Source organism: Candidatus Planktophila versatilis (genome assembly GCF_002288265.1).
Classification (GTDB): Bacteria; Actinomycetota; Actinomycetes; order Nanopelagicales; family Nanopelagicaceae; genus Planktophila; species Planktophila versatilis.
Genome location: NZ_CP016778.1, coordinates 860029 through 917699, shown reverse-complemented (window position 1 = coordinate 917699; position 57671 = coordinate 860029). Strand labels below are relative to the sequence as shown.

Annotated in this window: 53 protein-coding genes, 3 tRNA genes and 1 pseudogene (1 of these 57 running past the window's edge); 49 read left to right on the top strand and 8 right to left on the bottom strand. The window is 49.0% G+C overall.

Annotation, left to right across the window (positions count from 1 at the left end):
- The 4 genes from pstC to A1sIIB76_RS04650 all read left to right on the top strand — a co-directional run.
- Positions 1 to 866, top strand: partial view of a phosphate ABC transporter permease subunit PstC gene (gene pstC / locus A1sIIB76_RS04665; protein ID WP_095675056.1) — the 3' portion only. Its footprint begins 127 nt before the window's first position; 866 of the gene's 993 nt are visible here — the last part of the coding sequence; the start codon falls outside the window, past its left edge; the stop codon is at positions 864 to 866.
- Positions 863 to 1909: a phosphate ABC transporter permease PstA gene (gene pstA, locus A1sIIB76_RS04660; RefSeq protein WP_095675055.1), complete on the top strand. Its 1047-nt coding sequence runs from the start codon at positions 863 to 865 to the stop codon at positions 1907 to 1909. The genes pstC and pstA overlap by 4 nt, the downstream gene beginning before the upstream one ends.
- 4 nt (positions 1910 to 1913) lie before the next feature.
- Positions 1914 to 2807, top strand: a complete 894-nt coding sequence (pstB, locus tag A1sIIB76_RS04655; RefSeq protein WP_223298127.1) for a phosphate ABC transporter ATP-binding protein PstB — start codon at positions 1914 to 1916, stop codon at positions 2805 to 2807.
- A gap of 116 nt (positions 2808 to 2923) precedes the next feature.
- A complete protein-coding gene (locus A1sIIB76_RS04650) occupies positions 2924 to 4078 on the top strand; it encodes a substrate-binding domain-containing protein (protein WP_223298126.1) in 1155 nt (384 codons plus the stop codon).
- A gap of 56 nt (positions 4079 to 4134) precedes the next feature.
- Here A1sIIB76_RS04650 and A1sIIB76_RS04645 read toward each other — a convergent pair.
- Positions 4135 to 4208: transfer RNA gene (locus tag A1sIIB76_RS04645), tRNA-Arg, on the bottom strand.
- A gap of 45 nt (positions 4209 to 4253) precedes the next feature.
- On the opposite strand from A1sIIB76_RS04645, the gene ettA reads away from it, so the two are divergent.
- The 4 genes from ettA to A1sIIB76_RS04625 are packed head-to-tail and all read left to right on the top strand — an operon-like array spanning position 4254 to position 7989.
- On the top strand, positions 4254 to 5921 hold the full coding sequence (gene ettA, locus A1sIIB76_RS04640; RefSeq protein WP_095697118.1) for an energy-dependent translational throttle protein EttA: 1668 nt from the start codon (positions 4254 to 4256) through the stop codon (positions 5919 to 5921).
- Positions 5921 to 6328: an acyl-CoA thioesterase gene (locus tag A1sIIB76_RS04635; RefSeq protein ID WP_095684895.1), complete on the top strand. Its 408-nt coding sequence runs from the start codon at positions 5921 to 5923 to the stop codon at positions 6326 to 6328. Before ettA ends, A1sIIB76_RS04635 begins: the two co-directional genes overlap by 1 nt.
- A gap of 12 nt (positions 6329 to 6340) precedes the next feature.
- Positions 6341 to 7603, top strand: a complete 1263-nt coding sequence (locus A1sIIB76_RS04630) for an MFS transporter (protein ID WP_095684894.1) — start codon at positions 6341 to 6343, stop codon at positions 7601 to 7603.
- Entirely contained in the window at positions 7603 to 7989 is a 387-nt protein-coding gene (locus A1sIIB76_RS04625) for a globin (protein WP_095697117.1), read from the top strand. Before A1sIIB76_RS04630 ends, A1sIIB76_RS04625 begins: the two co-directional genes overlap by 1 nt.
- Here A1sIIB76_RS04625 and A1sIIB76_RS04620 read toward each other — a convergent pair.
- The gene (locus tag A1sIIB76_RS04620) at positions 7986 to 8531 is read right to left on the bottom strand and encodes a mechanosensitive ion channel family protein (protein ID WP_095697368.1); all 546 of its coding nucleotides are present in this window, start codon (positions 8529 to 8531) and stop codon (positions 7986 to 7988) included. The two genes, A1sIIB76_RS04625 and A1sIIB76_RS04620, sit on opposite strands and share 4 nt — an antisense overlap.
- Positions 8532 to 8649: 118 nt before the next feature.
- Here A1sIIB76_RS04620 and A1sIIB76_RS04615 point away from each other — a divergent pair, with 118 nt between their 5' ends.
- Positions 8650 to 9165 (top strand): HNH endonuclease, encoded by a 516-nt coding sequence (locus tag A1sIIB76_RS04615; protein WP_095675501.1) that lies wholly within the window; start codon positions 8650 to 8652, stop codon positions 9163 to 9165.
- Between the two features lie 9 nt (positions 9166 to 9174).
- Entirely contained in the window at positions 9175 to 9369 is a 195-nt protein-coding gene (locus A1sIIB76_RS04610; protein WP_095684891.1) for a hypothetical protein, read from the top strand.
- On the opposite strand, the gene pepN is transcribed toward A1sIIB76_RS04610, so the two are convergent.
- Complete coding sequence (gene pepN, locus A1sIIB76_RS04605) at positions 9370 to 11907, bottom strand: aminopeptidase N (protein WP_095684890.1); 2538 nt, start codon at positions 11905 to 11907, stop codon at positions 9370 to 9372.
- A 79-nt stretch (positions 11908 to 11986) separates the two neighbouring features.
- On the opposite strand from pepN, the gene trmB reads away from it, so the two are divergent.
- Positions 11987 to 12646: a tRNA (guanosine(46)-N7)-methyltransferase TrmB gene (gene trmB / locus A1sIIB76_RS04600; RefSeq protein WP_095684889.1), complete on the top strand. Its 660-nt coding sequence runs from the start codon at positions 11987 to 11989 to the stop codon at positions 12644 to 12646.
- Here trmB and A1sIIB76_RS04595 read toward each other — a convergent pair.
- Complete coding sequence (locus tag A1sIIB76_RS04595; protein WP_095675500.1) at positions 12643 to 13098, bottom strand: ribose-5-phosphate isomerase; 456 nt, start codon at positions 13096 to 13098, stop codon at positions 12643 to 12645. The two genes, trmB and A1sIIB76_RS04595, sit on opposite strands and share 4 nt — an antisense overlap.
- A gap of 99 nt (positions 13099 to 13197) precedes the next feature.
- Positions 13198 to 13878, bottom strand: a complete 681-nt coding sequence (locus tag A1sIIB76_RS04590) for a hypothetical protein (RefSeq protein WP_190279057.1) — start codon at positions 13876 to 13878, stop codon at positions 13198 to 13200.
- A 243-nt stretch (positions 13879 to 14121) separates the two neighbouring features.
- Between A1sIIB76_RS04590 and A1sIIB76_RS04585 the strand changes: the two genes are divergently transcribed.
- Positions 14122 to 15114, top strand: coding sequence for a collagen-like domain-containing protein (locus A1sIIB76_RS04585; protein ID WP_190277038.1), 993 nt, complete (start codon positions 14122 to 14124; stop codon positions 15112 to 15114).
- Between the two features lie 5 nt (positions 15115 to 15119).
- On the opposite strand, the gene A1sIIB76_RS04580 is transcribed toward A1sIIB76_RS04585, so the two are convergent.
- Positions 15120 to 15193, bottom strand: a tRNA-Gly gene (locus A1sIIB76_RS04580).
- Positions 15194 to 15268: 75 nt separating this feature from the next.
- On the opposite strand from A1sIIB76_RS04580, the gene A1sIIB76_RS04575 reads away from it, so the two are divergent.
- The 24 genes from A1sIIB76_RS04575 to gatB all read left to right on the top strand — a co-directional run bounded on the left by A1sIIB76_RS04575 (position 15269) and on the right by gatB (position 41627).
- Positions 15269 to 15344 (top strand) — tRNA-Pro (locus A1sIIB76_RS04575).
- 48 nt (positions 15345 to 15392) lie between these two features.
- Complete coding sequence (gene tig, locus A1sIIB76_RS04570; RefSeq protein ID WP_095675044.1) at positions 15393 to 16688, top strand: trigger factor; 1296 nt, start codon at positions 15393 to 15395, stop codon at positions 16686 to 16688.
- Between the two features lie 126 nt (positions 16689 to 16814).
- Entirely contained in the window at positions 16815 to 17432 is a 618-nt protein-coding gene (locus A1sIIB76_RS04565; RefSeq protein ID WP_190277093.1) for an ATP-dependent Clp protease proteolytic subunit, read from the top strand.
- Positions 17432 to 18052 carry an ATP-dependent Clp protease proteolytic subunit gene (locus A1sIIB76_RS04560; RefSeq protein WP_095675043.1) on the top strand — a complete coding sequence of 207 codons (621 nt, stop codon included), beginning with the start codon at positions 17432 to 17434 and terminating at the stop codon, positions 18050 to 18052. The genes A1sIIB76_RS04565 and A1sIIB76_RS04560 overlap by 1 nt, the downstream gene beginning before the upstream one ends.
- A gap of 36 nt (positions 18053 to 18088) precedes the next feature.
- Entirely contained in the window at positions 18089 to 19348 is a 1260-nt protein-coding gene (locus tag A1sIIB76_RS04555; RefSeq protein WP_095697116.1) for an MFS transporter, read from the top strand.
- Positions 19349 to 19390: 42 nt separating this feature from the next.
- A complete protein-coding gene (gene clpX, locus A1sIIB76_RS04550) occupies positions 19391 to 20689 on the top strand; it encodes an ATP-dependent Clp protease ATP-binding subunit ClpX (RefSeq protein WP_095697115.1) in 1299 nt (432 codons plus the stop codon).
- A gap of 21 nt (positions 20690 to 20710) precedes the next feature.
- Positions 20711 to 23290, top strand: a complete 2580-nt coding sequence (locus A1sIIB76_RS04545) for a valine--tRNA ligase (RefSeq protein WP_095697114.1) — start codon at positions 20711 to 20713, stop codon at positions 23288 to 23290.
- Positions 23291 to 24649 carry a bifunctional folylpolyglutamate synthase/dihydrofolate synthase gene (locus tag A1sIIB76_RS04540; protein WP_095697113.1) on the top strand — a complete coding sequence of 453 codons (1359 nt, stop codon included), beginning with the start codon at positions 23291 to 23293 and terminating at the stop codon, positions 24647 to 24649. It abuts the gene before it with no gap.
- Entirely contained in the window at positions 24649 to 24984 is a 336-nt protein-coding gene (locus tag A1sIIB76_RS04535) for a DUF4233 domain-containing protein (RefSeq protein ID WP_095697112.1), read from the top strand. Before A1sIIB76_RS04540 ends, A1sIIB76_RS04535 begins: the two co-directional genes overlap by 1 nt.
- A 13-nt stretch (positions 24985 to 24997) precedes the next feature.
- Positions 24998 to 25420 (top strand): nucleoside-diphosphate kinase, encoded by a 423-nt coding sequence (gene ndk, locus A1sIIB76_RS04530; RefSeq protein WP_095675037.1) that lies wholly within the window; start codon positions 24998 to 25000, stop codon positions 25418 to 25420.
- Positions 25421 to 26452, top strand: coding sequence for a rod shape-determining protein (locus A1sIIB76_RS04525; protein WP_095693830.1), 1032 nt, complete (start codon positions 25421 to 25423; stop codon positions 26450 to 26452).
- A gap of 10 nt (positions 26453 to 26462) precedes the next feature.
- A complete protein-coding gene (mreC, locus tag A1sIIB76_RS04520; RefSeq protein ID WP_095697111.1) occupies positions 26463 to 27398 on the top strand; it encodes a rod shape-determining protein MreC in 936 nt (311 codons plus the stop codon).
- Entirely contained in the window at positions 27355 to 27927 is a 573-nt protein-coding gene (gene mreD, locus A1sIIB76_RS04515; RefSeq protein ID WP_223298753.1) for a rod shape-determining protein MreD, read from the top strand. The genes mreC and mreD overlap by 44 nt, the downstream gene beginning before the upstream one ends.
- Positions 27924 to 30059, top strand: coding sequence for a penicillin-binding protein 2 (mrdA, locus tag A1sIIB76_RS04510; protein ID WP_095697109.1), 2136 nt, complete (start codon positions 27924 to 27926; stop codon positions 30057 to 30059). The genes mreD and mrdA overlap by 4 nt, the downstream gene beginning before the upstream one ends.
- Positions 30056 to 31216 carry a rod shape-determining protein RodA gene (rodA, locus tag A1sIIB76_RS04505; RefSeq protein WP_095697108.1) on the top strand — a complete coding sequence of 387 codons (1161 nt, stop codon included), beginning with the start codon at positions 30056 to 30058 and terminating at the stop codon, positions 31214 to 31216. The genes mrdA and rodA overlap by 4 nt, the downstream gene beginning before the upstream one ends.
- A gap of 202 nt (positions 31217 to 31418) precedes the next feature.
- Positions 31419 to 33590, top strand: coding sequence for an Rne/Rng family ribonuclease (locus A1sIIB76_RS04500; protein ID WP_095697107.1), 2172 nt, complete (start codon positions 31419 to 31421; stop codon positions 33588 to 33590).
- A 134-nt stretch (positions 33591 to 33724) separates the two neighbouring features.
- Entirely contained in the window at positions 33725 to 34039 is a 315-nt protein-coding gene (gene rplU, locus A1sIIB76_RS04495; protein WP_095675030.1) for a 50S ribosomal protein L21, read from the top strand.
- A gap of 19 nt (positions 34040 to 34058) precedes the next feature.
- Entirely contained in the window at positions 34059 to 34313 is a 255-nt protein-coding gene (rpmA, locus tag A1sIIB76_RS04490) for a 50S ribosomal protein L27 (protein WP_017954955.1), read from the top strand.
- Positions 34314 to 34411: 98 nt separating this feature from the next.
- Positions 34412 to 35926: a GTPase ObgE gene (gene obgE / locus A1sIIB76_RS04485; protein ID WP_095675029.1), complete on the top strand. Its 1515-nt coding sequence runs from the start codon at positions 34412 to 34414 to the stop codon at positions 35924 to 35926.
- A complete protein-coding gene (gene proB / locus A1sIIB76_RS04480) occupies positions 35923 to 37038 on the top strand; it encodes a glutamate 5-kinase (RefSeq protein ID WP_095675028.1) in 1116 nt (371 codons plus the stop codon). Before obgE ends, proB begins: the two co-directional genes overlap by 4 nt.
- Positions 37035 to 38303 carry a glutamate-5-semialdehyde dehydrogenase gene (locus tag A1sIIB76_RS04475; protein ID WP_095697106.1) on the top strand — a complete coding sequence of 423 codons (1269 nt, stop codon included), beginning with the start codon at positions 37035 to 37037 and terminating at the stop codon, positions 38301 to 38303. Before proB ends, A1sIIB76_RS04475 begins: the two co-directional genes overlap by 4 nt.
- A 26-nt stretch (positions 38304 to 38329) precedes the next feature.
- Positions 38330 to 38629: an Asp-tRNA(Asn)/Glu-tRNA(Gln) amidotransferase subunit GatC gene (gatC, locus tag A1sIIB76_RS04470; protein WP_095675026.1), complete on the top strand. Its 300-nt coding sequence runs from the start codon at positions 38330 to 38332 to the stop codon at positions 38627 to 38629.
- Positions 38626 to 40122, top strand: a complete 1497-nt coding sequence (gene gatA / locus A1sIIB76_RS04465; RefSeq protein WP_095697105.1) for an Asp-tRNA(Asn)/Glu-tRNA(Gln) amidotransferase subunit GatA — start codon at positions 38626 to 38628, stop codon at positions 40120 to 40122. Before gatC ends, gatA begins: the two co-directional genes overlap by 4 nt.
- Positions 40122 to 41627 carry an Asp-tRNA(Asn)/Glu-tRNA(Gln) amidotransferase subunit GatB gene (gene gatB, locus A1sIIB76_RS04460; RefSeq protein ID WP_095675024.1) on the top strand — a complete coding sequence of 502 codons (1506 nt, stop codon included), beginning with the start codon at positions 40122 to 40124 and terminating at the stop codon, positions 41625 to 41627. Before gatA ends, gatB begins: the two co-directional genes overlap by 1 nt.
- Positions 41628 to 41634: 7 nt before the next feature.
- On the opposite strand, the gene A1sIIB76_RS04455 is transcribed toward gatB, so the two are convergent.
- Entirely contained in the window at positions 41635 to 43098 is a 1464-nt protein-coding gene (locus A1sIIB76_RS04455; protein ID WP_095697104.1) for an MFS transporter, read from the bottom strand.
- A gap of 67 nt (positions 43099 to 43165) precedes the next feature.
- On the opposite strand from A1sIIB76_RS04455, the gene ilvD reads away from it, so the two are divergent.
- From ilvD to A1sIIB76_RS06910, 9 genes and pseudogenes are all read left to right on the top strand, one after another.
- Positions 43166 to 44839, top strand: coding sequence for a dihydroxy-acid dehydratase (ilvD, locus tag A1sIIB76_RS04450; RefSeq protein ID WP_095697103.1), 1674 nt, complete (start codon positions 43166 to 43168; stop codon positions 44837 to 44839).
- 232 nt (positions 44840 to 45071) lie between these two features.
- Complete coding sequence (locus tag A1sIIB76_RS04445; RefSeq protein ID WP_095697102.1) at positions 45072 to 46835, top strand: acetolactate synthase large subunit; 1764 nt, start codon at positions 45072 to 45074, stop codon at positions 46833 to 46835.
- A pseudogene (ilvN, locus tag A1sIIB76_RS04440) lies at positions 46835 to 47080 on the top strand (acetolactate synthase small subunit); the annotation flags it as partial. The gene A1sIIB76_RS04445 and the pseudogene ilvN, both read left to right, overlap by 1 nt.
- 90 nt (positions 47081 to 47170) lie before the next feature.
- Positions 47171 to 48196 (top strand): ketol-acid reductoisomerase, encoded by a 1026-nt coding sequence (ilvC, locus tag A1sIIB76_RS04435; RefSeq protein WP_190286262.1) that lies wholly within the window; start codon positions 47171 to 47173, stop codon positions 48194 to 48196.
- On the top strand, positions 48162 to 49781 hold the full coding sequence (serA, locus tag A1sIIB76_RS04430) for a phosphoglycerate dehydrogenase (protein ID WP_190286225.1): 1620 nt from the start codon (positions 48162 to 48164) through the stop codon (positions 49779 to 49781). Before ilvC ends, serA begins: the two co-directional genes overlap by 35 nt.
- Positions 49781 to 50821, top strand: a complete 1041-nt coding sequence (locus A1sIIB76_RS04425) for a 3-isopropylmalate dehydrogenase (RefSeq protein WP_095697100.1) — start codon at positions 49781 to 49783, stop codon at positions 50819 to 50821. The genes serA and A1sIIB76_RS04425 overlap by 1 nt, the downstream gene beginning before the upstream one ends.
- Entirely contained in the window at positions 50822 to 51904 is a 1083-nt protein-coding gene (locus tag A1sIIB76_RS04420; protein ID WP_095697099.1) for a branched-chain amino acid aminotransferase, read from the top strand.
- Positions 51901 to 53490, top strand: coding sequence for a citramalate synthase (cimA, locus tag A1sIIB76_RS04415; protein ID WP_095675016.1), 1590 nt, complete (start codon positions 51901 to 51903; stop codon positions 53488 to 53490). The genes A1sIIB76_RS04420 and cimA overlap by 4 nt, the downstream gene beginning before the upstream one ends.
- 31 nt (positions 53491 to 53521) lie before the next feature.
- Entirely contained in the window at positions 53522 to 53773 is a 252-nt protein-coding gene (locus A1sIIB76_RS06910; protein ID WP_190279055.1) for a helix-turn-helix domain-containing protein, read from the top strand.
- Here A1sIIB76_RS06910 and A1sIIB76_RS04405 read toward each other — a convergent pair whose 3' ends face one another.
- Positions 53774 to 54013 carry a hypothetical protein gene (locus A1sIIB76_RS04405; RefSeq protein WP_125918788.1) on the bottom strand — a complete coding sequence of 80 codons (240 nt, stop codon included), beginning with the start codon at positions 54011 to 54013 and terminating at the stop codon, positions 53774 to 53776. It lies immediately after the preceding gene.
- An 81-nt stretch (positions 54014 to 54094) separates the two neighbouring features.
- On the opposite strand from A1sIIB76_RS04405, the gene A1sIIB76_RS04400 reads away from it, so the two are divergent.
- From A1sIIB76_RS04400 to pyrH, 4 genes are all read left to right on the top strand, one after another.
- Complete coding sequence (locus A1sIIB76_RS04400) at positions 54095 to 55006, top strand: tyrosine recombinase XerC (protein ID WP_095697098.1); 912 nt, start codon at positions 54095 to 54097, stop codon at positions 55004 to 55006.
- A 245-nt stretch (positions 55007 to 55251) separates the two neighbouring features.
- Positions 55252 to 56046, top strand: a complete 795-nt coding sequence (gene rpsB / locus A1sIIB76_RS04395; protein WP_095684864.1) for a 30S ribosomal protein S2 — start codon at positions 55252 to 55254, stop codon at positions 56044 to 56046.
- Between the two features lie 5 nt (positions 56047 to 56051).
- Complete coding sequence (gene tsf / locus A1sIIB76_RS04390; RefSeq protein ID WP_095697097.1) at positions 56052 to 56879, top strand: translation elongation factor Ts; 828 nt, start codon at positions 56052 to 56054, stop codon at positions 56877 to 56879.
- Positions 56880 to 56925: 46 nt separating this feature from the next.
- Positions 56926 to 57648 carry a UMP kinase gene (gene pyrH, locus A1sIIB76_RS04385; protein WP_095675010.1) on the top strand — a complete coding sequence of 241 codons (723 nt, stop codon included), beginning with the start codon at positions 56926 to 56928 and terminating at the stop codon, positions 57646 to 57648.
- Positions 57649 to 57671 lie beyond the last annotated feature (23 nt).

Genomic DNA, 57671 nt, shown 5'->3' with positions numbered 1-57671 from the left:
TGGGATTGATTGCACTCTTCCTCTCACTAAAGGGTGCGCACGTTCTCGTCGACGAAAAAATGGGATTCATCACCGGCTCTGCTTGGGAAGCTATAACTGATGAAACCGGCGACATCAGTGAATCAAATTTTGGTATCGGTGCGATGTTAGTGGGGACAATGTTGTGTGCCCTTATTGCAGTTTTAGTAGGCGTGCCAATTTCCGTTTTGACTGCACTGTATTTAACATTCTATGCAAACGGAAAACTAAAGAAGTTCCTCATATCTGTAATCGATTTGATGGCTGCATTTCCTTCTCTGCTCTTCGGTTTCTGGGGATTTATTGTTTTTATGTCGTCAGCTGAGTATTGGGCCAAGCTAATCAATAAATACCTGGGATTTATTCCCATCTTTGATTTACCTGCTCCTGTTTTTGAGCGTTCACCATTTATTGCTGGATTGGTATTGGCAACCATGATCATCCCGATTGTTACTGCGATTTCCCGTGAAATTTTTGACCAGACCCCGTTAGATCGAATCCAAGCGGCGTATGCACTCGGAGCTACCAAGCTGGCGATGATTAAGGCTGTCGTAATCCCTTTTGGCCGTGGCGGCATAATCGGTGGGGCTATGTTGGGACTTGGTCGCGCTATGGGTGAAACAGTTGCGGTCTATACGGTACTCAATATCGTTTATCAAATAAATTGGCAGGTTCTTTTTGGTGCTGGCGGAAACGTGGCATCCTTAATTCTTCTCAAATTCGGTGAAGCGGGTCCTTACGAGGTCGATGCACTGATGGCAGCCGGATTGATTCTCTTCTTGCTCACCCTTTTAGTAAATGCGACAGCAGACTTACTCATCAATCGTTTCGGAGGTAAGGGACGATGAATAAAGTCATTCCTATGCCACAGAAACCGTGGCAACCCTCTGGTGCAGACAAGGTCAAAAGTCTCCTGATTGTATTTGCCGCTTTTGTTTTAGCTGGTGCTTCAGTCGAATTGACAGGGTTTAATGGAAAATTAGGTTTCTTCTTCTCGCTCTTCATCTCACTACTTATTCTAAATTTCAGTTTCCACTACTTTAAGCGTGGAACAGCTGCAGCCAAGGATGCTTTGCTTCAAGTGCTTGCAGTAATGGCGATTGTGATCACATTAATTCCAATCGTTAGTATCGTCGCTACCGTATTTAGCAAGGGCTACAAGGGGCTTCACTGGGGAATTCTTACCAAAGATATGGCCCTTGCATCAGTGAATGACCCAATTGCAAGTGGCGGGTTGTTGCATGCACTCGTAGGAACAATCCTCATGGTTGGTGGGGCGCTCATCATCAGTTTCCCAATTGGAGTTCTTACTGCGCTGTACCTGACGGAAATTCGCGGTTCACTAACTCGCCCGATCAAGTTCTTGGTACAGGCAATGTCTGGGGTTCCATCCATTGTTGCTGGTCTCTTTATCTTGTCTAGTTTGGTCTACCCTGTAACAAAAGAGCTCTCAGGTTTGATGGGCTCCCTTGCACTCACCATCTTGATGATCCCAACCATTGCAAGAACGGCCGAGGAAATGCTGCGGCTTATTCCCAATGAACTTCGTGAAGCTGGCGTTGCTTTAGGTGGAACTCAATGGCGTACCGTTGCCGGGGTTGTACTTCCGGCAGCCAAGAGCGGCTTGGTTACCGCCATCATTTTAGGTGTAGCTCGAATTATTGGTGAGACCGCACCCATACTTCTAGTTTCGGGTGGAGGAGATTCCTTGAATCTCAATCCGACTGAGGGAGCGATGGGATCGCTTCCGTTCTATATTTGGAAAGCATTCCTTACTAGTGGCACTCCTGAAGCACTTGCTCGTGCCTGGGCGGGCATGTTGGTGCTATTGAGCTTCATTTTCATTCTTTTTGGTATGGCACGCTACATAAGCGGAAGAAAGGTTGGGTAATTCCATGACCGAATCTAATAATTTCACTAACAACGAGAAGGAAGAACAAATGACGACATCACACGTAACTCCATCCTCACTATCGAGCGTTGCATCAGCCCGCGCGGTACGTCAACCAGGGACAGCGATACTCGGCAATGGTCTTGAAACTCGCGGTGTGCATGCCTGGTTTGGTAAGAAGCACGTCCTGTCCGATGTGACACTCGATTTTGCTGCAGGAACAGTGACAGCACTTATCGGACCATCAGGCTGCGGTAAGTCAACATTTCTTCGTACGCTCAACAGAATGCATGAATTTATCCCTACTGCCGCAATGGCTGGAGAAGTTCTGCTTGATGGAAAAGATATCTACTCACCGGATACAGATGTAACCAAGATTCGTCTTCGCGTAGGCATGGTCTTCCAGAAGCCAAACCCATTTCCTTCAATGACAATCGGCGAAAACGTGCTCTCTGGTCTCAAGCTTGCTCAGTTGAAGAAGAAGAACACAGATGAACTTCTTGAATCCTGCCTGATACGCGCAGGGCTATGGAACGAGGTTAAAGACCGGCTAGGAGAGCACGGTGGCGCTCTCTCGGGTGGTCAGCAGCAACGTCTCTGCATCGCTCGCTCATTAGCAGTTGAACCACAGGTTCTCTTGATGGATGAGCCATGTTCTGCTCTTGATCCAGGATCAACATTTAGAATTGAAGAGACAATCTCAGATCTTGCCAAGACCATGACAATCATCATCGTCACACACAATATGCAGCAGGCAGCCCGAGTCTCTGATTACACCGCTTTTTTCCTATCCGATGGAGGTCCAGGCGAAATGATTGAGGCAGCTCCAACGAGTCGCATTTTCTCTTCTCCCCAAGATAAGCGCACAGAGGATTACGTAACTGGCCGCTTCGGCTAAATCTATTTGTTCACCTTCTGGAACCTAAACGTTTACCTTCTGGTGGCTAAAAAGTAACGCCCGCTGAATATCTTGTGGAGCGTAAGAGTTACTTACGTCCGTTCTACGAAGGGTAAATGATGAAGTTTTCTAAGAAGGCCAAGGCACTAATCGTCGCCGGCTTTATTGCAGTTGGTACAGCTACCCCAGCACACGCTGTTGATCTTGCTGGCTCGGGTGCATCATTTGTTGATCCATTACTACAAGAGTGTAAGGCAGGATTCAATACGGCCACTAAGCACTCATATGTCTATACCTCAACAGGCTCAAGCACTGGTGTTAAGAATTCAGACGCAAAAATTGGTGACTTCTGGTTTTCAGATGTAGCCCACACTGCAGCAACTAAGCGTTCAACAGTTTTCCATGCGCCAATCGTTGCAGCGCCAATCGCAGTTCTCGTCAATCTCCCTGGAAAGAAGAATCTTTACCTTTCATCAACAACAGTTGCAAAGATCTTCTCTGGTGACATAACAAAGTGGAATGATCCAGCAATCCAGGCAGATAACAACCGTCAAATCAAGACAGTTATCTACCGGAAAGATAAGGACGGAAACGTTGCAAAGGATGCAAGCGGAAATCCAATCGTTCTTAACACTAGAACTCTTACATCTAACTACACACTTCCAAACCAATCAATCAGAGTTATCTACCGTTCAGACGGATCAGGAACAACAGGTAACTTCACAGCATGGCTCAATGGTGTTGCTCCAACTGTTTGGACAAAGCCAGGAAATAACGCATTTACAACTGCATTCCCAACCGCCACCCTTAACGCCGCAGGCAACATTGGTCGTATTGTCGGAGCGGGACAGTCACAGGGAGTTGCAGGACTTGCAGCAAAAACCAAGTACTCGATTACCTACGCTGAGAAGAACTGGGGAGATACCTTCGGGCTTCGTGCAGCATACGTATCAAATGCTTCCGGAAACTTTACCTACCCAGATTCTGCAGCTACTTCAGCATTCTTAGGTGCAGCAAAGCAGGATGCTAACGGCATCGTGAGCTATGACTACAACACATCAGTTGCTGGTGCATACACACTTGGAATCATTTCTTACATGCTTATTGAAACCCAATATGCAGATAAGGCTCGTGGTGCTGCTGTGAAGGAACTTGCACAGTACATCGTTTCTCCTGCGTGCTCGGGTGCAAAGCCTTCGCTAGGGTTCGTAGTTGTGTCTGGAACATTCCTTGATGCGGCTAACGCTCAAATCGCAAAGATGAATAAGTAATACTTAAAAAATAGGGACTGGGTAGTTCGCTTCGGCGAGCTACCCAGTTTTTTATGTGCGCCTGGCAGGAATCGAACCTGCGACCTACCGCTTAGAAGGCGGTTGCTCTATCCGACTGAGCTACAGGCGCCTGCAGGGTCGTGTGAGGCAATTGTACCCAGTAAGGTTTGCGACTATGGCTGAGTTCATATACACGATGAAGAAGGCGCGTAAAGCGCATGGTGAAAAGGTAATTCTCGACGACGTTACCTTGATGTTCTTACCTGGCGCAAAGATTGGTGTTGTTGGACCTAATGGTGCGGGTAAATCAACCGTTTTGCAGATCATGGCAGGGCTTCAACAACCTTCAAATGGCGAGGCATATCTTTCACCTGGCTACACAGTAGGAATTCTGCTGCAGGAGCCGCACCTCAATGAAGAGAAGACCGTTCTTGAAAATGTGCAAGAAGGTGTTGCTGAGACCATGGAGATGGTCCGTAGGTTTAACGAAATTTCAGAAGAGATGGCCAACCCTGATGCCGATTACGACAAGTTGTTATCTGAAATGGGCGAACTGCAAGAGCAACTCGATCATCGCAACGCATGGGAACTTGATTCGCAGCTAGAACAGGCCATGGATGCGCTGCGTTGTCCGCCACCAGATGCTGACGTCAAAGTTCTTTCCGGTGGAGAAAAGCGCCGCGTTGCTTTATGTAAATTACTTTTGGAAGCACCAGATCTATTGCTTCTTGATGAGCCGACAAACCACCTTGATGCTGAATCGGTCTTATGGCTAGAGCAACACTTAAGTAAGTACCCAGGCACCGTTGTCGCAATCACGCACGATAGATACTTCTTGGACAATGTTGCGCAATGGATCCTTGAACTCGATCGCGGTCGTGCCTATCCATACGAGGGCAACTACTCAACTTATCTTGAAACCAAATCAGCACGCCTTAAAGTTGAAGGTCAGAAAGATGCCAAGCGCGCTAAGCGCCTTACCGAAGAGCTCGATTGGGTTCGCCAGAATGCAAAGGGGCGCCAGGCAAAGTCGAAGGCCCGTCTTGCACGTTATGAAGAGATGGCAGCTGAGGCAGACAAGATGCGTAAGTTGGACTTTGAAGAGATTCAGATTCCACCTGGGCCGCGCCTTGGAAATATTGTCGTTGAAGTTGAGCACTTGGTAAAAGGTTTTGGCGATCGCGTTCTCATTGATGATCTCTCATTTACCTTGCCACGTAACGGAATTGTGGGAGTCATTGGGCCTAACGGCGCCGGCAAAACAACGCTCTTTAAAACAATCTTAGGTCTGGAAGAACCAGATTCAGGATCAGTAAAGATTGGTGAGACGGTAAAGATTTCCTACGTGGATCAGTCCCGTGGTGGAATCGATCCAAAGAAATCACTCTTTGAAGTGGTCTCAGACGGCCTTGATTTCATGAAGGTAGGACAAGTTGAAATGCCATCGCGCGCATACGTTGCCGCCTTCGGATTTAAAGGCCCTGATCAGCAGAAAGCTGCTGGTGTTTTATCTGGTGGAGAACGTAACCGCTTAAACCTTGCTCTTACTTTGAAGCAAGGTGGCAACTTATTGCTGCTGGATGAGCCAACGAACGATCTTGATGTCGAAACGTTGGGATCACTTGAAAACGCGCTCCTGGAATTTCCTGGGTGCGCCGTTGTGATCTCCCACGATCGTTGGTTTCTTGACCGGGTAGCAACACACATCTTGGCCTATGAAGGTGATTCAAAGTGGTTCTGGTTTGAAGGAAACTTCGAATCCTATGAAGAGAACAAGATTGCCCGTTTAGGTGCCGATGCTGCGCGTCCGCATCGCGCTACCTATCGAAAGCTGACCCGCTAATGATTTATACAGGGCAGCAATATGTGCGATGGGATGACATCGATGCCTTTGGCCATGTCAATAATGCTAAGTATCTGACCTACATTCAAGAAGTTCGCTACCAATGGGCGTACTACCAATATTCAATAAAAGGTGAGCTGCCGACACTGATGGAGATGGTGGTTGCCCGCAACGAGATTGATTACATCGTGCCTATCTATGAGGGTGGCCGTTTCTATGATCTGAACCTATGGGTTGACTCCATTGGCAACACTTCATTTGTCGTGGGATATGAATTGCTGGGCACCGATGGTGTGGTGCATGCCAAGATGAAGTCTGTGCAAGTGATGGTTTCGCTGGAGACAAAGAAGTCTCGTCCAATTTCGGAGCAAGAGCGCGAATTCCTTAATCGTTACCTCAAGGATTAGTAGGTTTAAATAATGCAAGAGCGAAAGATTCACCCCGGGTGGATTGCAGCAGTAGTCACCTTCTTCACCCTCGTTGCAACAGCCGGGTTTAGATCTGCACCCACTGTGCTCATTCTTCCCTTGGAAGAAGCTTTTGGCTGGTCCCGTTCGCAAATTTCGTTAGCGATATCAATTAACGTACTTCTTTTTGGTTTGGTAGCACCTTTTGCGGCGGCGCTGATGGAACGCTTTACTGTGCGCAAAGTAGTGATGACTGCACTTGCACTCGTTGCTGCTAGTGCCACCTCGACAATCTTTATGACTCAGCCATGGCACTTGTGGGCGCTGTGGGGCATCGGCGTGGGTGTGGGCTCTGGTTCCATGGCCTTGGTCTTTGCTGCAACGATTGCTAATCGTTGGTTTGTTGCCCGCAAAGGAATAGTGGTGGGAGCGCTGACCGCTGCCACAGCAACTGGTCAATTAGTTTTCCTTCCCATGCTCTCGCACTTTGCGATCACTTACGGCTGGAAGAGCATCTCCATCACTGTTGGCGCCGCATCTGCGCTCATGATTCCATTCATCTATCTCTTCCTGAAAGAGAAACCAGAAGCCTTAGGCATGAAGCCCTATGGAGCGCCGGAAGATTGGCAACCACCAGTTGCTAGTGAAATGCCGGCAGGTCGCTTAGCCATTGATACCTTGGTTAAATCAGTGAAAGATAGAAACTTCCTTATTCTCTTTGGCTCATTCTTTGTCTGCGGACTTTCCACCAACGGACTGATTGGCACACACTTCATTCCAGCAGCTCACGATCACGGTATGGGCACAACTGTCGCTGCTAGTTTGTTAGCTCTCGTTGGTGTCTTCGATGTGATTGGAACAATTCTCTCTGGCTATCTCACAGATAAGTATGATCCCCGTAAATTGCTCTTCTTCTACTACGGCCTGCGCGGTCTCTCCCTCTTTTTATTGCCATCTATTCTCTTTAGCACCATTCATCCATCCACATTGGTATTTGTAATCTTCTATGGCCTTGATTGGATTGCCACCGTTCCACCCACTCTTATTCTCTGTCGCATTGTCCTTGGTCCCCAGCGTTCAACTGTTGTCTATGGTTGGGTATTTGTGGGTCATCAAGTGGGGGCATCAATTGCCGCCCTGGGTGCGGCGGTATTGCGGGTAAAACTTGGCGACTATGCACTCTCTTTCTATATTGCCGCCATCATGTGCATCATCAGTGCTTTTGCCGTATTACAGATCGCCAAAGGAAAAACTTCAGCAGAGTTGAGAAGTTGATGGAGCGCGATACCACTAATTATTACGAGCTCTTTGGCGGGGAAGACTTCTTTGCCGATCTTGTCTCACAGTTCTATGCCCACGTTGCGGTCAATCCCGTGTTGCGCCCGATGTATCCAGAATCAGATATGAAAGGTGCGGCCCGCAGATTACAGATGTTCTTAGAACAGTATTGGGGCGGACCAAGCACTTATCAAGAAGAACGTGGTCATCCGCGTCTTCGCATGCGCCATGCCGGTTTTCATATTAACCAAGAGGCCCGTGATGCCTGGATTGGCTGCATGAAGTTGGCTGTCGATGGAACATCACTTGGCCAAGATGAAAAAGATAAATTGTGGAGATACCTAGAGGGAGCAGCAAACCATCTGGTTAATCAGATGGATTAATCCTTCTTAGATTTATTTCCCACCAGCAGAATTTCGCCGTTACGTACAAACCAGAGCACGCCATCAGCATCGCGCACCTGAGTGATTCGCAAGCCAACCTTTTCTACTCGTCCGGCAATTTCTTGCACGCGAATATCATCGCCCACTCCATATTGATCTTCAACCAACATAAAGATTCCAGAGAGAACATCGCGCACTAAGGTCTGTGCGCCGAGTCCAATTGCCACACCAATGACGCCGGCAGAGGCAAGAACAGGCCCCAAACTAAATCCGAACTCACCCAGAATCATTCCGGTTGCAATGATCCAGATGGCGGCGTTATAGGTGGAGCTAAAGACGGTTCCGATGGTGCGGGCCCGCTCTGCCTGGCGTTTAGCCGTTCCTGGTCCTGGCTTTAGGTCAGCTGTTGCCAGGCGGCCAATGGCCCGGGAGATGGCCCGATGGCCGATGACATGGCCGATAGCGGCGATCACAAAGACGATGACGATACGAAATGGGGCTCCGTTAAACCAATCCCAGATTGCCTGCGTGCGCTCGTTCATAGGCATTAAGGGTAGTGAAATCTTTACTAAAACTTCACCACAAAATGCCCCCGTCCTGGAGAGTTTTAGTACAAAATTGCCCAATCAGTGCGAGCCACGTGCTGGAACCGAGGTAGAGATGAACCGCTCATTAGTTCTCAACGCCACCTACGAACCGTTGGGTGTTGTCACTGATCGTCGTGCGCTCATTCTCGTTCTGAACAACCGCGCAACTATGGTTGAAGCTTCTGGAACCGTCTTGCACTTTGCACATGGCCAGATTGAGCTCCCATCAGTAATTCGCCTCAATAAATTTGTGAAGATTCCTTATCGTCATGCAGTTCCACTTTCGCGTCGGGCAATCTTTGCGCGAGATGGTGGACGCTGCGTCTATTGCACAGCACCGGCAACTTCTATTGATCACGTCATTCCTCGTTCTCGTGGTGGCGGTCACAATTGGGAGAATGTTGTGAGTGCTTGCCATAAGTGCAACCATGTCAAAGCTGATAAGCCACTGAAAGAACTTGGTTGGCGACTTCGCACGCTACCGCGTGAACCAGTGGGTGCGGCATGGCGAATTCTTGGAACAGGTCGCACCGAAAATCGTTGGCTGCCATACCTAGAGCCATTTGGCGTCGCTGCTGCAACTGCATAGACTCTGCCAATGCTTTCTCAACTGCTCATGATTAACCAAGAGCCTGGTGCAATGCCGGGTGAAGGACTAACGGCCGTAGAAACTTTCACTTATTTTGTGGCAGCTCCAGTTGGACTGTTTCTTCTTATATCTCTGATTTCATGGGCGCTTACGGGCGAAAAGAAAAAAGGTAAGAGCACCTCTTCCATCACTCATATCGAGTAATTACTGATCAGCAGCCTGTGCTTTAAGGGCGCGCACCATGGCATCGCGTGATTCAAGAATCGTTCTGCGTAGCGAATGCGATGCATCTTTGCCTGTGACATCTAGCCAGTGCTGGGCCTTTTTCACAGTTGCCTCGCTAATAACCCAGGACGGGAAGAGCAGAGTCGCTGTGGTTTCAGCAATTTCATAGCCCTTGGTCTGCCAGACTTTGAGTAGAACATCAAAATACTCATCTACAAAGTCACTCAATATTTCAGTATGCAGCGGATCGTTAAATCCTCGGCATTTATAGGAATGAATCGTGTTCGATAAATCATCGGTAGTAATCGAGCTAAATGCCTTGGCTTTGGCTTCCTTACTTGGAATTTGCGCATAAGCCATGGCGCCGTATTGCTTGCCATGAGCTGTCTTATCTAGTGCCAACTCCTTTTCAATATCAGCAGGACCAAATACCCCGCGCTTGATGCCACAAATGAATAGGAACCAACGAAGCTCGGCATCGATGGTGAGCCCAGTAATCGAGCCGCCAAGAATGGCCTTGATGCGCTCTAGTTGCGCTGGAGTGATTGCAGTATTGGCAAAGCCTTTGGCAAATTGCAGTTGATGATCGCTACCAGACTCAGCTAGATCAAGAAATGATTCGATGGCCGTTGCCACTTGTAGGCGAAGTGCCGCACGGTGGGATGGGTGGGCATATGCCCAGAGCGCAGTATCAATCTGACCCAAAGTGGCGCTGACAATCGAGATATCTGATTCATTTTTCAAAGCTGCCAGTGCGATAGCGATGTAATCAGTTGCTGAGAGCTCGCCATCTCGGCAGGAATCCCAGAGCGAAGCCCAGATAAGTCCACGGGCCAATGAATCATCGAGTGAACCAAGGTGGCTCTTCATCGTTGCAATAGAGCGTTCATCAAAGCGCAACTTTGCATAGCTCTGATCTTTATCGTTGACCAGCACTAGGTCAGCAGACTTTTGGCCGGTGAATGCGGTGACTTCAGTCAGTGCGCCGGCAACATCGAGTTCCACACTTGTGCGCCGCACCAGCTTGCTACCTTGAATATCAAAGAGACCCACATGCAATCTGTGGGGACGAAGTTCAGTAGAGCCCACCGGCATGGTTGGCACTTCTTGTTTGATAGAAAGTGATGCGTAGGTATCACCATTGAGTGCAATCACTGGGCGCAGCGTATTCACACCTGCGGTGCGCAGCCAGGTTGCAACCCACGGTGTGAGGTCGCGCCCGGAGGCAGCTTCGAGCTGATCAATTAAATCCTTCAGCGTTGTATTACCAAAGGCGTGCTTAGCAAAGTAGCGGCGAAGTCCGGTAATGAAATTATCTCGACCCACATGTGCGACAAGTTGTTGCAATACCGATGCGCCCTTGGCATAGGAAATGCCATCGAAGTTGGTGCGCACAGCATCCAGATCTTCCATCTCGGTGGCAATCGGGTGGGTAGTCGTGAGCTGATCTACGCGATAAGCCCAGTTCTTTCGTAGTGAATTGAACTCAGTCCAGGCCTCGGTGTATTTAGTTGATTCACTCACCGATTGATAGGAAGCCCACTCGGCAAAAGATTCATTGAGCCATAGGTCATTCCACCATTGCATGGTGACCAAGTCGCCAAACCACATATGCGCCATCTCGTGGTGGATAGTTGTTGCCCTACTTACATAGTTTCGCTCTGTGACCTTAGATCTAAAGATCAATACATCTTCATGGAAAGTAACACAGCCGACGTTCTCCATGGCGCCCCAGTTATATTCGGCAACCGCAATCTGGTCATACTTGCCAAATGGATAGGCAAGACCGAAAGTCTTCTCAAAGTAGGCAAAGCCTTGCTTGGTGACTTCAAATATGTTCGCTGCATCAACGTGCTTAAAAAATGATTTACGGGCATAGATGCCTAGTGGAATCGTCTTCTCGCCTTTGTATTCATCGTGCACAGAGGTATAGGCACCGGCCACGATGGCGGTGACGTAGGTAGAGATCACTTGCGAAGTAGCAAACTGAGTGAATTTTTTCTTCCCACCAAGATCCTTTGTTGATTCGATTGCGTAGTTTGAAATTATTTCCCAGTGGTCGGGAGTGATGGTGCTGATCGCAAATGTCGCCTTCTGATCTGGTTGATCAAAGCAGGCATACATCCGGCGGGCATCGCCGGTTTCAAACTGGGTGTAGAGATAGACCTCATCATCTGCCGGGTCAACAAATCGGTGCAGGCCTTCACCAGAATTGGAATACACACCATCGTGTTCGATCTCAAGAATGTTCTCTGCCGCAAGGGCTGGAAGATAAATAGTCTCGCCATCAAAGCGTGGGTCAAAATCTGCGCCATTGAGCTTGGCACTTATTACCCGCGCACCCACGCAATCGATATAGGTAGTTGCACCTGGTTTAAGACCAGCAAATTTCACAGTGGTCTTCACCCGAAAGTTTTCCGCACCAGTAGTCAGATCTAAATCAATGGCATAGCTAGCAACCTTAATGATTGCCGAACGTTCGGTGGCTTCTACCTGCTTGATATTTGTGCCTGGCACGGGTGCTCCTTCAGTGCATGATGCAAGAGAGCATATCCAACCACCAACTCGATGATTCGTCAGAGGTTAGGATTGTGCAATGGAACAAGACTCGGTACGCACATATCGCTTACGTGGGTCTCGCATCACCGCTCCACAGCAGAGCGCCCTGGATAAATACTGGGGGATTTATGGAATGCAGTACTCCGAAGATTTCATCGATATCCCGGCCCTCTTTCCCACCTCAAAGACAATAGTTCTCGAGATCGGTTTCGGCATGGGCGAGGCAACTGCCCTGATAGGCAGAGATTTTCCTGATACCGGATTTATTGCAGTGGAAGTTCATAAGCCTGGCATTGGAAAATTGATGGCCCGAATTGAAGAACTTGAACTTGCTAACATCAGAATTATTGAAGGCGATGCCCACCCGATTCTCAAAACCATGATTGCCGATAATTCAGTAGATGCGATTCATCTGTTTTTTCCAGATCCATGGCCGAAAAAGCGCCACAACAAGCGGCGCATTGTGAACAATGAATTCTTAAAACTTATTCACCCCAAGATTAAAACAGGCGGCTATATCCATATTGCAACAGATTGGGTGCCCTATGCCGAATATATTCAGGAAGTTTTAACGCCCAGCCCCTTGTTTACTGGGGGAGTAGTAGCGCGCCCTGAATGGAGACCAGTCACTCGATTTGAAGGGCAAGGCATAACCAAAGATCATCAAGTAACCGATCTTCGATACTTTAAGGCTTAAATCTCACCTGTTACTTCGTAGTTACTAATCTTATCAATTCTGCGCACATGGCGTTCATCGCCAGGAAACTTTGTTGCGATGAAGGTATCAATTAACTGCTTTACAAAATCCGCATCATGAAGCCTTTGCCCTAAGGAAATCACATTTGCATTGTTATGTTCGCGGGCAAGTTTGGCGGTCTCAATGCTCCACACAAGTGCGGCACGCACGCCCTTGACTTTATTGGCAGCAATTTGTTCACCATTACCGGAACCACCTAGAACTATTCCCAGTGAGGTGGAATCTTTAGCCACAGCTTCGGCGCATGGGATGCAGAAATCTGGGTAATCATCGAGTGCGTCATATTCATAGGGCCCGTGGTCAGTCACATCGTGGCCATTAACAACAAGGTGTGTAATCAATTCGTTCTTGAAATCAAGGCCGGCGTGATCGCTGCCGATGTGAATGCGCATGCGCAATTTAAGCATGTGCGGGGGCGGGCATGTGAAAACCCCGCCACACTTTCGCATGGCGGGGTTTTTACCCAAGGAGGTACTACATAGTCAAACTAGTTATGCGATTGCCGCAGTTGTTGCTCTTGGAGCTGGCATTCTTGGAGCCTTCTCAAAATCACCTTTTCCCTTGTGACCGAATCCGCCTTTAAAGCCACCCTTTGGTCCTGCGGTGCGAACTTCATTGATTTCTTCAGTTATGTGAGCAACAAGACGATCTTTAAGAAATGTTGCCTGTGCGGCAGTTAATTTCCCAGCTGTGACCGCAGCATCGATTCTTTTGGTCTCATCTGCAACCAGTGCCGCAATCAACGCATCTTTCTTAGGCCCCGCGATTGTCGCAAGAGTTTCTCCTGCGGCAAGGCGCGACTTGATGGTTGCTGAGTCGATACCGATTGTTGTTGAGATCAGTGCAAGCTCTGCCATCTTTTCAGCCTTCAAAGGCTTAGCCAGCTCTGCTGCAGCACGGGCTGCAGTGCGTGCTGCTTCTGCAGCTACCTTGGCTGCATCAGCTGCGGCAATGATTGCATCTGCCTGTGCTTGTGTGATTGTGCCCTTTGTGACAAGTGCGGAAAGTGTGGCGGCAAGGTCTATCCCTCGAGGACCCTTGACACCGTTAGCACTTGGATTGGTAATTGAGATACGTGTTGCTTTTGTTGAGGCTGTTGAAACACCAACAGTTCCTGCCGTAAGTGCAACAGTTGTAATAACAATTGTTGCAATCCTTTTCTTTGTTGACATTCGCATGCCCCCACTCTCTTGCTCTGTGCCAAAGCCCTCGCCTCGACTTGGTTGTACTAAAGCGTCCTAGGCTCAGAAAGATACTTGGATAGCCTGCGAGGCTCATGCGAGTTTTCATGTGAAATCTGTGAGTTTTTCCCCTACACGCACGCCCTTCCTGTGTGCTGGTAGGGGATTCTCCGATTCTGGCAAGCCTGGTGCCACTTCACACTGGGTGGACAACCTAGTGTGAAGGGGTCACCAGTGAGAGCATCACGAATAGCCGTCCTAGTTACTATTGCAATTCTTACAACATCCACATCAGTGATTTCAGCAAGTGCTGCCGGTAGAACAGCAGCCTCAATTCCAAACACAATTCTTAATGGCAAAGGTCTGCCAATTACTTCACTGGGCATCAATGGCGATTTTTATATTGATACCCGAAGTCTTCTCATTTATGGACCAAAAGCGAAAGGTAAATGGCCACTGCCACAGAACTTGCAAGGACCTATTGGCGCAACAGGTGTCACAGGTAGTGATGGAAAGAATGGATCCGATGCAAAAATTGGCACCAATAATGCAAATAGCGTTGGTTCAGTTGGGCCACAAGGTGAACGTGGACTAACAGGTGCAGCCGGACCTGCCGGACCTGCAGGTGCCGCAGGATCTTCTGGTTCAGGTGGAGGAACACCAGGTGCAACGGGAGCTGCAGGTGCAACGGGTGCAACCGGAGCATCAGGTGCTGCGGGAAGCATCGGCCCAAGTGGACCAACAGGTTCAACAGGTGCAACTGGTTTAACGGGAGCAGCTGGTGCACAAGGGGAAACAGGGACTGCTGGGTCTGCGGGTACGTCTGAGGTAAAAGTAATATCAATTGGCAACTTCACAATAAACACAAGCACCCCTCTTGGAGTGGCTTCGTCATCAGCCTTCGGAAGTCTTGCTATTAACTCGTCATACTTCTTTCAGATTTACTTGACGGGGGAAGCTTCAGCAACATATCTAGATTTTGCAGCCGGAGTTAGCTCAACAGGGGAGACTCCAACCTACAATTTTTCTGCGTCTCGCTCAAAGTTGGTAACTTTGGCTGGGAAAAGCACTGTGTATGGAGTCACAATAACTGGAACCATTAAGACAGCAGGCACAGTTTCATCTTTGACAGTAAATCTCATTGACGTAACTGGAGAGTCTTCCGCGGAATCGGGAGTTACTTTTTCGGGCCGGATTTTTCTCCAGAAGGTCGGAATCATTAACTAAAAACATGGAGCGGGTGACCGGGATCGAACCGGCATGGCCAGCTTGGAAGGCTGGGGCTCTACCATTGAGCTACACCCGCGAGTGGTGCGAAGGATGAGCGTACAGGGTGTGTAACTCAGAGTAAAAAATTACTCTAGACTCCGTTGTTGCGCCTCGGGGCGTAGCGTAGTGGCTAGCGCGCCTGCTTTGGGAGCAGGAGACCGGGAGTTCGAATCTCCCCGCCCCGACCAGAATTTCTTCACAGTATTACAGCTGTCATTAACTAATAGGAGCACTTCGTGAAAAGCACCGTTGAGACACTTTCTGCCACTCGCGTTCGTTTAGAAGTTGAAGTTCCTTATGCAGAGCTAACTAACCATGTTGCAGCTGCATATAAGAAGGTGGCAACACAGGTAAACATCCCAGGTTTTCGTAAGGGCAAAGTTCCGGCAGCGATGATTGATCAGCGCGTGGGACGTGGAACGGTTATTGATGAGGCGATTAATACCGCTCTGCCTGAGTTCTATGGCAAAGCTGCGCGTGAGCATGACGTGCTCGTTGTGGGACGCCCCACTGTTGATGTGAAGGAATTTGTCGATAACGACAAGCTCATCTTTACCGTTGAGGTAAATGTGCGCCCAGAAGTGACGCTTCCAGACTTTTCCAAGATCACTGTCACAGTAGATGATGTTGTTGTCGCAGATACTGATATCAATGAGCAGGTAGATGAGCTTCGCGCTCGCTTTGGAACCTTAAACACGGTTGAGCGTGCCACACAATCTGGTGACTTTGTCACTATCGATCTCACAGCCCGTATTGATGGCGCTGAAGTAGATGGTGGAAAAGCGAATGAGATTTCCTATGAAGTTGGCTCTAATCGCATGATTGACGGACTAGATGAAGCACTCGTTGGAATGAGCGCGGGGGATAACAAGACATTTACCACCCAACTCGTTGGTCAAAAAGATGACGAAAAGGGCGATGTTGAAATCGGTGTGAAGGCGGTAAAAGAGCGCGAGCTACCAGCAGCCGATGATGCATTTGCCAAACTTGCATCTGAATTCGATACTTTAGCTGAGCTGAAAGAGAATATCGCAGAGCGTTTATCACGAGTGAAGAAGATGGAACAAGGCGCGCAAGCACGCGACCTACTTCTAGAAAAGTTACTGGCAGATCTTGATATCCCAGTTCCAGATGAGATTGTGCTCGAAGAAGTGAATGAGCACCTTGCGGGTGAATCTCGGATGGAAGATGCCGAACACCGCGCTGAAGTAGATGGCCAGGTTCGCGCCTCAATTAAATCTGATTTCCTACTTGATGCCATAGTGAAGGTGGAAGAAGTTCAAGTCTCTGAAATCGAACTCACCGAATATCTCATTCGTATGTCACAGCGTTATGGAATGGGTCCGGAGCAATTTGCACAGGAGCTACAAAAAGCTGGACAAATTAGCCAGGTAGTTGCTGAGGTAACTCGCGCGAAGGCACTTGCATCAGTGTTGGGTCGTGTCTCAGTTGTCGACAAGTCCGGCCAAGTGATTGATCTTGAAGCCCTTCGCCCAGCACAAGGTCAGCCAGCAGCGCCCGAAGCCGAGTAACTCTTTAGCCGTAAGCGAACATCAGAGTTTTTAGCGCCTATCTCTCATATTTGGGAAGCAAATTGGCGCGGTAATTGTTAAGGTCAATACAAGGGAAAGTTATTGGAAGGATGAAACGTGGATGTTATTAACCCACAGGAGAACACGCCTGTAGCGCGCTCAGTTGGTTCAGAGCCATTTGGACTAGGCGATCAGATTTATAGTCGCTTACTCCGTGAGCGAATCATCTTTCTTGCTGGTGAAGTGCGCGATGAGATGGCCAACGCCATCTGCGCGCAGATGTTGTTACTAGCTGCTGAAGATTCTGAGAAAGACATTTACCTATACATCAACTCACCTGGTGGATCAGTAACTGCCGGTATGGCTGTTTATGACACGATGCATTACATCAAAAACGATGTTGCAACAGTTGCCATGGGAATGGCTGCCTCAATGGGTCAATTCCTTCTTACAGCTGGCGCACCTGGCAAGCGTTATGCAACACCAAACGCTCGAATCTTGATGCACCAACCGCTAGGTGGCATTGGCGGAACTGCAACAGATATTCGGATTCAGGCAGAGCAGATGGCTATTACCAAGCAGACGATGTCTGAACTCAATGCCAAGCACACCGGGCAACCGCTAGACAAGATTATTGCTGATTCAGATCGCGATAATTGGTTTAATGCCAAGGATGCACTTGCCTATGGATTTATCGATCACATCGCATCAAATGAAGGCCAAATCGCGGGAGGTAAGAAGTAATGAAGCACATTCAAGAAATTACGAACCGCTACGTTCTTCCAACAATTGAAGAGAAGACCGCCTATGGTTTTAAGCGCTTAGACCCATATACAAAGTTATTCGAAGAGCGCATCATCTTCCTTGGTCAGGCAATTGATGACACTGTGGCAAACGATGTGATGGCCCAGCTTCTGACTTTGGAGTCAATGGATCCAGATCGCGATATCTCGATCTACATTAACTCACCGGGTGGATCATTTACTGCACTCACCGCAATTTATGACACCATGCAATTTGTTCGCCCAGACATCACAACAATTTGTCTTGGCCAAGCAGCATCAGCTGCCGCAATCATCTTGGCTGGTGGCACAAAAGGTAAGCGCTATGGCCTAGAGCACTCACGTATCTTGATTCACCAACCTTCATCAGAAGGTGGCGGACAGGCATCAGATATTGAAATTCAAGCACGCGAAATTCTTCGCATGCGTGGATTACTCGAGACCATGCTTGCCAAGCACTCCAATAAGACTGTGGAAGAGATTGAGAAAGATATTGAGCGTGACAAGATTCTGACAGCTGCAGAGGCAGTGGAATACGGAATCATCGATAAGGTGATGGCTTCACGTAAGGCAAAGCCTTAAGCACACAATTTCACTAAAGGGGCGTCTGGTTCGAAAATGCTAAAGAAATATTTCGAACCCGGCGCTCTTTTCTCATACCCGGCATATCGCAACTTATGGATCTCAACGATCCTGACCATTCTTGCGATGTCAGCCTTTCCAATCGCACTTGCTGTCACCATCCTTGATGCCGGTGGAACTATCACCACCCTGGGTCTAATTCTCGGCGCGCGAGTTCTCTCCGGCGTTCTCTTTTCTCCGGTAGGTGGGGTTGTTGTGGATCGACTACCTAGAAAGACAGTTCTGATTGCAGCCGATGGTTTTCGAGCAGTCATTGGCTCAGTGGTTGTCTTTATAGATCCTGCGCAAATTTCGATGTGGATATTGGGTCTGATTGTTGTGCTGATGGGAATCTCTGATGGTTTTGGTGCACCGGCAGCGCAAGCACTCATGCCAAGCATCTTGCCTGATCATTTGTTGCCTGCTGGAAATGTGCTTCGCGGAATTGCCCTGCGCACATCACAGATTGCCGGTCCTGGTGTTGCCGGAGTACTGCTTGTCGCACTCGGAACTCACGCAACCTATGTTGCATGCTCCATCTTCTTTTTGGCAGGGGCAGCAATTCTGGTGCGTATTGATGAAGGTCCGATTGCAAAAAATGACAATGTGAAAAACCACTTCGTGCAAGATTTGCGAGAGGGTGTTCGAGTCGTCTGGTACTACAAGTGGATTGCCGCGATGATCGTGATGGCATCTGTGCAATTGATGCTGGTTATCGGTGTTGAGAACGTTCTGCTTCCTGTCATTACCAAGCGTGAATTTGGTGATGCCTCGGTATATGCAGCATCGGCGGCGCTCTTTAGTGTGGGGGGAGCGATCTCTGCAGTCATCTTTATCAAGTGGAAGGTGAAAAATGAAGGGTTGGTCTCAGTCGTTGTGTGGGGGCTATTTATCTTTGCCCCTCTTATTCTGGCATTTCCTTCTTCTGCGCCCTTAATTCTTTTTGCTTATCTGCTTGCCGGTTTTTCAGTGGGGCCGTGGGAAGCATTCTGGTCAACATCTGTGCAACGTGAAGTGCCGGCTGAATATCAGGGACGAGTATTTAGTTTGGATTACATGGGCACGATGGGGCTGATGCCACTGGGTATGGCTTTAGTTGGCCCGCTGGTGAATATCTTTGGCGAGAAAGAGTTGCTCATCGGCGTCGCAGTCTTTCATCTGGCAATCTGCGCATTGGTACTTCTGGTGCCAGGAGTGAAAGAGATGAAGTCGAAATTGCCTCCATATTCACCTATAGGCGAACAAAGTCAGGCTTGATTTCGCGCGCAATTTTTCACTATCAAAACTATCCTTACACCCATGTCCACCCGAATTGGCGAAGCTAACGACCTCCTCAAGTGCTCCTTCTGCGGCAAAACTCAGAAGCAGGTTAAGAAACTTATTGCAGGTCCGGGCGTCTATATCTGCGATGAATGTATTGAACTCTGTAATGAGATCATCGTTGAAGAACTTTCCGAAGCTTCCTCACTCGGACTTAGCGAACTTCCTAAGCCACAGGCAATCTTTGAATTCCTTGATCAATATGTGATTGGCCAAGATCGGGCAAAGAAGTCACTTTCAGTTGCTGTCTATAACCACTACAAGCGCGTGCAATCTGGAGATTCGCGCAATGAAGATGGAATCGAATTAGCTAAATCAAACATTCTCCTCCTTGGTCCTACAGGCTGCGGCAAGACACTGATGGCGCAAACTCTGGCACGTATGCTCAATGTTCCCTTTGCAATTGCAGATGCCACCGCCCTCACTGAAGCAGGTTATGTCGGTGAAGATGTTGAGAACATCTTGCTTAAGCTTTTGCAGGCGGCAGATTACGATGTGAAAAAGGCAGAAACCGGAATCATCTATATCGATGAAATCGATAAGGTGGCTCGCAAATCTGAAAACCCATCCATTACTCGCGATGTTTCAGGTGAAGGTGTGCAGCAAGCCTTGCTTAAGATCCTGGAAGGAACGGTTGCATCTGTTCCACCACAAGGTGGTCGCAAGCACCCACATCAAGAATTTATCCAGATTGATACAACAAACGTTCTCTTTATTGTTGGGGGCGCATTTGCGGGCCTAGATAAAATTATTGAATCACGCAGCGGCTCTGCCGGTGTTGGTTTCGGTGCTGAACTTCAGACTGCCGAAGAGAAGAATCGCAGAGATATCTTTGCCGATGTCATGCCAGAGGATTTACTTAAGTTCGGAATGATCCCGGAATTCATTGGTCGCCTGCCAGTTCTTACCAGCGTTGAAAATCTTGATAAGCCAGCTCTAATGCAGATTCTTACCGAACCAAAGAATGCGCTAGTAAAGCAATATCGGAAGCTCTTTGATCTAGATGATGTGGAACTCGAATTTTCAGAGGAAGCCCTGGAAGCGGTGGCCGACCTTGCTCTCATTCGCGGAACTGGTGCACGCGGACTACGCGCCATCATGGAATCAGTATTACTTGGGGTCATGTATGAGATCCCGAGCCGCACAGATGTCGCCAAGGTAATCATCGAAAAGAGTTGCATCACAGATAGCGCAGCCCCCACCTTGCTGCCACGTACCGGTGATATTGCTAAGCGCGCTTCTCGTCGTGAGAAGAACACAGAGGAGAAAAGCGCGTAAAGGTAAACTAGACTGCGCTCCATGTCTTTAGAAAAGCGCGAGCTAGCACCGGCATTTACGCCGAGTGAAATCGAAGGCCCGCTCTATAAAAAGTGGTTAGACGCTGGTTACTTCACAGCTGATGCCAACTCATCTAAAGAACCATTTACCATCGTTATTCCACCTCCCAATGTCACCGGCAATTTACATATCGGTCACGCACTCGATCAAACTCTGCAAGATTGCTTAACCCGCATGAAGCGCATGCAAGGTTTTGAAGCGCTCTGGCTTCCTGGAATGGACCATGCCGGAATTGCAACGCAGAATGTTGTGGAAAAACAATTGGCAACTAAGGGACTTACTCGCCATGATTTAGGTCGCGAAGATTTTGTGAAGAAAGTGTGGGAGTGGAAGGCTGAATCTGGCGGACAAATTCTCGGACAGATGAAGCGACTTGGCGATAGCGTGGATTGGTCTCGCGAAGCTTTCACAATGGATGAGAATCTTTCGCAGGCTGTTTTAACAATATTTAAGAAATTATTTGATCAAGGGCTGATCTATCGGGCAGAGCGAATCATTAACTGGTGCCCGCGTTGCCTTACCGCCCTTTCTGATATTGAAGTAGAACATCAAGATGATGCTGGCGAATTTGTCTCAGTTCGCTATGGCGATGGTGAGCAGAGCATTGTCGTTGCAACTACGCGCGCGGAAACAATGATGGGCGATGGCGCAGTGGCTGTGCACCCTGATGATCCTCGCTACAAACACCTGATTGGCACCGAAGTGATGCTGCCATTGGTTAATCGCATGATCCCCATCATCGCCGATGAACTAGTTGACCCTGACTTTGGTACTGGCGCGGTGAAGGTCACTGCAGCCCACGACCCGAACGACTTTGAAATGGCTCTTCGCCACAATGTTCCTTTTGTTGTCATCATGAACGAGCACGGTGTGATGGATGGAACGGGCACAGAATTCGATGGCATGGATCGCTTTGATGCGCGCGTGGCAGTTGTCGCAAAGCTGCGCGAGCTGGGACGGATTGTTGCTGAGAAGCGTCCTTACATTCACGCAGTCGGACATTGCTCACGGTGTGAAACAACAGTGGAGCCGCGTCTTTCAAAGCAATGGTTTGTAAAGGTGGAAACACTTGCGAAGGCAGCAGGCGATGCCGTCCGCGATGGTCGAGTAAAGATTGAACCAGAAGAGCTGGCACCTCGTTACTTTGATTGGGTCGATAATTTAAATGATTGGTGTATCTCGCGCCAGCTCTGGTGGGGCCATCGAATTCCAGTCTGGTATGGACCCAATGGCGAAGTAGTTGTAGTTGGTCCTGGTGAAAAAGCGCCCGCTGGATATACCCAAGATCCCGATGTCCTAGACACTTGGTTCTCATCCGCGCTCTGGCCTTTTTCCACTCTCGGCTGGCCGAATAACACCGCAGATGTGAAGAAGTTTTACCCAACGAGTGTTCTTGTTACTGGTTATGACATTTTATTCTTCTGGGTAGCACGCATGATGATGTTTGGGCTCTTTGCTATGGATGGCGTGCCACCTTTCCACACCATCGTCTTGCATGGTTTGGTGCGCGATCAATACGGCAAGAAGATGTCTAAATCTCGCGGCAATGTGGTCGACCCACTTGAATTTATTGATAAGTACGGGGCCGATGCGCTGCGCTTTACCTTGGCCCGCGGATCAAATCCCGGTAAAGATCAGGCCCTGGCCGAAGATTGGATTGCAGGTTCTCGTAACTTTGCCACCAAACTCTGGAATGCAACACGCTTTGCGATGATGAACGGGGCAACTGTTCAAGGTCCGTTGCCAGCGATGGAAAGCTTGTCAGAGATCGATAAGTGGGTGCTTTCGCGTTTAAGTGAAACAACTGCTGAATACACCGACTTAGTTGAACGCTATGAGTTTGCTCGTGCCTGCGAAGTGGTTTATCACTTTGCATGGGATGACCTCTGCGACTGGTATCTGGAGCTCTCTAAAGAAGCTTTTGCTTCTGGTAACGCGGCTGCATCCCAGCGCGTGCTCGGTCATGTGCTGGACACACTCTTCCGCCTGTTGCACCCGGTGATGCCATTTATTACTGAAGAACTGTGGACCACATTTACGGGTGGTCAAACTCTTGTCACAGCGCAATGGCCAGTAGCAGATCCTGCCCATATCAATAAGAAGGCAGAAACACTTGTGGGAGAACTTCAAAAAGTCATTACCGAAGTTCGCCGCTTTCGTAATGACCAAGGTGTGAAACCAAGTGCGAAGATTCCGGGTCGATTTATTGCACCGGCTGATGTGTCTGCCTATGCAACTGCGATGGCATTCTTGCTTAAATTAGAACTCACTGAGTTCACTCCTAGTGCTTCTGTTGAAATTGGCGCAATCAAAGTTGAACTCGATCTCTCTGGCACGGTAGATGTTGCAGCAGAGCGCACCCGACTTACCAAAGACCTTGCCACTGCCCAAAAAGATCTAAAGACAGCTGAAGTGAAGTTAAATAATGAAGGATTTATGGCCAAGGCTCCGGCAGATGTGGTGAAGGAAATTAAAGAAAGACTTGCCATGACAACAAGTGATATTGAGCGGATCACAGCCCAGCTTGCAGCGCTTAAATAAATGAGTGAGATAACACCGCAGGACCAAGAGCTGCTCGACACTATCGAGAAAGCGCTGCTCACTCGCTGGCCGGAAACGCAGATCGAGCCATCACTAGAGAGAATTGCAGCACTTGTCGATGTTTTAGGGTCTCCGCAACTTACTTATCCCACCATTCACATTGGTGGCACAAACGGAAAGACCACCACATCGCGCATGATTGATTCACTTCTCTTTGAGATGGGCTTGCGTACTGGGCGATTTACTAGCCCGCACCTGGAAAGTTTTGTGGAGCGAATTGCAATCAACGGTGAACCAATAGATGCGCAAGCACTGATCTTTTCTTACAACGATATTGCCGCATACATTGACATGATGGATTCGAAATTCGAACATCCCATTTCATACTTTGAAGCCCTCACCGCCCTTGCTTTCGCTGCTTTTGCCGAGCATCCAATCGATGTGGGTGTGATTGAAGTAGGCATGGGAGGCGAGTGGGATGCCACCAATGTTGTTCTGGCAGATGTTTCAGTTCTGATGCCAATCGACCTAGATCACACTGAATATTTGGGTGAAACGCTGGCCGAGATTGCGCAGACGAAAGCGGGCATCATTAAAGAATCTGGTTTCATTGTTCTTGCCCAACAAGAGCCGGAAGCTGCGAAAGAGTTACTCAAGCGAGCAGCATCGGTGGGCGCAGATGTTGTGCGCGAAGGCATTGAATATGCAGTGATGTCACGTTCGGTTGCAGTCGGTGGGCAGTTGTTAACTATTCGTGGGGCTCAAGATACATATGAAGATATCTTCTTGCCTTTGCATGGCAAACACCAAGCATCAAATGCTGCGGCCGCACTTGTGGCAGTGGAGGCATTCTTTGGCGACCAAGAGTTAGATATCGAGGCGGTGCGCGCGGGATTTGCCGCTGTGACATCTCCTGGGCGCTGTGAAGTGCTCCACCGAGATCCGACCATCATTTTAGATGCGGCGCATAATCCGCATGGGGCTGCAGCGATTGCCGAGACGATTCAAAGTGAGTTTACCTTTGATGAAATTATCGGAGTGGTTGCGCCGATGGGCGATAAAGATATTCGGGGGATTTTGCTGGAACTTGAGCAGGTGATGGACTCCATCATCGTTACGACCAATAGTTCTGTGCGCTCAACAAATATTGACGAGCTAGAAAAGATGGCTATTGAAATCTTCGGACATGATCGCGTCTTTGCGCACGAGAAGTTAGCTGACGCCCTGGACAAGGCGATTAAGGATACGATCCGGCCGCTCAGTGATGAGACCATCGGGATTTTGGTTACTGGCTCTGTTGTCACAGCAGGGGATGCGCGTAGAATTCTGAGAAAGAAATTTGCAAAGGTAGATAAGTAATGCGCGTTCTAGGTTCGGCAGTATTGGTAATGGAATTTTTCATCATGGGTTTTGCCATGCTGCTTGCCAAAGATAATCACGAGGCATCGACAATTGTGGCTGGCGCAGTTATTGCGATACTTCTTCTTCTCACCCCAGGGCTATTAAAGAAACGAGCCGGGTGGATTCTTGGCTCTATCTTGCAAATCTTGATGATCGGTTATGCCGTGGTGGTGCCATCGATGGCTATCGTGGGCCTGATTTTCGGGGGACTCTGGATTGCCGCCATCATTGTGGGTCGCAAGGGTGAGGCTGCTCGCGCTGCGCTGATGGCGACACGCACTCCTGACGCCTAATAGACTGACCCCTGTGAGCCTAGAAAAAACCCTCGTCCTGGTTAAGCCAGATGGTGTTGCGCGTGGATTAGTTGGCGAAGTAATTGCTCGTATTGAAGCTAAGGGATACACCATTGCAGCGATGCGGATGTTGCAAGCAGATCGAGCACTTCTTGAAAAGCATTACGCCGAACATCAAGGTAAGCCATTCTTTGAACCACTCGTTGAGTTCATGATGTCAGGTCCCATTGTTGCCATCGTTGCGCAGGGAAATCGCGTGATAGAGGGATTTAGATCATTGGCAGGAGTAACTGATCCAACAGTGGCAGCGCCCGGAACGATCCGTGGAGATCTTGCTCGCGATCAAGGAACTAAGGTTGTGCAAAATATTGTTCACGGCTCTGATTCACCCGAATCTGCTGCACGTGAAATAGCTATCTTCTTTGAGGGGAAATAAATGTCTAACAGAATGTCATTCATAGGCCGCGATATGGCCGTTGACCTAGGAACTGCAAACACCCTTGTTTATGTTCGAGGTCGTGGCATCGTTCTTAATGAGCCTTCAGTTGTAGCTATTAACCAAGATACTGGCGGCATTTTAGCTGTTGGACTTGAAGCTAAGAAGATGATTGGTCGCACACCTGGCAACATCGTTGCCATTCGTCCACTTAAAGATGGTGTGATTGCAGACTTCGACACAACCGAGCGCATGCTCCGTTACTTTATTCAAAAAGTGCATCGTCGTAGCTATCTTGCTAAGCCACGTATTGTTGTTTGTGTTCCATCAGGAATTACCGGTGTGGAACAGCGCGCTGTTAAAGATGCTGGCTATGCCGCAGGTGCTCGTAAGGTTTACATTATTGAAGAGCCGATGGCTGCTGCAATCGGTGCCGGTCTTCCCATCCACGAACCAACCGGAAATATGGTGGTAGATATCGGTGGCGGAACTACTGAAGTTGCCGTGATTTCATTGGGCGGAATCGTCACCGCGCTATCAATTCGTATTGGTGGCGATGAGCTTGATCAATCGATTATTAACTGGACCAAGCGCGAATACTCACTACTTTTGGGTGAGCGCACCGCCGAAGAGATCAAGATGGCTATCGGTTCGGCATACCCACTTCAGGGTGAAAATGATGCTGAAATTCGCGGTCGCGACCTGGCAACCGGACTTCCCAAGACCATCGTCGTTACAGCTGCTGAAATTCGCAAAGCACTAGAAGAGCCGGTCAATCAAATCATTAACGCAGTAAAGGCAACTCTTGATAAGTGCCCACCAGAGCTTTCCTCAGATCTCATGGATCGCGGCATCGTTCTTACAGGTGGCGGCGCACTTCTTAAGGGACTCGATGAGCGACTTCGCAAAGAGACTGGAATGCCAATTCACATTGCAGACCGTCCGCTGGACGCCGTCGTTGAAGGCTCCGGAAAATGCATTGAAGAGTTTGAAGCCCTTGAAAAGGTTTTGATCTCCGAGCCTCGTCGATAGGTAGTTAACAGTGCGCTACGGCGGCGACAACCGTGGTCGCTTACTCATCATCGTATTAATTGTTACTTCACTCTTCCTAATTACTTTGGATCTACGTGGCGTATCAGTAATTGGTGGCGTGCGCACAGGAACACAGACCGCTCTCACTCCGGTGCAAAAATTTGGCTCTTGGGCGCTGACTCCATTTCGTAATTTTGCATCTGATGTCACTCACTTGGGGCGCACCCGCAACCAAATTGAGAAACTCAAGGCTGAAAATGAGACGCTGCGTAACACTCTGCTTAATCGAAAAACCGCCGATGCGCGACTGAAACAATTAAAGAGCGTGCTAAACCTCGCTGGTGGCGGTGGATATAAAGTTGTCAATGCAAAAGTTATTTCACAAGGCCCCACTACATCATTTACACAGACAATTACTATTGATGCCGGCACAAGTTCAGGAATTCGTAGCAACATGACCGTGATCTCTGGTTATGGTCTGGTTGGAGTTGTGAAGATTGCATATCCAGATAGCTCTCTGGTCCAACTTGCATCAGATCCAGCATTTAGAATTGGTGCACGTATTGCGAAGTCAGAACAGATCGGAATCCTGAGCGGGCAAGGCTCGCGCCGTGGCGTCTTACAGTTGCTTGATAACACCACAACTGTGAAAGCGGGGGATGCACTCCTTGCTCGTGGAAGTGATAGCGGACGCCCCTTTGTTCCGGGAGTACCAATTGGGGAAGTAACTTCGGTTGATAATTCACCGGGCGCTGTCACCCAAACTGCCGAAGTAAGGTTCTATGCCAACTTCTCCACCTTGGGTGTTGTCGCAGTTGTGATCGCAAAGCCGGAATCTGATCCTCGAGATGCATTGGTACCGCCTAAACCTGTCCCCACTCCACTTCCTACAGTGACTATTTATGCAACACCTGCTCCATCTCCGTCTGCCAGCACAGAGCCATGATGGAACTATGACAATCCGTAGATATCTGCTTTCAATCCCAATCTTTCTCTTTATCTATGTATTGCAAGAGGCCTTTATCACTCAACTCAGATTGCCACTCGGTGGTTTCTCACTCCTTCTCATCTCCACCCTGATCTGGGCAACGCTGAGCACGCCAGAAATTGGCGCTCTTACCGGTTTCGGTGCCGGCATTTTGATGGATCTTTCGCAAAGTTCTCCTGGTCCAATGGGTCACTGGACTCTTGTTCTGATTTTGGCCGGATATGGCGTTGCATTTTTAGGCTATGGCGATGACAACATCCGTTCTAATCCCATCAACATCGTCCTGATAACAACCGTGGGAGTCGTGGCCAGTCAATTTGTTTTCTTACTACTTGGGTTTCTACTCGGACAAGAGTTAGGAAGTATTTCCCACATCGCATTTCTACTGGCGGGATCAGCATTTTGGACGGCGATAGTCTCACCACTGGTTCTTAAAATCCTTGCCTTCATACATGCAAATGTCTTCGGAACTAGATCACTCTTATGAATCAACGCTCACGCTTAAGTTTGTTAGTGATTCAAATATTTTTTGTCTCTCTCATGGTCGCACTCCTTGGCCGTCTCTTTTATCTTCAAGTTGCAGCAGGTCCTACCTATCGCGATGCCGCACTTAGTATTCAAAGTCGCGATGTTGCCACCCCGGCAAACCGCGGATTTATCGTTGATTCCTCCGGCGTTCCGCTGGCGGTGAGCAAGGTTGCCCTGGCAATTACTGTTGATCGCACCGTGATTGATAAGTTGCCCGATAAAGGCGTAGCAGTGCTACGAAAGCTCGTTACATTATTAGGACTTCAATACGCTGATGTCTGGCAGCGCACGCGCTTATGTGGTGAGTTACCCAAGGGAGTGCGTGCTGGTTGCTGGACCGGCTCTCGTTTCCAACCTATTCCTATTACTAAATCTGCCGATCCAGCACTTGCGCTGCGCATTGTTGAAAGATCAGATCGATATCCCGGAATCTCTGCCACACCTGTTGCAATTAGAAGTTACCCACAAACACTGGGTGTCACCGGTAGTCATGTCCTGGGTTATGTCGGGCCACTGACAGAGGCAGATCTTTCTGGTGCTAATGGGCGCACCTACTTCCGCTCTGAATACATTGGTAAGACCGGGCTTGAAATCGAATACGATGAATATCTACGTGGCGTTCCTGGAATAAAAACTTTTATCGTTGACCGCAAAGAAGCGGTGACGAATACGAGTCAGGATACGAAGCCGATTGCCGGCAATCACTTAGTGACAAGTTTAGATGTCAGACTCCAAGCTGCCAGTGAAAAAGCGCTGGAGGGAGCAGTAAAGCGTGCACGTTCTATGGGATATCGAGCCGATGGCGGAGCCGCAGTCGTTCTTGATGTTCGAAACGGTCAAGTTCTTGCGCTAGCTTCTTATCCATCTTTTGATCCCAATGCTTTTGAACGTGGACTGACAATCAAAGAAGCACAGGCGCTTTATAGCGAAGACAATGGTGTACCAGCACTGAACCGGGCGCTACAGGGACTCTATGCTCCGGCCTCTACCTTTAAAGCAGTTTCGGTAGTAGCAGCAAAAGCTGCGGGATATGACTTGAATAAGAGTTATTCCTGTCCATCAGAAGTGCAAGTGGGAACTCGCGCCTTTCAAAACTTCGAAAGTAAGGCGCAAGGAACGATTTCGATGAAGAAGGCAATCGCAATTTCGTGTGACACCATTTGGTATCAAATTGCATATGACGAATGGGTGCGAGATGGTGGTTTACGGCCTAAATCAAACCCGAATGACCACTTCTTTAACGCTGCCAAGGGCTTTCAGGTGGGGGTAAGAACAGGTGTAGATCTACCTTCTGAATCAGCTGGAAGACTTGCTGACCGCGAGTATAAGAAGACTTGGTATGAACAGAATAGAGATTTTTACTGTAACTACAGAGATCGCGCAACAAAGGCGCAGCAAACGCCTTTTCTGCTTCAGCTAGCGCAAGAAAATTGCGTAGACGGAGATAAAATCCGTGGTGGTGATGCGGTGAACTTCTCTATCGGTCAAGGCGATACTGTGATTACACCCATTAAGTTAGCTCAAATGTATGCAGCGATAGCTAACGGCGGAACAATCTGGCAACCCACCATCGCCAAAGCTGTGGTGAGTCAGCAAGGAGAGGTAATCCAAACATTTGAACCAATAGAGTTGGGCGACATCTCAGCCGATTCGCAAACCATCGCTTTCTTGCATGATGCACTCCAAGAGGTCACCCTGTCTGGAACCTCGGCCGGAATCTTTTCACGTTTTCCAGTGCCAACAGCAGGTAAGACTGGAACTGCGCAAGTATTTGGTAGGAACTCAAATGGAACACAGAAAGCTGATACCTCTTGGTATGCCTCTTTTGCTCCCGCTAAGAAGCCACGTTATGCAGTTGTCATGATGGTCAGCCAAGGTGGTTTTGGAGCGAGCACATCAGGTGTGGGTGTGCGAGAAATTTATGAGACTCTCTTCGGTGTGCAAGGCAATATTGTTAAACCTGAACTAGCGTTATTCCCTAAAGGAAAACCACCGATTAAGTTGCCTCGTATCTCACCAGCCAAGAAGCCGGCTGCCTCAATTTTAAATCCAGAAAAAGCGAAGAAGGAGTTACCGGTGACAAAGCCATGAGTACATTCCTTAATCGCAATCCATATCGTCGGTCGCGAAATAAATCTTTCTTTTCCGGCTTTGATCCAATTCTTAGCGCAGCAGTCGGTGGACTACTCATTATCGGAACCCTGTTGGTATACGCAGCTACGCGTGATTGGTATTCAGCTAACGGCCTTGATCCCGAGTACTACCTCAAGCGACATGTCATTAACATTGTCATTGGTTTAGCACTTGCCTGGGGAACAACGATTATTGATTACCGCCTACTTCGTGCCTACACCCCATTTATCTGGGGCTTTGGCGTCCTTGGATTAATTCTTGTCCTTATTCCAGGAGTGGGCAGTGAAATTAATGGAGCTAAAGCGTGGATCCGTCTTCCGGCAGGTTTTCAGATTCAACCGGCTGAGATTGCAAAGATCTCAATCATTATTGGAATTTCCATGTTGTTATCTGAGCGCACACATAACTCAGATGAACCGAGCACAAACGATATTCTCAAAGCACTCGCAGTTGCCGCTCTTCCCATCCTACTTATTTTGCGTCAGCCAGATATGGGAACGGTCTTCATCATTAGCGCATCAGTTGTCACAATTCTGGCCGTCTCAGGTGCTCCCATGAAGTGGATTGTCGGTCTGATATTGCTGGCAATCATTGGTGGATTTGTCGCAACGAAAACTGGCATTGTTAACGACTATCAAGTCAAGCGATTGCAATCCTTTGTTAACCCTAACGCTGACACACAGGGTGCTGGATATCAATTACGCCAAGCGCGGATCACAGTCGGCTCTGGTGGGTTAATTGGTACCGGTTTGTTTAATGGCCCACAAACAAATGGACGATTTGTGCCAGAGCAACAGACAGACTTCATCTTTACCGTGGCCGGTGAGGAACTAGGCTTTGTTGGCTGCTCAGTGATAATTCTGCTGCTGCTCACTATTCTCATGCGAGCATTTGGAATTGCTAGACGATCGACGGACCCCTACGGGACGCTGGTCTGTACCGGAGTTATTGCCTGGTTTGCTTTTCAAATATTTGAAAATATTGGTATGACTTTGGGCTTGATGCCCATGACCGGAGTTCCACTGCCCTTCCTGTCATATGGTGGTTCAAGCATGTTTGCCAATCTCATCGGAATCGGGCTATTACAGAATGTTCACGCCCGCCAGCGCGGCTGATTCACGCTCAAAATAGGTTTTCTACCAACTTATCTGTCATAATTAGGCCAACAGTTCAGCGCGGCCAGCGATCTTTATCGCGCCTGCGGCGGACTACACAAAAGATTAAAACATGAGTTTTGCTCAAGATGGCAACATTTTGGGCCACGAGATTGCGTATCGCTAATTGAAAAAGCAGGTACGCACTAAAGGATTTGGTGCCATGGCTATCGAGCCAAAATCACCGCGCAAACGTGCGGTTAAGAAATCAAGTAAGAAATCATTAGGCGTTCCCACAGTTGATACAACTGCAGATGGAGCCGAAAGTGCAGCACCTGATACAGAGGCTGCTCCTAAATCGCGTAAGAAAGCTGCCGCGATCCCAGTTCCTGTCTTTCAAGCTGCTCCGATCGACGCTGTCGCTCCTAAGCGCGCAACTAAAGCTGCCAAGAAGCAAGCACCGGCAAAAGAGAGCGCTGAACCAGTTGCATCGGATGCCGACTCTGAAGATTCAGATTCCCGCACCGGACGCAATCGCCGTCGCCGTCGCGGTGGCCGCGGTCGTCGTAAGCCACAAGTTGATGGTCAAACAACGGATGATTTAGATTCTGAAGAAGGCACAGATGATGAATCTGGCGATTCCGAGGATGGATCGGCTGAAGGTGGCACGCATCGCCGTCGCCGTCGCCGTCGGGCAACGGGTGAAGGCATCACACCAGGTGAAGTCATTGATGAAGATGGTGTTGTCACTATCGTTAAAGTTCGCGAAGTTCGTGAAAAATCAGAACGTCCAGCACGTGAGCGCACAGAGCGTGGAACACGTAATCGCCGTGATCGCGATCGTGGGCGCAGTGAGCCTCGTGAATACCGCGAGCCATATCGCCGCCGTGGAACCATTATTACTGATGGCGAATTCTTAGCTCGTCGTGAAAATGTTGATCGCGAGATGGTTGTTCGCCAAATCGGAGATCGTATTCAGATTGCTGTTATTGAAGATAACGTGATGGTTGAGCACTATGTCAATAGAAATGCCAACGTCTCCTATGTGGGTAACGTCTATCTCGGTCGCGTTCAGAACGTGCTGCCATCGATGGAAGCAGCCTTCGTTGATATCGGTAAGGGACGCAACGCAGTTCTCTATGCTGGTGAAGTTAATTGGGATGCAGCCGGAATTTCTGAATCTGAACCTCGCAAGATTGAAATGGTCTTAAAGACAGGTCAACCTGTACTTGTTCAGGTAACAAAAGATCCGATCGGTCAAAAGGGTGCACGCCTAACTAGCCAAATCTCACTTCCAGGACGATATGTTGTCTATGTTCCTGGCGGTGGCATGAGCGGAATCTCAAAGCGTCTTCCAGAATCAGAGCGCACTCGCCTTAAAGGGATTCTTAAGAATTTAATCCCTGATACTGCCGGCGTCATTGTGCGCACAGCTGCAGAAGGTGTCTCTGAAGTTGAACTCACCGCAGATGTGGAAAGACTGAAAGCGCAATGGGAAGATATTTTCCAGAAGTCAGAAAATCCAAACTTCCATGCACCGGCGCTTCTGCTCTCAGAGCCAGATCTTGCCGTGCGCGTTATCCGCGATATCTTCAATGAAGATTTTCGCAAGCTCATCATTCAGGGCAATGAAGCATGGGATGAAATCACTTCCTACCTAGGCTCCATCGCTCCAGAACTTGTGGCCAAGATTGAAAAGTATTCAGGCAGCGGAGATCTATTTGCTGATTACCGCGTCGAGGAGCAGTTAGCTAAGGCATTTGATCGCAAGGTCTATCTGCCGTCAGGTGGTTCACTTGTTATCGATCGCACCGAAGCAATGGTTGTTATTGATGTGAACACAGGTAAGTTCATCGGTAAGGGTGGAAACCTGGAAGAGACAGTGACTAAGAACAACTTAGAAGCGGCAGAGGAGATTGCCCGTCAACTTCGTCTTCGTGACTTAGGTGGAATTGTTGTTATCGACTTCATCGATATGGTTCTTGAATCAAATCGTGATGCCGTGCTTCGTCGCCTCGTTGAATCACTGGGTCGCGATCGCACCAAGCATCAAGTTGCTGAAGTAACCTCACTAGGTCTGGTTCAAATGACTCGTAAGCGTGTGGGACAAGGCCTGATTGAGGCCTTCTCAACCACATGTGACTCATGTAATGGACGTGGAATTCATGTGCATATGGATCCAGTGAAGATGAAGGCACCGATGCCACAAGTGAATTCACAGTCATCACATCATCCAGATGTTGAAGAACCAGATGCAGATGAAAATGCAGCAACGGATCATGAATTTCATGAAACGTTAAATGATGAGAGTCCAGCAGAAGAAGCTGAAGCAGTCGTTACCCCCAAGGGAAAGCGCCGCCGCAGGGCCGCTAGCTCCGGGGTCATCACCGCCTAGCCTCATAAATGAAGTGAATCTAGGGGTCAATTTGACCCATGGGGTATGAAATCCGTACCCTTAGCGTCTGCCTGAACGCGCTCTATGCGTGAATCAAGCTTGAAACTATTACACGAAGAACTGAGGCAATGAGCATGTACGCAATCGTTAAAGCTGGCGGACGCCAGGAGAAGGTAACTGTTGGCGAGACCATCACCGTTGATCGCATCGACGCTGCTGCTGGTTCCTCAGTTTCTTTCCCAGCTCTTCTGGTCGTTGATGGCGCAAGTGTCACAACAGACCCAAAGGTTCTCTCAAGCATCAAGGTCACTGGCGAAGTGATTGACGAAGTAAAGGGTCCAAAGATCGACATCCTTCGTTACAAGAACAAGACAGGTCATCGCCGTCGTCAAGGTTTTCGTGCACAGCACACTCGCGTAAAGATCACCGCAATCAGCGGTGCTAAGTAAGGGTTAAGGGAGCAAATAAATGGCAAGTAAAAAGGGTGTTTCCTCAACTCGTAACGGTCGCGATTCAAACCCACAGTACCTCGGTATTAAGCGTTTCGGCGGTCAAGAAGTTAATGCAGGTGAGATTCTCGTTCGTCAGCGTGGAACACACTTCCACCCAGGCAAGAACGTAGGACGCGGCAAAGATGACACACTATTTGCTCTTGCAGCTGGTGCAGTTGAATTCGGTCGCGCTCGCGGTCGTCGCGTAGTGAATGTAGTCCCTGCAGTTTAATTAAGGTTTCTCTACAAAGAGCGGGCCGCATTTATCGCGGTCCGCTTTTTTATTTAACAAATTTTTCAACAGATAACTGGAAGGGCAGGTGAGGTCAGATGGCAACATTTATCGATAGCGTCACTCTCTTTGCCACTGCCGGAAAAGGCGGCGACGGCTGCGTCTCTGTTAAGCGTGAAAAATTTAAGCCACTCGGTGGGCCAGATGGCGGCAATGGCGGACGCGGGGGAGACATCATTTTGGTTGTTGACTCATCTGTCACAACCTTGCTTGATTTCCATCACTCACCACATCGCAAAGCAACATCAGGTCACCAAGGATTCGGTGATCGTAAAGATGGAGTATCAGGTGAAGATCTCATCATGGCTGTTCCTAATGGCACAGTTGTCTATGATGAAAATGGGACACAAATTGCAGATCTCGTTGGTATCGGCACAACATTTCTTGCTGCACGTGGTGGCCACGGCGGATTAGGAAACTTAGCTCTCTCTTCTTCTAAGCGCCGCGCACCAGGCTTTGCACTCCTTGGTGAGCCAGGTGAAGAACGCAGACTCACACTCGAACTTAAATCAGTTGCTGATATCGCACTCGTTGGTTTTCCTAGCGCCGGTAAATCCTCACTTATCGCTGCAGTATCAGCGGCTCGACCAAAGATTGCCGACTATCCATTTACTACTCTTGTTCCAAATCTTGGTGTTGTGCAAGCTGGCGATACCCGCTTTACCGTGGCAGATGTTCCAGGACTTATTCCAGGTGCATCACAAGGAAAAGGCCTTGGACTTCAATTCTTGCGCCATGTAGAGCGCTGCGTCGCACTTGTACATGTACTTGATTGCGGAACTCTGGAGACAGATCGCAACCCGGTTGATGATTTAGATGCCATTGAAAATGAGCTCGCACTCTATGGCGGCCTGGAAGATCGAGTTCGTATTGTCGCACTCAATAAAATTGACTTACCTGATGGCAAAGCGATGGCCGATATGGTGCAGGAGCAGCTGAAAGAAAAAGGTTACGAGGTTTATCCAGTATCTGCAGCAAGCCGAGAAGGTTTACCTGAACTTATGTATGCCATGGCTCGACTTGTGCAACGCGAGCGAGCAGAGGCTGCGAAAGAAGAACGCACGCGCATCATCTTGCGCCCAGTTGCAGTCGATGATTCCGGGTTCTCAGTGCAACTCAATGGTGATGGATCCTTTAGCGTGCGCGGACAAAAAGTTGTTCGCTGGGTGCGACAGACAAACTTTAAGAATGCCGAAGCAATTGGTTATCTCGCAGATCGCCTGGCGCAGTTAGGTGTAGAAAAGGAACTCTTTAAGAAGGGCGCAGTTGCAGGTTCTGAAGTGCGCATTGGTTCTGGTGATAACGAAGTTGTCTTTGAATGGGAGCCAACTATTGAAGCCGGCGCTGAGCAACTTGCTGGCTTCTTACATCGCCGCGGTGAAGATTCACGTCTTGAAGGTGCATGGGGCGCAGTTGAGCCTGAGGTAGATAAACTTTCAGATGACGAAATTGCCCGGCAGTGGGAATACAACGTGGAAGAGCCAACAAATCCTGAAATAAAGTTATCATTAGCTCAACTAGAAGAGAGCGAAGAAGAAAGTCATGACAAGTGAACCGCGAGGCTTTAACCAGCGCTAAGCGCATCGTCATCAAAATCGGCTCGTCATCTCTCACCGGTGCTGCTGGGTCAGAGTTAGATCCACACGCTGTCGCCAAGATTGTTGACTTTGCTTACTCACTTAAAAAACGCGGCGCCGATGTACTCCTTGTTTCATCTGGTGCGATTGCTGCCGGGTTGGCGCCATTGGGCTTAAAGGTGCGGCCAAAGGATTTAGCTACCCAACAAGCGGCGGCCTCTGTCGGACAAGGTTTACTTATTGCCCAGTACCACGAGAAGTTTTCTGCCCATGGTGTTATCTCTTCCCAGGTTCTGCTGACCACTGAAGATATTGTGCGCCGCTCGCACTATCAAAATGCGCAGCAAACGCTCACTAAATTGCTCTCACTGGGTGTGATTCCGATTGTCAATGAAAATGACACTGTTGGAACCCAGGAAATTAGATTTGGTGACAACGATCGGCTCGCAGCACTTGTTGCACTCCTTATCCATGCTGATTTACTCATTCTGGTCTCAGATATTGATGCGCTCTATGACGCACCACCAACACAGAGTGGTGCACAACCAATTCGATATGTCGCCACAATGTCAGATATTGAAACCATTGTCTTAGGTGGAGCAGGCTCTGCCGGTGTGGGTAGTGGCGGAATGGTGACCAAGGTAGAGGCAGCGCGTATTGCAACCAGTGCTGGAATTGCGATGCTCCTTACATCACTTGCTCATTGCGGCCATGCAATCGCGGGTGAAGATTATGGAACCTTCTTTGCCCCGCAAAGTTCGAAAGCAACCTCACGTTTACTTTGGCTAGCGCATGCTTCAACGCCACAGGGGCGCCTTATTCTCGATGCCGGAGCAGTGAAGGCAATTCTTGAAAGAGGAGTGTCCTTACTTCCGGCTGGTGTCACAGCTGTTGAAGGCGAGTTCATCTCGGGTGACACCGTTGAGCTTGCCTCTGAAGCTGGCAAAGTTATTGCACGTGGTCTCGTTGCTTTTGATTCATCTGAAATTCCACAAATGCTGGGGCGTTCAACAAAGGAACTCGCAGCATCACTGGGCGCTGAATACGAGCGCGAGCTTGTGCATAGAGATGATTTAGTACTCCTATGAGCGCCGAAGCAATAATTGCCGAGTTGGCAAAGAAAGCCCGTATCGCTGCGCGCACTTTATCTACAGCCACAGGCGCCGAGCGAAAGTCGGCACTTGAAGTTATTGCGCAGGCAATTGAATCGCGGAGCGCAGAAATCTTGGCGGCCAATGAAATTGATATGCAGAATGCACGCAAAGAGCAGATGCATCCGCAGATGCAGGATCGGCTCTTACTTACCGCAGAACGTATTAAAGGTATTGCCGGGGGAGCGCGCCAAGTGGCAGCCCTTGCAGATCCACTCGGAATTACACTTCGTGAAAGTACGCTTCCTAACGGCCTTCATCTGCAACAAGTATCGGTTCCATTCGGTGTGATCGGCATGGTCTATGAGGCACGTCCTAACGTCACAGTCGATGCCGCAGTTATCTTGCTGATGTCAGGAAATGCTGCGCTCTTGCGTGGTTCATCAACAGCGCGTAATAGCAATGAAATCTTGGTCAACGTCATGCGCGATGCTTTACGCACGACAAAGATTTCACCTGAAGTGATTCAACTTGTTCCATCCGAAGATCGGGCAACGACTAAGGCCTTGCTCACAGCTCGTGGGAAAGTAGACCTTGTCATCCCTCGCGGAAGCGCCGCTCTTATTCGTATGGTCGTAGATGAATCAACGGTGCCAACAATTGAAACTGGCGCTGGCGTGTGTCACGTCTATGTTGATGAATTTGCAGATATTCAAAAGGCGCTTCCAATTCTTATTAACTCAAAGACACACAGGCCAAGTGTCTGCAATGCAGCAGAGACCTTGCTGGTGCATAAGGCAATCGCTCCCACATTCTTGCCAATGGCGCTGAAAGCTCTTAGCGATGCTGGTGTCATTTTGCATACTGATGCAACAGCGCAGAAGGTGGCCGAGAAGTTCAACATTGCAGCAACTATTGCAACGGATGAAAACTGGGCTACCGAGTACGGAGTTCTGGAGATGAATGTGGGAGTCGTTGATTCCGTTGATGCTGCAGCTGATCACATTGTGCAATACGGTACTAACCACACTGAAGCTATTGTCACTGAAGATAAAGCTGCCGCCGCTCGGTTTATCGCCCTCTCTGATTGCGCTGCGGTGATGGTCAATACCTCAACCCGATTTACCGATGGCGAACAAATGGGATTTGGTGCAGAGATCGGCATCTCAAATCAGAAGTTGCATGCACGCGGTCCAATGGGGTTAGAGGCGATGACAACTACTACCTGGATTGTTACCGGCACTGGCCAGATTCGCTCTTAAACCAAACCTTTTATAGACTCCAGCACATGAGCAGCCTCTCCCGCGATGATGTCGCAAAACTTGCAGGCCTTGCCCGAATTGAAATGACAGAGGAAGAGCTAGTAAGCCTTGCTTCCCAATTTGGAATGATTCTCGATGCCGTTGCTCGAGTTCAAGAGGTAGACCTGACGGGTGTGAAAGCAACATCGCACCCACAGCTACTAGAAAATATCGCACGCCCTGATGTTGTCCTTCCTAGTCTTTCGCCAACAGATGCGCTCTCTGGGGCCCCAGCACAAGAGGAGCAACGTTTTCGCGTTCCACAAATTCTTGGTGAGGCAGAATGATTCGCCAGAGCGCAACCCAGATGGCTGCTGCTTTGGCAGATGGATCAACTACTGCTGTTGAATTAACCAAGGCACACCTTGATCAGATTGCGGCCGTTGATGGTCAGGTGAAAGCATTTTTACATGTTGATGCCGAAGGCGCACTTGCCCAAGCAAAAGCGGTAGATGAAAAACGTAAGAGTGGCGAAAAGCTTTCACCTCTTGCCGGAATTCCATTAGCGCTCAAAGACGTGTTGGCACAACGCGGAGTTCCCACAACTGCTGGCTCAAAGATTTTGCAAGGCTGGCGCCCGCCCTATGACTCAACAGTTGTGAGCAAACTTAAAGATGCGGGCTTGGTGATATTAGGTAAGACAAATATGGATGAATTTGCCATGGGTTCATCGACTGAAAACTCTGGCTATGGCCCGACATTTAATCCGTGGGATTTAACTCGCACACCTGGTGGTTCATCCGGTGGATCAGCTGCTGCAGTCTCTGCCTTTCAAGCACCACTTGCAGTGGGATCAGATACTGGTGGATCTATTCGCCAACCGGCAGCGCTTACCGGAATCGTCGGAGTTCGCCCCACATATGGCGCAGTCTCTCGCTTTGGCTTGATTGCATATTCATCAAGTCTTGATCAAGCAGGGCCATTTGGTCGCACCGTATTAGATACGGCGCTTCTTCATGAAGTGATGGCAGGACATGATCCAAAAGATGCAACAAGTATTAACGCACCGGTTCCAGCAGTTGTTGCTGCGGCAAAGAGCGGTGATGTTAAAGGGATGAAGATTGGTGTGATCAAGCAGCTACAAGGTGCTGGATATCAGAAGGGCGTTCAAACACGTTTTGATGAATCACTACAGGTTCTAGCTTCCTTGGGAGCAGAGATTGTGGAAGTAGATTGTCCAAACTTTGAATACGCACTTGCTGCCTATTACTTAATCGCGCCTTCTGAGTGTTCTTCGAACTTGGCACGTTTTGATGCGATGCGCTACGGCCTTCGCACAGGAGATGCAGCTGGCGCATCGGCCGAAGCTGTCATGAGCGCTACTCGCGATGCTGGTTTTGGCCGTGAAGTTAAGCGCCGCATCATTCTTGGAACCTATGCCCTCTCATCTGGTTACTACGATGCTTACTACGGCAGTGCACAGAAGATTCGCACCTTAATCATTCAAGATTATGCAAAGGCATTTACCAAGGCCGATGTCTTGGTCTCACCGACAGCGCCGACAACTGCTTATAAAATTGGTGAGAAAGTTGATGATCCGATGGCGATGTATTTAGGTGATGTGGCAACCATTCCAGTAAACCTGGCAGGAATCTGCGGAATGTCACTGCCGGCAGGTTTAGCTGAAGAAGATAATTTGCCGGTTGGTTTCCAAATCATGGCACCTGCTATGCAAGATCAGCGTTTATACCAAGCAGGGGCAGCACTGGAAGCAGCGCTACTTTCAAAGTGGGGCGCACCGATTCTTTCCCAGGCACCAGTGTTGGCAGGGGGCAAGTAATGGCGCTTCCAACATATGACGAAGTAGTTGCTAAATGGGATCCAGTACTGGGTCTTGAGGTTCACGTTGAACTCAATACTCATAGCAAGATGTTCTGTTCTTGTGCCACGGAGTTTGGCGCAGAGCCAAATACCCAAACATGCCCGGTCTGTTTAGCACTTCCAGGCGCACTGCCGGTGGTGAACGAGAAGGCAATTGAGTCAACGATTCTGATTGGCCTGGCACTGAACTGCAAAATCGCGCCGTATAGTCGCTTTGCGCGCAAGAATTACTTCTATCCAGATATGCCGAAGAATTTCCAGATTTCACAGTATGACGAACCGATCTGTTTTGATGGCTATGTCGATGTCGAAATTGATACCGATGAAGGTCCCAAGCAATTCCGAATTGAAGTTGAACGCGTACATATGGAAGAAGACACTGGAAAGTCACTCCACGTGGGAGGTGCTACCGGTCGTATTCATGGCGCTGACTACTCACTACTTGATTACAACCGAGCCGGAATTCCACTAGTTGAAATTGTTACCAAGATTGTTCCCGGCACAGGTAAGTACGCACCAGAGGTGGCCAAGGCTTATGTGGCAGAACTCCGCGACATCCTGCGCGGCCTGAAAGTATCTGATGTGAAGATGGAGCAAGGCTCACTGCGATGCGATGCCAACGTTTCACTCAAACCAATTGGCTCTGATGTTCTAGGAACCAGATCTGAGACAAAGAACGTGAACTCACTTCGCTCGGTCGAACGCGCCATCCGTGGTGAAATGATTCGTCACGCAGAGCTGCTCAATGAAGGCAAGAAAGTGAAGCAAGAGACTCGTCACTTCCAAGAAGATACTGGCCTGACACGTTCTGGCCGCTCGAAAGAGCAAGCAGAGGATTACCGATACTTCCCAGATCCAGATTTACTTCCAGTAACACCGGCTGCTACCTGGATTGAAGAGCTTCGTGCAACCTTGCCTGAACGCCCATCGCTACGTCGCAAGCGCATTAAAGAAGAGTGGAATGTGCCTGATAAAGAGATGCAGGCGATGATTAACGCCGATGTTCTAGATATTGTCGAAGCGACAGTATTACTGGGCGCCGATCCGACCAAGGCGCGCACGTGGTGGCTCGGTGAAATATCACGTATTGCCAATGATCAAAATATTGCAGTGACTGAACTTGCCATCACCCCGGCAGATGTTGCCGAACTTATCGCACTGGTGGCCGCAGGTGAACTCACCGACAAACTTGCCCGTCAAGTTGTTGAGGGCGTTATCGCTGGCGAAGGAAAACCAGCGCAAGTTGTGGCCAAGCGCGGAATTAAAGTTGTTAACGATGATGGCGCACTCATGGCAGCCATTGAGAAAGTTTGTGCTGAACAAGCAGAAACTGCCGAGAAAGTTCGTGGGGGACACTTACCTGCAGCTGGCGCCTTGATTGGCGCAGTCATGAAAGAGACAAAGGGCCAAGCAGATGCGGCGCGAGTTCGCGAGCTTCTACTTGGCCACTTAGGTCAAGGCTAGTAACTAGTTAATGCGCTGCCGCGCCTTCACTTTCAACGAGTGACTCTTTACCAATATTGATAAAGAAGAAGAGCACAATTGCGCCCGCAAATAAGAGCGCGGCACTGACCTTAAATGCAGTGGTGAATCCATGCGTCACAGCAAATGGTTGAACCATCTTTCCAAGTTCAGTATGTGTTGCTGCATAGGCAGTCGTTGCAGTTGCCGCAATGGTATTGAGCAGCGCAACTCCCAGTGATCCACCAATCTGCTGAGAGGTGTTCACCATGGCACTTGCTACACCGGTGTCACGACCAGATACGCCATGGAGTGAAGTTGATGTCAGTGGGATAAACACCAGTGCCATACCTGAGCTCATGATGAGAAGTGATGGAAGAACATGTGTGACATAGCCAGTTTCAGGTGTGATGCGGGTGAGCATCAAAAGCCCAATTCCAGCGAAGATAAGCCCCGGAACCATGAGCGGCTTTGGTCCAATCTTCGGTAGTAGTTGGGAAGCAACTCCAGCGAAGATGATGATGCCAACAGAGAATGGCAAGAATGCAAAGCCAGAGTGAAGTGGTGTGTATCCAAGAATCACTTGTAGGTAGAGACCAAGGAATAGGAACATTGAAAATAGCCCGGCTCCCACAATAAGTGAACCAAGGTATGAACCACCACGGTTGCGTTCGGTAATAACGCGAAGAGGCATCAGCGGACTTGCCACCTTTGATTCAATAACGACGAAGGCCAGAAGCAGTACTACTGCTACGGCAAAAAATGTGAGCGTGAGGGAATCAGTCCAGCCTTCACGAGCTGCTTCATTAAATCCGTAAGTGAGTGCAAAGAGACCGGCAGTTGCTGTCACAACGCCAGGAATGTCATATTTCTTATCGCCAGCAGCTTTTGATTCATGCACAAACTTGGCTGCCAAGATGGCTGCGAGGATAGCGATTGGAGTATTGACGCCAAGGCACCAACGCCATGATGTGTATTCAGTAAGAACGCCGCCGACGATAAGTCCAATAGCTGCGCCGCCGCCAGAGATCGCGCCAAAGACACCAAATGCTTTTGCCCGCTCTTTTGGAACGGTAAATGTCACAGAGATAATTGCAAGGGCGGCTGGTGCGAGCAGGGCGCCGAAGACACCTTGTAAAGCGCGGGATGCAAAGAGCAGACCTTGTGTTGAGGCAATACCGCCGAGTGCTGATGCACCGGCAAATCCAAGGAGTCCGATAATGAAGATCTTCTTACGTCCCATGAAGTCACCTATGCGACCTCCCAGAAGCAGCAGTGAACCAAATGCCAATGTGTATGCGGTGATAATCCACTGCTGATTGGCATCAGAGATTCCCAAGTCAACCTTGGCGCTTGGAATCGCAATATTCATAATTGAGCTATCGAGAATCAACATCAATTGGGATATGGCTACGACGAAAAGCGTGCGCCATCTGGTTGGGTCAAGGGTCGTATCGGTTTCTTGCTTTGACACAGGAGTGTCTCCTTTTAATTGTTTTTAGGCTTGTCTCAAATCGAGTTGATAAGGGTAGAATTCTCTCATGTCAAAGATGAAACCTCGCTCCGGACTTGTCACTGATGGATTAGAGCGCGCTCCAGCGCGTGGAATGTTACGTGCTGTTGGAATGGGTGATGAAGATTGGGTGAAACCTCAGATCGGTATCGCATCTTCCTGGAATGAAATCACCCCATGCAATCTTTCATTAGATCGCCTTGCTAAAGCTTCTCGTAAAGGAATCATCGATGCTGGTGGATTTCCAATGCAGTTTGGAACTATTTCTGTCTCCGATGGAATCTCCATGGGCCACGAAGGTATGCACTTCTCACTCGTTTCGCGCGAGGTAATCGCTGACTCAGTAGAAACTGTGATGCAGGCAGAACGCCTCGATGGCATGGTGACATTTGCTGGTTGCGATAAATCACTTCCTGGCATGATGATGGCTGCTGCTCGACTAGATGTGGCATCAGTCTTTGTTTATGCCGGTTCCACTCTTCCTGGTCAGGTTGATGGAAAAGATGTCACGATTATCGATGCCTTTGAAGCAGTTGGTGCCTGTGCTCGTGGATTAATTACCCAAGATCGCGTAGACCAAATTGAAAAGGCCATCTGTCCTGGTGAGGGAGCTTGTGGTGGAATGTTTACCGCCAACACCATGGCAAGTATCGCCGAAGCAATTGGCCTTGCACTTCCAGGATCTGCGGCCCCTCCTGCAGTAGATCGCAGGCGCGATAAATTTGCCGAGCAATCTGGCGCTGCAGTAGTGAATTTGATTGCCAAGGGAATTACTACTCGCGACATCTTGACCAAGAAGGCTTTTGAAAATGCCATCACAATCTTGATGGCACTGGGTGGTTCGACCAACGCGGTGCTGCATCTTCTTGCAATCGCCCACGAGGCTGAAGTTGACCTCACACTGGAAGATTTCCATCGCATTGGTTCCAAGGTTCCGTTGATTGGTGATCTCAAGCCATTTGGAAAATTTGTCATGACCGATATTGACCGCGTGGGTGGAATCCCCGTTGTCTTGCGCGTCTTACTCGATGCTGGTTATCTCCATGGAGATTGCCTAACTGTTACCGGCAAGACCATGGCTGAGAACTTAGCTGACATCAAGCCGCCACTGGCTGACGGTGAAGTATTGCGTGCCATTGATAAGCCACTTTCAACAGATGTGGGAATCACAATTCTTGATGGCTCACTTGCCCCAGAAGGTGCGGTCAGTAAGACAGCCGGGATTGGCGTTGAGAAATTCGAAGGCCCTGCTCGTGTCTTTGAACGCGAACAATTGGCGATGGATGCACTTGAAAACGGAACAATTAAAGAAGGTGATGTAGTTGTGATCCGTTATGAAGGTCCTAAGGGTGGACCGGGTATGCGCGAGATGTTGATGATTACTGGCGCAATCAAAGGTGCTGGTCTTGGTAAGAAAACACTCTTGCTTACTGATGGTCGATTCTCGGGCGGTTCAACTGGGCTTTGTGTGGGACACATTGCACCCGAAGCAGTTGATGGTGGACCGATTGCATTTATTAAAGATGGCGATCTGATTCGTATTGATATCGCTACTCGAAAACTAGATTTATTGGTCGATGCGGCAGAACTAGAAGCTCGCAAAGTGGGGTGGAAACCACTGCCTCATAAGTACACCCGCGGCGTTCTCGCTAAGTATTCAAAGCTTGTTGGGTCAGCATCTAAGGGCGCGGTCTGCGATTAAATTTAGCGCCTGGCCCAATGGCTGTCTCATAAATTGAGACCTGCATCTCACCTCTTGACTCACACGGTACCTACGTTGGATAATAGGCGCATGCAATCACAGCGTTCGTCAGTTATTTCAGTGGTGGTGATTCGATAGCGCGTGCCTTCACGTCACACGCGCCCTCAGATATCTGAGGGTTTTTTCATTTAACAAGATTGAGCAAGTTCGGATTACGGAAAGGAGTACGAAGATGGCAAAGCATGTTCCAACAGCAAACGGCACCGCAATGACTGGGGCTACTGCACTTGTGAAGAGCCTGGAAGCTGCTGGCGTTGAAGTGATGTTCGGACTCCCAGGTGGCGCAATTCTTCCTGCTTACGATCCAATTTATGATTCAACAATTCGCCACATTCTTGTGCGCCACGAACAAGGCGCGGGCCATGCTGCAACTGGATATGCCCAAGTTTCTGGTCGCGCCGGCGTTTGTATTGCAACATCAGGACCAGGTGCGACAAACCTGGTAACACCATTAATGGATGCTTCCATGGACTCAGTGCCACTTGTTGCAATCACCGGTCAGGTGCCATCTGCGGCAATCGGAACTGATGCTTTTCAAGAGGCAGATATCCGTGGCATCACAATGCCATTTACTAAGCACAACTATTTGATTACTGATCCTGCCGAAATTCCTGGAGCTATCGCTGAAGCCTTCCACATCGCAACAACCGGTCGTCCGGGCCCAGTTCTTGTCGATGTTGCAAAAGATGCGCTGCAAAAGATGACAACTTTTAATTGGCCAACCTCAATTAATTTAGCTGGCTACAAGCCTCAGTCAACACCGAACGCGCAGGCAATCACCGATGCAGCAGCGCTCATTGCGCAATCTTCTAAGCCTGTCTTCTATGTGGGAGGCGGAGTAATCAAGGCAAATGCTGCGGCTGAACTTCGGGCACTTGTGGAACTTCTTGGTGCACCTGTTGTCACTACTTTGATGGCGCGCGGAGCTTTTCCTGATTCACATCCGTTGCATATGGGAATGCCTGGAATGCACGGAACAGTTGCGGCTGTTACTGCGCTACAGAAAGCTGACCTACTTATTACTTTAGGTGCTCGCTTTGATGATCGCGTGACCGGCAAGCTCTCTACCTTTGCGCCAAACGCCAAAATTCTCCATGCTGATATTGATCCTGCTGAAATTGGTAAGAACCGTCATGCTGATGTTGCCGTTGTGGGCGATGTCAGAGAGACAATGGCGGCACTTGTTCCAGCGTTGAAGGCAGCACTTGCTAAGAACAAGCCCGATCTCACCGCCTGGCTACGTCAGATGAATTCACTTAAATCAACCTACCCATTGGGCTTTGATATTCCAGATGATGGTTCACTTTCACCACAACTGGTTATCCAACGCCTTGGACAGATTTCTGGCACCGACACCATTTTCACCGCCGGTGTTGGTCAGCACCAGATGTGGGCATCACAGTTTATTTCTTACGAACATCCACGCACCTGGCTTAACTCCGGTGGCGCCGGAACTATGGGCTATGGCGTTCCTGCTGCCATGGGTGCAAAAGTTGCAGCACCTGATACAACTGTCTGGGCTATCGATGGCGATGGCTGTTTTCAAATGACTAACCAAGAGTTAGTAACGTGCGCGCTAAATAACATTCCTATCAAAGTTGCCATCATCAACAATGAATCTCTCGGCATGGTTCGCCAGTGGCAGACACTGTTCTATGACAGTCGTTACTCAAATACATCACTTGAGTCCAAGCGCGTTCCTAACTTTCCGATGCTTGCCGAATCTATGGGCTGCGTCGGACTTGCCTGTGATCGCCCAGAAGATCTTGATAAGACAATTGAAAAAGCTATGTCAATTAATGATCAACCAGTTGTCGTTGATTTCCGGGTTCACCGTGATGCCATGGTCTGGCCGATGGTTGCCGCTGGCACATCAAATGACGAGATCATGATTGCTCGGGCTACCGCCCCCGACTGGGATTCACAGGAGCTCTAATGACTACAGCCTCCCGTCGCCAACACACGCTCGAAGTTCTGGTTGAAAACTCACCTGGAGTTTTGGCTCGCGTAGCTGGACTATTCTCACGTCGTGCCTTCAATATTGATTCGCTTAATGTGGGTCCAACCCAAGACCCAACAATTTCCAAGATGGTTATCGTCGTTGGGGTGGAAGGTCACTCACTTGAGCAGGTCATCGCCCAGCTCGATAAGTTAATTAGCGTGATTTCAATTAAGGAAGTCTTGACCGGCAGCAAACCAGAAGTAATAAGTACCCAACCCGACTATCAAAACTAAGCAAGAAACTACTAAAGGAGAAATACCGTGGCAACGATGTATCACGAAGACGATGCAGATCTAGCAATCATCCAAGGTCGCAAGGTCGCGATCATCGGTTACGGCTCACAAGGCCACGCACATGCTTTGAACCTACGTGACTCAGGTGTCGATGTCCGCGTTGGTCTTAAAGAGGGTTCACCATCTCGTGCAAAGGCAGAAGCAGAAGGCTTGCGTGTTGTCAGCGTTGCCGAAGCGGTTAAGGAAGCAACTGTCATCATGCTCCTTGCGCCAGATCACTTGCAGCGTCATATTTACACAGATTCAATCTTGCCTAACCTTAAAAAGGGCGACGCCCTCTTCTTTGGTCACGGATTTAATATTCGCTTCGGTTACATCAAGCCAACTGCAGAAGTAGATGTCTGTATGGTTGCGCCAAAGGGTCCGGGTCACTTAGTACGCCGCGAATATGCAGCCGGCCGCGGAGTTCCTGTCATCGTTGCAGTGGAACAAGATTCAACTGGCAGTGCATGGCCGCTCACACTTTCTTATGCAAAGGCAATCGGTGGACTTCGCGCCGGTGGAATTCTTACAACCTTCACTGAAGAGACTGAGACAGATCTATTTGGTGAGCAGGCAGTTCTCTGTGGTGGCGCTTCCCAGTTAGTGATGTATGGCTTTGAAACTCTTGTGGAAGCGGGATATCAGCCAGAGGTTGCATACTTCGAGTGCCTGCACGAACTTAAGCTCATCGTTGATCTTATGTATGAAGGTGGAATTGCAAAGCAGCGCTGGTCTGTGTCAGATACTGCTGAATTCGGTGACTATGTCTCAGGACCACGCGTTATTGATCCACGCGTGAAAGAGAATATGAAGACGATCCTGTCTGAAATTCAATCTGGTGCATTTGCAAAGCGCTTCATTGATGATCAAGAAGCAGGTGGAGTTGAATTCAAGGCGCTGCGTGCCAAGGGTGAAACCCACATCATTGAAAACGTAGGACGCGAACTTCGCAAGATGTTTACCTGGATTAAGAGCTCAAATAAGGATGATTACAAAGAGGGAAGTGCGGCGCGTGGCTAAACCCGTTGTTTTAATTGCTGAAGAACTCAGCGCTGCAACACTAGATGCCTTAGGACCTGACTTTGAAGTTCGCAATTGCGACGGTGCAAACCGCGCTGAACTTCTGGCAGCACTGGGCGCCGGAGTGGACGCGGTTCTGATTCGCTCTGCGACCAAGATGGATGCAGAGGCAATTGCTGGTGCAAAGGGTCTAAAAGTTATTGCTCGTGCAGGTGTGGGTCTTGATAACGTAGATATTCCAGCTGCAACTGCGGCCGGAGTAATGGTTGTTAATGCACCCACTTCAAACATAGTTTCAGCAGCAGAACTCGCAATTTCATTGTTGCTTGCTTCCGCTCGATTTATCTCACCAGCCCATGCGGCACTTCGCAATGGCAAGTGGGCGCGTTCAAAGTACACCGGAGCCGAGCTCTTTGAAAAGACTCTTGGAGTTGTTGGTTTCGGTCGCATTGGGCAACTTGTTGCTCATCGCATGCAGGCATTTGGCATGAACATCATCGCATTCGATCCTTACTTGCAGCCAGCAAAAGCGGCGCAATTAGGAGTCGAATTAGTAGAGCTCGATGAACTTCTTAAGCGAAGTGATTTCATCACCATTCACCTGCCTAAGACAAAAGAGACTGCCAACCTCATCGGTGTGGAAGCGCTGAAGAAGGTTAAGAAGGAAGTTCGCATCATCAACGCCGCACGCGGTGGCGTACTTGATGAGAGCGCTCTTTATGATGCCATCGTTGAAGGTCGCGTTGCCGGTGCTGGACTTGATGTCTATGTGACTGAGCCATGTACTGATTCACCTTTGTTCCAACTTGATCAAGTGGTTGCAACCCCGCACCTTGGAGCTTCTACTGATGAAGCACAAGAGCGTGCCGGAATTGCCGTTGCCGTTTCAGTGCGTAAAGCACTTGCCGGTGAACTGGTTCCTGATGCGGTCAACGTTAAAGGTGGAGCTATTCACGATGAGATTCGTCCATCACTTCCACTTGTGGAGAAGATGGCGCAACTAGCAACTGCTATTGCTGGTGAAACCCCAGTCTCCATGGAGATCATCGTAAAAGGTGATATCTCCGGTCATGACTCTTCTATTCTTGCAATCAGTGCTCTGAAGGGAGCCCTCGTTGCATCAGGTGCTGAAGATGTTACTTATGTGAATGCACCAGGGTTGGCTGCAGAACGTGGGGTTACTTCTTCTGTTACGACAACACCTGATAGCCCGGAGTACCGCAGCATGATTTCACTGCGTGCAGCTCTTAATAACGGAAAATCACTTGTCGTTGATGGAACTCTGATGGGCATTCGCAAAGTAGAGAAAATCATTGCAATCGATGGCTTTGACCTAGATCTGCCACCGACAGAGAACCTGCTTTTCTTGCGTTATGCAGATAAGCCGGGAGTAGTTGGCGCGGTGGGTAATGCACTAGGTAGTGCGAAGATAAATATTGCGGGCATGCAGGTTGCTCGTATAACTGCTGGCGGTAGCGCACTTATGGCACTGACCGTTGATTCTGCTGTCTCTGATGCGGTTGCTGAAAGTGTTAAAAAAGAGACAGGCGCCGAGATAGTCCGATCAGTTAGGTTGGTGAACTAATGTCACGCACAATTAATCTCGCGGTTATTGCCGGCGATGGAATCGGTACTGAAGTAGTTGCTGAAGGACTTAAAGTCCTTGATGTCATTGCTACTAAATACGACCTCACCATCAACAAGAATCACTATGACTTAGGTGCCGGATATTGGCATCGCACGGGTGAAGTACTCCCAGATTCTGTTCTGGCAGAGCTTGCTAAGTCAGATGTCATCTTGCTTGGAGCCGTTGGAGATCCCACTGTTCCTAGCGGAATTCTCGAGCGCGGACTTCTGCTTAAACTCAGATTCGCATTTGATCACTACATCAACTTGCGTCCGGCAAAGTTAATGCCTGGCGTTACAGGTCCACTTGCTACCAAGGCCCCTATCGATTTCATCGTTGTGCGCGAAGGTACCGAAGGACCATATGCCGGTTCTGGTGGATTTCTTGCCGAAGGCACACCTTATGAGATTGCAACTGAAGAGTCACTTAATACCCGACGGGGTGCAGAGCGTGTTATTCGTGATGCCTTTGCCCGCGCCGCCAACCGTGAACGTAAGAAGCTCACACTTGTTCATAAGAACAACGTGCTCACTCGTTCCGGCAGTCTCTGGACTCGCACATTTAATGAAGTTGCTAAGGAATTTCCAACAGTAACTACCGATTATTTACACGTTGATGCTGCCTCTATGTTCTTTGTTACCAACCCAGAGCGCTTTGATGTCGTTGTCACAGACAATCTCTTCGGAGATATCTTGACCGATATTGCAGCTGCAATTTGTGGTGGCATTGGACTTGCCGCCTCTGGCAATATCAACCCAACAGGTCAATTCCCATCCATGTTTGAACCTGTGCACGGATCAGCACCTGATATTGCTGGTAAGAATATCGCTGACCCAACAGCGACAGTGATGTCTATTTCCATGATGCTCGATCATTTAAAGCTCCATGATGCGGCGCGCGATGTTGAAAAGGCTGTCGCAAGTGATCTCGCATCACGTGGGACGACAAAGCGCAGCACCACTGAAGTGGGTTCAGCGTTAGCAGCATTGGTGAAGTAAATGAAGATCACTCTTAATCCACACGCTGTTCCTACCGCAGAGCGCGAAGAAAAAGTCGCCAACTGTGGTTTTGGAAAGTATTACACCGACCATATGGTCGTATGTGAGTGGACTGAAAGTGGGGGATGGCAAGAGCCAGAGCTCAAGCCTTACGGCCCGATTACTCTCGATCCGGCAACTGCAGTCTTTCATTACGGACAAGAAATCTTTGAAGGCATGAAGGCTTATCGCCAACCTGATGGCGGCATCGCACTCTTTCGCCCGGAAGCTAATGCTCGACGCTTTGCTAAATCTGCCAACCGTCTTGCACTTCCGGAAATGCCAGAAGCGTTGTTCTTAGAGACAATTCAAACTCTAGTAAAACAAGATGCTGGTTGGGTTCCAGGAAAAATCGGAGAAGCTCTTTATATTCGCCCATTTATGATTGCAACAGAAGTTGGACTCGGTGTGCGGCCAGCAAATAAGGCCACCTATCTTCTTATTGCCACTCCAGCAGGAGCATATTTTGATCCATCCAAGGCAGTCTCTGTCTGGATCTCTACTGAATATGTTCGCGCAGCTCAAGGTGGAACAGGTGAAGCAAAGTGTGGCGGAAACTACGCAGCCTCACTGATTGCACAGAAAGCTGCCGCAAAAGAAGGTTGCGATCAAGTTGTTTGGATTGATGCCAAAGAACGTAAATGGATAGAAGAGATGGGCGGCATGAACCTCTACTTTGTTAAAAGTAAAGGCGCCGATGCAACTGTGATTACTCCAAAGTTAACTGGAACTTTGTTGCCTGGAATTACTCGTGACTCAATTCTTTCAGTAGCCAAAGACCTTGGTTATAAGACAGAGGAAGTCATGCTCTCTATCGATGACTGGCGTGAAGGTGTGACTTCCGGTGAAATCACCGAAATCTTTGCCTGTGGAACTGCCGCTGTGGTTTCACCTGTCGGTCAAGCAAAATCTGCGATGGGCACCTGGGTAACCGGTGACGGTGAACCCGGCACCATCACGATGCAGATTCGCAACCATTTATTAGCAATCCAACATGGCACCACGGAAGATAAGCACGGTTGGATGCAAAAGGTTGCGCTGTGAGCATCAGCGATGCCTTTCATATCTATGACACCACCCTTCGAGATGGGGCGCAGCAAGAAGGCTTAAACCTTTCAGTTCACGACAAACTCACTATTGCCCGCCATCTTGATGATCTCGGTGTTGGCTTTATCGAAGGCGGCTGGCCAGGTGCCAACCCAAAAGATACTGAATTCTTTGCTCTGGCAAAAAAAGAGTTAAAACTTAAGAACGCCACCTTTGTGGCTTTCGGTGCAACCCGTCGCCCGAATGTGAAAGCTGCCGATGATGTATTACTTGGCGCACTTCGTGACTCTGGGGCGCCGGCCGTAACACTGGTGGCAAAGTCATATGACCGACACGTTGAGCTAGCACTGAAAACAACGCTGGCTGAAAACTTAGAAATGATTCGCGATTCAGTGACGCACTTACGTCAAGAAGGTCAGCGAGTATTTCTTGATGCCGAGCACTTCTTTGATGGCTATCGTGCCAATCGTGCCTACGCTCTAGAAGTAGTTCGCGTGGCAGCTGAAGCTGGCGCCGATGTGATTGCACTGTGTGATACCAACGGTGGAATGTTGCCTGATGAAATTGCGGATGTGGTGCACGATATTCTCGGTGCATCTTCTGCTCGACTTGGTATCCATTGCCACAATGACACCGGCTGCGCAGTTGCTAATTCAATGGCTGCAGTCAAGGCCGGTGTGACACACGTGCAGGGAACACTCAATGGTTATGGTGAGCGCACAGGTAACGCTGACCTGGTCACAATCATTGCTAACTTTGAGTTGAAGAAGAAGAAAGAAGTTCTGCCCCAGAACGCACTGCGTGAGGCATTTCGCATCTCCCATGCAGTTGCTGAAGTAACCAATATTTCACCATCACCACGCCAGCCATATACCGGTGTCTCAGCCTTTGCACATAAGGCCGGACTTCACGCATCTGCCATTAAAGTTGACCCGGCGCTATATCAACATGAAGACCCAGAATCTGTTGGAAACGATATGCGGATGTTGGTCTCCGATATGGCAGGTCGTGCTTCAGTTGAATTAAAGTCCATGGAACTCGGAGTTGACCTCAATGGCGATCGCGAACTCATCGGTCGCGTTGTGGAGCGCGTTAAAGAGATGGAAGCTCGCGGCTTCACCTTTGAAGCAGCCGATGCCTCTTTTGAACTCTTGCTACGTGAAGAAGCAACCGGGAAGCGCCCATCATTTTTCACCATTGATCACTGGCTCACCACAACTGAACGCGGTGCCAACAATGTAATTCTGACAAAAGCAGAGGTAACAGTTACCGCCCAAGGCAAAGAGATCACATGTTCTGGTGTCGGTAATGGTCCGGTGAACGCTTTTGATACTGCACTTCGCGCCGGACTCAATCAGCTTTACCCAGAACTTTCCGCACTTGAACTCACTGACTATAAAGTGCGAATCCTGGAAGGTCGCCTGGGCACGGGGGCAGTTACTCGCGTTCTGATTGAAACTTCAGATGGAAAGGGTGAGTGGAATACCGTGGGTGTACACGAGAACGTTATTGCCGCCTCGGCTATGGCGCTGGAAGATGCCCTTACCTTTGGTCTGCTACGCCAGGGTCGCAAGTCGGAGTAGATATTTCTACTACCTCCTGTACTTTTTACCCATGACCAGAACGCTCAGTAGGAGATATACCAAGACCGAGTCTTCTGAGTGGCTAGCCCAAAGACTTAAAAAACTAGATATTCGAAGCTATGAAGAATTTGCCAATCTTGTTGGCCTAGATCGCGGAACTATCTCGCGCTACTTCCGACATGATCGCCGGCCATCAATTGATGTCATTGCACCGCTATGTGAGGTTCTAGAAGTTTCGCCTGAAACTTTATTGATTGTCTTGGGCGCGTTAGATAAGCGTTAGTTATGAACGGCTTTCAATAAAGAAGTCAGTAGTGCCTTCAATCGGTATGAAACTTCGCTCTGATAGATCATCAGCCCATAAGGTGTAGAAAATCAGGTACTCGTCATCGGTGAGTAAATCTCCCATAAATGCCTTGATATCTTCATAGGAGAGCTCGGTATTAATCAGGAGTTCAACTGAGCCATTCTCGCTGCGAGAAATAGATGGAACAGAGACAGACTCAGAAACCCGGATTCGCACCTTCACACGGTAGTCCAAATGTTGCTTATCCGCATCGGTTTATGACGGGGATATCGTGACTACGGGAGATATTCTTAATCTATGTCACACTTCGAGAAAATCATGGCGCAATACACCGCCCATCTCGAAAAAGAGCGCACGCTTTCAGTGCACACAATTCGTGCTTATCTAGGGGATCTCACTAGTTTCTTTGACAGCCTTGCTAGCCAAGGCGTGGCAGATATTTCTGTGGTAACGATTGCAAATATTCGTTCATGGCTGGCAACCCAACAAGTAACTGGCGGTGCGCGCACAACTCTCTCACGCAGAGCGGTCTCAATCCGCCTCTTTACTAAGTGGGCTGCTAAGAAGGGCTACCTAACGAAAGACATAGGGGCAACCCTTGCTACACCGAAGGGCCATCGCACCCTGCCAGATGTGCTTACTGTTAGTGATGCCAGCACTGCTATGGATTCACTTGCCACGCGCGTGGCCGAAGAAGAGAGTCCACTTTCCAAGCGTGATTGTGCCATCGTCGAAGTTCTCTATGCATCTGGGGCTCGAGTTTCAGAACTCTGCGGACTAGACCTTGGCGATATCGATTATCAGCGCAATACCATTCGCGTGATCGGTAAGGGCGATAAGCAGCGCATGATTCCGCTGGGTAATCCAGCAATGAAGGCGTTAGATGATTGGTTAAATAATGGCAGAGAAGAAATTGCAAGAAGTGGCTCAGCCCAAGCTGTTTTCTTAGGTGCTCGCGGTGCGCGCATTGATCAGCGCACAGTTCGCACCGTTGTCTATGAAGCACTCTCTGCGCTAGAAGGTGTTGAGCGAATGGGACCACATGCACTTCGTCATTCAGCTGCAACACATCTACTAGAAGGAGGGGCTGACCTTCGCACCGTGCAAGAGATATTGGGCCATGCATCCCTTGCCACTACCCAGATCTATACCCATGTATCGACGGAAAGATTGCAGAAAGCCTTTAAGCAGGCTCATCCTCGCGCTTAGCCAGTGAATGAGGCGTGGATTTTGCACCCCTTGGCGGCAGGTAGGATTTGCCCCGCACCAGTTGCGAAACTGGTGACATCTCAGCATCTATGTATGAACTGACTTTTCAGGGAATACAAGCCACTTCGGTCCTAGTCGAAAGACTTGGTCGGCGTTGTAGGTGCGACGGTCTTAGCAAATAGTTAAGACATTAACCGAGCAGGTTCTTGTGCTGTGCACAAAAACCTAAGAAGGAGCGTGCCGTCATGGCAGTTGTAACAATGCGCGAACTCCTCGACAGCGGAGTCCACTTCGGACACCAGACTCGTCGTTGGAATCCAAAGATGAAGCGTTTTATTTTCACCGAACGCAATGGCATCTACATCATCGACATCCAGCAATCACTTGCACTTATCGACTCTGCATACGCTTTCGTTAAGGACACTGTTGCTAAGGGTGGCCACGTCTTATTCGTGGGAACAAAGAAGCAGGCTCACAAGCCAATCATCGATCAAGCAGCTCGCGTTGGCATGCCAACCGTTACTGAGCGCTGGTTAGGTGGAATGCTCACAAACTTCCCAACTGTCTATAAGCGTATTCAGCGTCTGAAAGAACTAGAAGCACTTGAGACAGCAAATGACCTCTTGCTCACAAAGAAAGAACTTCTTGTTCTTCGCCGTGAGCGCGAAAAACTATTTAAGAACCTCGACGGTATTCGTCACATGACTAAGTTGCCTTCCGCAATCTGGGTTGTCGATACCAAGAAGGAGCACCTAGCAGTTGCTGAAGCTAAGAAGCTTGGCATTCCTGTCATTGCCATCCTTGATACCAACTGTGATCCAGATGAAGTTGATTTCAAGATCCCAGGTAATGATGATGCGATTCGTTCAATCGAGTTACTTACTCGCGTGATCACTGATGCAATTGTTGAGGGCCTAAAGGCTCGCACCGCAGCTGCGCCAGCTCCAGTTGCAACTGCAGAGGCTGCAGCAGCAGAAGCTCTTGAGACAGAGATCCTGCAAGCATCAGCACCAGCAACCGATGCACCAGTGGAGGCATAAGTAAATTGGCTAACTATTCAGCAAATGATGTAAAGCGCCTTCGCGAAGCAACTGCAGCAGGAATGCTCGATTGCAAGAAGGCACTTGATGAAGCAGACGGTGATTATGACAAGGCTGTTGAAATCATTCGGGTTAAGGGACAAAAGGGCGTTACCAAGCGCGAAGGTCGTTTAACTTCAAATGGTTTGGTCGTGGCAAAGGTTTCAGGTGACGTTGGCGTCATGCTAGAACTGAACTGCGAGACAGACTTCGTGGCAAAGGGCGAGCGTTTTATCGCACTTGGCGATGAAATGATCGAGCACCTGCTTTCTGCTAAGTCAGCAGATGTGGCAACATTCCTGGCATCAACGATGGCTAACGGCAAGACCGTGCAGTCTGTGATTGATGAAGGAAATGCCACGCTGGGTGAGAAGATTGAAATTCGCAACGTTGCGGTAATCCAAGGTCCAGTTGGACTTTATCTTCACAAGACAAGTCCAGATTTGCCACCACAGGTTGGCGTTCTAGTCTCACTTGCGAAGGAAGCAGCAGAAGTAGGTAAAGATGTGGCACAGCACATCGCAGCATTTGCACCACGTTTTGTTAATCGCGAAGATGTTCCAGCAGACCTCATTGAAACTGAGCGTCGACTAGCTGAGGAGACAGCTCGCGCAGAAGGTAAGCCAGAGGCTTCACTTTCAAAGATTATCGAAGGCCGCGTTACTGGTTTTGTGAAGGAAGTTTCACTTATCGAGCAGGCTTTTGCTAAGGATGCCAAGAAGACCGTGAAGCAGATCCTCGATGAGGCAGGAACCGCCGTCAAGGCATTCCACCGTTTCCGCGTAGGTCAGTAAACTAAATCCTAAGGATTTAAAACGAAGTAGAGCGAGGGGAGCACCAATGCCAGGTACAAGAGGAACGTATCAGCGGGTGCTCCTTAAGCTTTCTGGCGAAGTTTTCGGAGGCAATAAGGGCATCGGTGTTGATCCCGATGTCTTAGCAGATGTGGCAAAACAGATTGCAGATGTAGTTCGCAGTGGAGTTCAAATCGCCATTGTTGTCGGTGGCGGTAATTTCTTCCGGGGCGCCGAACTATCTGAGCGTGGCATGGAGCGCTCTCGCGCTGACTACATGGGAATGCTCGGCACAGTGATGAACTGTTTAGCACTGCAAGACTTCCTGGAAAAAGAGGGCGTTGATACTCGCGTTCAAACTGCTATTGCTATGGGTCAAGTTGCTGAGCCATATGTTCCACGCCGTGCTATTCGCCACCTGGAAAAGGGTCGCGTAGTGATCTTTGGTGCAGGTGCCGGAATGCCGTTCTTTACAACAGATACCGTTGCCGCCCAGCGCGCACTTGAAATAGGAGCAGGAGCGCTCCTGCTTGCAAAATCTGGCGTCGATGGCGTTTATAACGCAGATCCACGGAAAGATAAGAGCGCCACAATGTTTGACACGATTTCTTATGATGAAGTCTTGCAGAAGTCACTGGCAGTAGCCGATGCTGCCGCATTTAGCTTATGTCGCGAGAACCACCTACCTATCGTGGTCTTTGACTTGATGACCAATGGAAATATTGGCCGCGCAGTACGTGGTGAAAAGATTGGAACTCTCGTTTCTTAGAACGAGAGATACATAAGGAGCAC

Coding starts and splice junctions, on each gene's coding strand:
- pstA (WP_095675055.1), top strand. CDS start 863: ATGAATAAAGTCATTCCTATGCCACAGAAACCGTGGCAACCCTCTGGT.
- A1sIIB76_RS04420 (WP_095697099.1), top strand. CDS start 50,822: ATGAAGATCACTCTTAATCCACACGCTGTTCCTACCGCAGAGCGCGAA.
- A1sIIB76_RS04535 (WP_095697112.1), top strand. CDS start 24,649: ATGCGCGTTCTAGGTTCGGCAGTATTGGTAATGGAATTTTTCATCATG.
- A1sIIB76_RS04650 (WP_223298126.1), top strand. CDS start 2,924: ATGATGAAGTTTTCTAAGAAGGCCAAGGCACTAATCGTCGCCGGCTTT.
- pyrH (WP_095675010.1), top strand. CDS start 56,926: ATGCCAGGTACAAGAGGAACGTATCAGCGGGTGCTCCTTAAGCTTTCT.
- A1sIIB76_RS04635 (WP_095684895.1), top strand. CDS start 5,921: ATGATTTATACAGGGCAGCAATATGTGCGATGGGATGACATCGATGCC.
- A1sIIB76_RS04540 (WP_095697113.1), top strand. CDS start 23,291: ATGAGTGAGATAACACCGCAGGACCAAGAGCTGCTCGACACTATCGAG.
- A1sIIB76_RS04595 (WP_095675500.1), bottom strand. CDS start 13,098: ATGCGCATTCACATCGGCAGCGATCACGCCGGCCTTGATTTCAAGAAC.
- A1sIIB76_RS04615 (WP_095675501.1), top strand. CDS start 8,650: ATGAACCGCTCATTAGTTCTCAACGCCACCTACGAACCGTTGGGTGTT.
- clpX (WP_095697115.1), top strand. CDS start 19,391: ATGTCCACCCGAATTGGCGAAGCTAACGACCTCCTCAAGTGCTCCTTC.
- ilvC (WP_190286262.1), top strand. CDS start 47,171: ATGTATCACGAAGACGATGCAGATCTAGCAATCATCCAAGGTCGCAAG.
- A1sIIB76_RS04475 (WP_095697106.1), top strand. CDS start 37,035: ATGAGCGCCGAAGCAATAATTGCCGAGTTGGCAAAGAAAGCCCGTATC.
- A1sIIB76_RS04630 (WP_095684894.1), top strand. CDS start 6,341: ATGCAAGAGCGAAAGATTCACCCCGGGTGGATTGCAGCAGTAGTCACC.
- A1sIIB76_RS04625 (WP_095697117.1), top strand. CDS start 7,603: ATGGAGCGCGATACCACTAATTATTACGAGCTCTTTGGCGGGGAAGAC.
- rodA (WP_095697108.1), top strand. CDS start 30,056: ATGAGTACATTCCTTAATCGCAATCCATATCGTCGGTCGCGAAATAAA.
- A1sIIB76_RS04525 (WP_095693830.1), top strand. CDS start 25,421: ATGTCTAACAGAATGTCATTCATAGGCCGCGATATGGCCGTTGACCTA.
- rpsB (WP_095684864.1), top strand. CDS start 55,252: ATGGCAGTTGTAACAATGCGCGAACTCCTCGACAGCGGAGTCCACTTC.
- A1sIIB76_RS04500 (WP_095697107.1), top strand. CDS start 31,419: ATGGCTATCGAGCCAAAATCACCGCGCAAACGTGCGGTTAAGAAATCA.
- A1sIIB76_RS04590 (WP_190279057.1), bottom strand. CDS start 13,878: ATGTCAACAAAGAAAAGGATTGCAACAATTGTTATTACAACTGTTGCA.
- rplU (WP_095675030.1), top strand. CDS start 33,725: ATGTACGCAATCGTTAAAGCTGGCGGACGCCAGGAGAAGGTAACTGTT.
- A1sIIB76_RS04425 (WP_095697100.1), top strand. CDS start 49,781: ATGTCACGCACAATTAATCTCGCGGTTATTGCCGGCGATGGAATCGGT.
- trmB (WP_095684889.1), top strand. CDS start 11,987: ATGGAACAAGACTCGGTACGCACATATCGCTTACGTGGGTCTCGCATC.
- rpmA (WP_017954955.1), top strand. CDS start 34,059: ATGGCAAGTAAAAAGGGTGTTTCCTCAACTCGTAACGGTCGCGATTCA.
- A1sIIB76_RS04545 (WP_095697114.1), top strand. CDS start 20,711: ATGTCTTTAGAAAAGCGCGAGCTAGCACCGGCATTTACGCCGAGTGAA.
- serA (WP_190286225.1), top strand. CDS start 48,162: ATGATTACAAAGAGGGAAGTGCGGCGCGTGGCTAAACCCGTTGTTTTA.
- A1sIIB76_RS06910 (WP_190279055.1), top strand. CDS start 53,522: ATGACCAGAACGCTCAGTAGGAGATATACCAAGACCGAGTCTTCTGAG.
- ettA (WP_095697118.1), top strand. CDS start 4,254: ATGGCTGAGTTCATATACACGATGAAGAAGGCGCGTAAAGCGCATGGT.
- A1sIIB76_RS04560 (WP_095675043.1), top strand. CDS start 17,432: ATGAAGCACATTCAAGAAATTACGAACCGCTACGTTCTTCCAACAATT.
- ilvD (WP_095697103.1), top strand. CDS start 43,166: ATGTCAAAGATGAAACCTCGCTCCGGACTTGTCACTGATGGATTAGAG.
- A1sIIB76_RS04445 (WP_095697102.1), top strand. CDS start 45,072: ATGGCAAAGCATGTTCCAACAGCAAACGGCACCGCAATGACTGGGGCT.
- gatA (WP_095697105.1), top strand. CDS start 38,626: ATGATTCGCCAGAGCGCAACCCAGATGGCTGCTGCTTTGGCAGATGGA.
- mreD (WP_223298753.1), top strand. CDS start 27,355: ATGCAACACCTGCTCCATCTCCGTCTGCCAGCACAGAGCCATGATGGA.
- gatC (WP_095675026.1), top strand. CDS start 38,330: ATGAGCAGCCTCTCCCGCGATGATGTCGCAAAACTTGCAGGCCTTGCC.
- gatB (WP_095675024.1), top strand. CDS start 40,122: ATGGCGCTTCCAACATATGACGAAGTAGTTGCTAAATGGGATCCAGTA.
- pstB (WP_223298127.1), top strand. CDS start 1,914: ATGACCGAATCTAATAATTTCACTAACAACGAGAAGGAAGAACAAATG.
- obgE (WP_095675029.1), top strand. CDS start 34,412: ATGGCAACATTTATCGATAGCGTCACTCTCTTTGCCACTGCCGGAAAA.
- A1sIIB76_RS04555 (WP_095697116.1), top strand. CDS start 18,089: ATGCTAAAGAAATATTTCGAACCCGGCGCTCTTTTCTCATACCCGGCA.
- A1sIIB76_RS04610 (WP_095684891.1), top strand. CDS start 9,175: ATGCTTTCTCAACTGCTCATGATTAACCAAGAGCCTGGTGCAATGCCG.
- mrdA (WP_095697109.1), top strand. CDS start 27,924: ATGAATCAACGCTCACGCTTAAGTTTGTTAGTGATTCAAATATTTTTT.
- A1sIIB76_RS04620 (WP_095697368.1), bottom strand. CDS start 8,531: ATGAACGAGCGCACGCAGGCAATCTGGGATTGGTTTAACGGAGCCCCA.
- A1sIIB76_RS04400 (WP_095697098.1), top strand. CDS start 54,095: ATGTCACACTTCGAGAAAATCATGGCGCAATACACCGCCCATCTCGAA.